Consider the following 57,517-nt stretch of genomic DNA (forward strand, 5'->3'; position numbering starts at 1 on the left):
ACATGATCGCCGCGCGGGCGTCGCCGTATTCGATGGCCGAGGAGCGCGCGGTCGAGCCGTTCTGCTGGCGCACCCGTTCCACGTAGTCCTTGTCGAACAGGTTGTTGACGTTCAGCTGCAGGTCGAGGTTGTGGTTGACCTTGTAGCCGAGCATGGCGTTGTGCACCCAGTAGGCGTCCAGCTTGGCGCGGGTGCTGGAGGTCACGTTGCGCTCGCTGACATAGCGAGTGCCGTAACCCAGGGTCCAGCCGGCCGGCAGTTCATAGGTGGTCCACAGGTTGAGCGAGCGCGGCGGCGTGTTGCCCAGGGCCTGGCCCTTGCGCGCGATACCCGAGGCGGTGTTCGCCGCTTTCAGGGTTTCGCTGTCGAGGAAGGTGTAGTTGGCGAACACGTCCCACTGCTCGGTGACGTGCCCGGTGACGCCGATTTCCACACCCTGCACCCGCTGCTTGCCGGCCAGTTGGGTCGAACCGTCGGCCATGGTTTCCCGGGCGTTGCTCTTCTCTACGCGAAACAGCGCCCCGTCCAGTTCCAGGCGCTTGTCCAGCAATTCCCACTTGGTGCCCAGTTCCCAGGTTTCGTTCTTCTCCGGCGCCAGGTCCTGGTTGCCCTTGCTCAAGCCACCGCCGGTCGAGGCCAGGTTTTCGGCGGACGGGTTGAAGGAGTTGCCCCAGGCGGCATAGATGCGCCCGTTTTCGGTCGGTTTGAACACCAGGCCGGTGCGGGCGCTGGCCTTGTTCGTGTCCGAGACCAGGCTCTCGCTTTTCACATGGCTGCCCGAGTATTTGTCGACGTCGCCCTTGATCTTGTCGTAGCGCAGGCCGAGGTTGAGGTCCCAGCGCTCGCTCAGGGCGATGGTATCGAACAGGTAGTAGGCCTGGCCCTTGAGGGTGGTCTCGGTATAGCCGCTGGTGGCCTTGTTGACCGGGCCGTTCCAGCGTCCGGGCGGGCTGCCCAGGGCATAGCCGTCGCGCGGATACAGCGCGCTGCCCAGGCCATGGTTGTAGGTCTTCAGGTCGAGGGTTTCCCGGGACAGTTCCACGCCCGCCACCAGGTCGTGGCGCATGCCGGCGAACTCGAAGTCGCCGATCAGGTTGCTCTGGTTGATCCACATCTCGGTGGTGGCGTCGCGCCCGTAGGCCTGGGGCCCGGCCGGACGGTAGCGGCCCGCCGGCACGCCGCTGGTGTTGACATGGGACGCCGAGACGATGGTGTCGCGCGCGGTGTGGCTGTAGCGCGTGAGGTTCTGCAGGCGCAGGTGGTCGCTGAAATCATGCTCGAAGTCGGCGGTGAAGGCGTTCTGTTCGATCTGCTCCTTGTCCAGATTCTTCCAGCCGAAATAGGCATCGCGCTTGACCCCGGCCAGCTTCTTGCCGTCCAGCGCCGGTACGCCGTAGTCGGGCAGGTTGTCGTCGGTCTGGTGGAAGGCGCTGAGGGTCAGCCGGGTGGCGTCGCTGAACCCCAGGCGCAACGACGGCGCGATGCCCCAGCGCTCGCGGTCGATCTTGTCGCGGCCGGGCACATCGTTCTGATGGCCCATCAGGTTGATCCGCACCGCGCTGTCCTGGCCGACGCCTTCCAGGGGCTGGTTGCTGTCCAGCGTCAGGCGGTAGTAGTTGTCGGTGCCGAGGCTGCCGCCGAGGCGGGTGAACGCCTGGTCCTTGGGCTGCTTGCTGACCAGGTTGATGCTGCCACCGGTGGTGCCGGCGCCGCCGAACACCGAGTTGGGGCCCTTGATCACCTCCACCTGCTCGATGTTGAAGGTGTCGGAACGGTTGGTCTGCGCGCTGTCGCGCAGGCCGTCGATCTGCAGGTTGCTGTTGGCCGAGAAGCCGCGGATGTTGATGCTGTCCCCCGAGCCGCCACCGCCTTCGCCGGCGTTGAAGGTGATGCCGGACACGTTCGACAGCACCTGGCGCAGGCTCAGCGCCTGCTGTTCCTGGATCAGCTTGGGCGGCACCACGGTGATGGTCTGCGGGGTGTCCAGCAGCGGCGCCACGTACTTGGCGGAAGACGAACGTTCGGTCTTGTAGCCTTTGCCTTCCTCCGCCTCGACCTTGATGTTGTCCAGTTGCAAGACGTTCTGCCGTTCGCCAGCAGCGGTGAGACCGGAGGCAGAGACGATGGCGAGGCCTATTGTGGGGGCCAGCAGACGGTGCTGTGGCAAGGAGGAGGGGGCTTTGCTATCCATGAGAATCACTCTTTGGGTTTGATGAGATTAAATCCTATTTAAGATTGATTATTAAAAACGGAATGTACAAGAACGCTTACAATTTTTTGGCGTTAATGAGATTTATCTTTTTGTGGCGAAGGCAAGATCAGGACTTGTAAGGGATTTTTCTTTCGGTGTACTGAGGCTTATCTGCCTGGGGCAGCGGCGAATGGGCGGCAGCCTGTCGCTGCGCAGAGCACTGCAGGCAGCGGCGCACAAAGGTCAGGAGCCCGGACGGAACGAGATGGGCCGCTTAGCCAAAAGCCCACTGGCTTTTTCCTCGTCACTGCCTAAGATGACCGACAAATCTCCTTATGCAGGAAGCAGTTACGCGCGATGTCGGAAAAAGACACGATCTCCATGCAACTGGTGCGCGAAGCGCTGCTGCAAAGCTGCGCCCCGGGTGCCGCCAGCGAAGAAGTGCTGCTCAAGGTCGGCATCGACCCGGCCCGGCTGGACGTCAGCGCCGCCCGCGTGCCGGCGGTGGCCTATGCCCGGCTGTGGCGCCTGCTGGCCCGGCGCACGGACGACGAGTTCTTCGGCATGGACCCGCGCAAGCTCAAGTCCGGCAGCCTGGAGTTTCTCTGTCGCACCGCGATGGCCCGGCCGAACCTGGCGGCGGGCCTGGAGTCCGGGCTGGCGTTCCTGTCGCTGATGCTCGAACACCTGCCGGCCCAGCTGGTGCGCCAGCAGAGCCTGGCGGAGATCGTCCTGCTGGAGGACGAGCAGGCGCCGCGCCGGGCCTTCACCTATTTCACCTACTGGATGATCGTCCACGGCGTGGCCTGCTGGCTGGCCGGGCGGCGCATCCCGATCCTGGCCATCGAGCTGCGCTGCCCGGAACCGGATTTCTGCGACGACTACCAGGTGATGTTCTCGCAGAACCTGCGGTTCGACCGGCCGCGCACGCGGATGATCTTTGCCGCCGACTGCCTGGACTTGCCGATCAAGCGCACTGACGAGGAGCTCAAGCGTTTCCTGGCCCAGGCGCCGGCCAATATCCTGGTCAAATACCGCGACCCAGAGAGCCTGGCCAGCCGCATCAAGCACGACCTGCGCCAGCTGCCCGCCGCGCAGTGGCCGGAAACCGAGAGCCTGGCCCACAGCCTGTGCATGTCGGCCTCGACCCTGCGTCGCCGCCTGGCGGAAGAGGGGCAGACCTACCAGGGAATCAAGGACGGGGTGCGCAAGGAACTGGCGATCGCCTGGCTGGCCGAGCCGCAGATCAGCTTCACGGAAATCGCCAGCCGCCTGGGCTTCGCCGACGCCAGTTCGTTCTACAAAGCCTTTCGCAAATGGTCCGGCTCCAACCCCGGGCATTACCGCAGCCTGATCCTCAACGACCCGACTTGAGCGCATCCCTGTAGCCGCTGTCGAGCAGCGCGAGGCTGCGATCGGCAACGCAGTTGCCGCAAAACCTGAGCTTGCGGTGGGTCAGGCTGAATGCGTTGCCTCGGTTGCGACCGCTATGCGGGTCGATCGCAGCCTGCGGCAGCGGCTACGGGAAACCAGGGTAGCCGCTGTCGAGCAGCGCGAGGCTGCGATCGGCAACGCAGTTGCCGCAAAACCTGAGCTTGCGGTGTGTCAGGCTGAATGCGTTGCCTGGGTTGCGACCGCTATGCGGGTCGATCGCAGCCTGTGGCAGCGGCTACGGGGAACTTGGGTAGCCGCTGTCGAGCAGCGCGAGGCTGCGATCGGCAACGCAGTTGCCGCAAAACCTGAGCTTGTGGTGGGTCAGGCTGAATGCGTTGCCTCGGTTGCGACCGCTACGCGGGTCGATCGCAGCCTGTGGCAGCGGCTACGGGGAACTTGGGTAGCCGCTGTCGAGCAGCGCGAGGCTGCGATCGGCAACGCAGTTGCCGCGAAACCTGAGCTTGCGGTGTGTCAGGCTGAATGCGTTGCCTGGGTTGCGACCGCTACGCGGGTCGATCGCAGCCTCGCTGTCGCTTGGCAGCGGCTACAGGGCGCCTTGACCGCCATGGGGTTCTTGGCCAAACCAGTCACGCAACTTGAAAGCTTTGACCATTGTCCCGCCCGGGCCGTGGCGCCAGTATTTGCCTGATGTCTTTGTAGTTCCCATTGGTTCCCATCCTAATAAGAACAGCGAGGGATTCTGGCAATGCGCGATTACCTGTCTGCCACGGCACACTTCAATTACCAGCACACGGTCGATGCGGCCCTGCAGGGCTCCTTGTCGGCACTCAATGCCTGCGTCGAATGCTGTGACCGGCACGCCTTGCCGGGGCGCATCGCATTGTTCTGGGAGGGCCGCGACGGCAGCAGTGCGACCTACACCTTCAGCGAATTGCAGGACCAGGCCGCGCGTTTCGCCAACTTCCTCCTGGCCCAGGGCGTGGGCAAGGGCGACAAGGTCGCCGGCCTGCTGCCGCGCAACGTCGAACTGCTGATCGCGGTGCTCGCCACCTGGCGCATCGGCGCGGTCTACCAGCCGCTGTTCACCGCCTTCGGCCCCAAGGCCATCGAACACCGCCTGAACACCTCCGGGGCCAAAGTGGTGGTGACCGACGCGGTCAACCGGCCAAAGCTCAATGAGGTGGCCGACTGCCCGACCATCGTCACGGTCGCGGGCACCAAGGGCCAGGGCATCGTCCGTGGCGACTTCAGTTTCTGGGCCGAGCTGGGCAATTACCCGGCGCAGTGCGAACCCGTGCTGCTGACGGGCGAAGACCCGTTCCTGCTGATGTTCACCTCCGGCACCACCGGCCCGTCCAAGGCGCTGTACGTGCCGCTCAAGGCCATCGTCGCGTTCCAGAGCTACACCCGCGACGCCGTCGACCTGCGTCCCGAGGACGCGTTCTGGAACGTCGCCGACCCGGGCTGGGCCTACGGCATCTATTTTGGCGTCACCGGCCCGCTGGGCCTGGGCCACCCGATCACCTTCTACGATGGGCCCTTCACCCTGGAAAGCACCTGCCGGGTGATCAACAAATACGGGATCAGCAACCTCACCGGTTCGCCGACCGCCTACCGCCTGCTGATTGCCGGCGGCGACGAGTTCGCCCGCTCGATCAAGGGCAAGCTGCGCATCGTCAGCAGCGCCGGCGAGCCGCTGAACCCGGAGGTGATCCGCTGGTTCGCCGACAACCTCGGCGTGGTGATCCACGACCATTACGGCCAGACCGAGCTGGGCATGGTCCTGTGCAACCACCATGGCCTGGAGCATCCGGTGCATGTCGGCGCGGCCGGTTTCGCCTCGCCGGGCCACCGCATCGTGGTGCTCGACGAGCAGCACCAGGAACTCTCGGTGGGCCAGCCGGGGATCCTCGCCATCGACCGCAGCCAGTCGCCGATGTGCTGGTTCAACGGCTACGACGGCGTGGTGACCAAGGCCTTCGTCGGCCACTACTACCTCAGCGGCGACACCGTGGAGCTGAACCCGGACGGCAGCATCAGCTTCGTCGGCCGCAGCGACGATGTGATCACCACCTCGGGTTACCGGGTCGGCCCGTTCGACGTGGAAAGCGCGCTGATCGAGCACCCGGCGGTGGTCGAAGCGGCGGTGATCGGCAAGCCCGATCCGGAGCGCACCGAGCTGGTCAAGGCCTTCGTCGTGCTCAGCCCGCAATACCGCGCCGCGCCGGAGCTGGCCGAAGAGCTGCGCCAGCATGTGCGCAAGCGCCTGGCCGCGCACTCGTACCCCCGTGAAATCGAATTTGTCAGCGAATTGCCGAAAACCCCAAGCGGCAAGTTGCAGCGCTTCATCCTGCGCAACCAGGAAATCGCCAAGGCTCAAGAGGCCGCGGCGCACAAGGCTTCGGCCTGAATTACCCAGGAACTCATGATGCACATCGAAAACAAGGTTTTTCTCGTCAGCGGCGGCGCTTCCGGTCTCGGTGCGGCCACCGCGCAGATGCTGGTCAAGGCCGGCGCCCAGGTGATGCTGGTGGACCTCAATGCCGAGGCCGTCGCGGCCCAGGCGCAGCAGCTCGGCTGCCGGAGCACGGTCGCCGATATCACTGACGAAGCGGCCGCCGAAGCGGCGGTGCAGGCCACGCTCAAGGCGTTCGGCAGCCTGCATGGGCTGGTCAACTGCGCCGGGATCGTGCGCGGCGAGAAGATCCTCGGCAAGCACGGTCCGCATGCCCTGGCCAGCTTCAGCCAGGTGATCAACGTCAACCTGATCGGCAGTTTCAACCTGATGCGCCTGGCCGCCGCGGCCATCGCCAATAGCGAACCGAACGCCGACGGCGAGCGCGGGGTAATCATCAACACCGCTTCGGCGGCAGCCTTCGACGGGCAGATCGGCCAGGCCGCCTATGCCGCGTCCAAGGGCGCGATCGCCAGCCTGACCCTGCCGGCCGCCCGCGAACTGGCGCGCTACGGTATCCGGGTGATGACCATCGCCCCGGGCATTTTCGAAACCCCGATGATGGCCGGCATGAGCGACGAAGTCCGCGCTTCCCTGGCCGCCGGCGTGCCGTTCCCGCCACGCCTGGGCAAGCCGGACGAGTACGCCGCGCTGGTCGGGCATATCATTAGCAACAGCATGCTCAATGGCGAGGTGATCCGTCTCGACGGTGCCCTGCGCATGGCAGCCAAGTAAGGAAGGAGGATGACCATGAACCAAGATCCGATCGTTATCGTCAGCGCCGTCCGCACCCCGATGGGCGGTTTCCAGGGCGAGCTGAAAAGCCTGACCGCGCCGCAACTCGGCGCCGCCGCGATCAAGGCCGCGGTGGAGCGCGCTGGAGTGGCCAGCGACAGCGTCGATGAAGTGCTGTTCGGCTGCGTGCTGCCGGCCGGTCTCGGCCAGGCGCCGGCCCGTCAGGCGGCGCTGGGCGCCGGGCTGGACAAGGCCACCCGCTGCACCACCCTGAACAAGATGTGCGGCTCCGGCATGGCCGCGACCATCGCCGCCCACGACATGCTGCTGGCCGGCAGCGCCGAGGTGGTGATCGCCGGCGGCATGGAAAGCATGTCCAACGCGCCGTACCTGCTGGATCGCGCCCGCAGCGGCTACCGCATGGGCCACGGGCGGGTGCTCGACCATATGTTCCTCGACGGTCTCGAAGACGCCTACGACAAGGGCCGCCTGATGGGCACCTTCGCCGAAGACTGCGCCGAGACCAACGGCTTCAGTCGCGAAGCCCAGGACGCCTTCGCCGTGGCCTCGCTGACCCGCGCCCAACAGGCGATCAAGGACGGCAGCTTCAAGGCGGAAATCGTGCCGCTGCAGGTCACTGTCGGCAAGGAACAGCAGACCATCAGCGACGACGAACAGCCGCCCAAGGCCAAGCTCGACAAGATCGCCACGCTGAAACCGGCGTTCCGCGACGGTGGCACCGTCACCGCGGCCAACTCCAGTTCGATCTCCGACGGCGCCGCGGCCCTGGTGCTGATGCGCCGTTCCGAGGCCGAGAAACGTGGCCTCAAGCCCCTGGCGGTGATCCACGGTCATGCGGCGTTCGCCGATACCCCGGGACTGTTCCCGGTGGCGCCGGTCGGGGCGATCAAGAAACTGCTGAAGAAGACCGGCTGGTCGCTGGACCAGGTCGAGCTGTTCGAAATCAACGAAGCCTTTGCCGTGGTCAGCCTGGTCACCATGCAGAAGCTGGAAATCCCCCACGACAAGGTCAACGTCCACGGCGGCGCCTGCGCCCTGGGCCACCCGATCGGCGCGTCCGGCGCGCGGATCCTCGTGACCCTGCTCTCGGCCCTGCGCCAGAAAGGCCTGAAGCGTGGCGTCGCGGCGATCTGCATCGGCGGCGGCGAAGCCACGGCCATGGCCGTCGAATGCCTGTATTAAGGAATCACCATGCTGCCTAATGACGAACAACAGCAGATCAGCGACGCGGCCCGGCAGTTCGCCCAGGAACGCTTGAAGCCGTTCGCCGCCGAATGGGACCGCGAGCATCGCTTCCCTCGCGAGGCCATCGGCGAGATGGCCGGGCTGGGCTTCTTCGGCATGCTGGTGCCGGAGCAGTGGGGCGGTTGCGACACCGGCTACCTGGCCTATGCCATGGCCCTGGAAGAGATCGCCGCCGGCGACGGCGCCTGCTCGACCATCATGAGCGTGCACAACTCGGTGGGCTGCGTGCCGATCCTCAAGTTCGGCAACGACGAGCAGAAGGAGCGTTTCCTCAAGCCCCTGGCCAGCGGCGCGATGCTCGGCGCCTTCGCCCTGACCGAACCCCAGGCCGGCTCCGACGCCAGCAGCCTGAAAACCCGGGCGCGGTTGGAGGGTGACCATTACGTGCTCAACGGCTGCAAGCAGTTCATTACCTCCGGGCAGAATGCCGGGGTGGTGATCGTGTTCGCGGTGACCGACCCGGCGGCCGGCAAGCGCGGCATCAGCGCCTTTATCGTGCCCACCGACGCGCCGGGCTACAGCGTCGCGCGGGTGGAAGACAAGCTCGGCCAGCATGCCTCCGACACCTGCCAGATCCTCTTCGAGGACGTGAAAGTGCCGGTGGCCAACCGCCTGGGCGAGGAGGGCGAGGGCTACAAGATCGCCCTGGCCAACCTCGAAGGCGGCCGCGTGGGCATTGCCTCGCAATCGGTGGGCATGGCCCGTGCGGCTTTCGAGGCTGCCCGTGACTATGCCCGCGAACGGCAGAGCTTCGGCAAGCCGATCATCGAGCATCAGGCGGTGGCTTTCCGCCTGGCGGACATGGCCACCCAGATCGCCGTGGCGCGGCAGATGGTGCACTACGCCGCGGCCCTGCGCGACAGCGGCAAGCCGGCGCTGGTGGAAGCGTCGATGGCCAAGCTGTTCGCTTCGGAAATGGCCGAGAAGGTCTGTTCCGCCGCCTTGCAAACCCTGGGCGGCTATGGCTACTTGAACGACTTTCCGCTGGAGCGCATCTACCGCGATGTGCGGGTCTGCCAGATCTACGAAGGCACCAGCGACATTCAGCGCATGGTCATTTCGCGCAACCTCTGACTTTTAGCAGGAGCTGATCCATGAGTTACGAAACCATTCTGTTGGAGATCAAGGACCGCGTCGGCCTGATCACCCTCAACCGCCCGCAGGCGCTGAACGCCCTCAATGCGCAGATCGTCAGCGAAGTGAACCAGGCCCTGGACAGCCTGGAAGCCAATCCGCAGATCGGCTGCATCGTCCTCACCGGCTCGAAGAAGGCCTTCGCTGCCGGTGCCGACATCAAGGAAATGGCCGAGCTGACCTACCCGCAGATCTACATGGACGACCTGTTCAGCGACAGTGACCGGGTGGCCAACCGGCGCAAGCCGATCATCGCCGCGGTCAACGGTTTTGCCCTGGGCGGCGGCTGCGAGCTGGCGCTGATGTGCGACTTCATCCTGGCCGGCGACAACGCCAAGTTCGGCCAGCCGGAAATCAACCTCGGGGTGCTGCCGGGCATGGGCGGCACCCAGCGCCTGACCCGCGCGGTGGGCAAGGCCAAGGCCATGGAAATGTGCCTGACCGGGCGTTTCATCGATGCGGTGGAAGCCGAGCGTTGCGGCATCGTCGCGCGTATCGTGCCGGCCGATGAGCTGCTGGACGAAGCGCTGAAAGTCGCGGCGCTGATCGCCGCCAAATCGGTGCCCGTGAGCATGATGATCAAGGAAAGCGTGAACCGCGCCTTCGAAGTCAGCCTGTCGGAAGGCGTGCGTTTCGAGCGCCGGGTGTTCCATGCGGCCTTCGCCACCGAGGATCAGAAGGAAGGCATGGCGGCGTTTATCGCCAAGCGCGAGGCGCAGTTCAAGGACAAATAATCCGGGCTGTCGTTACCCATAAAAAATCGCAGCCAAGGCTGCGATTTTTATTTGTGCGGTGTCTGTGAAGACGCTATCGCGGGCAATCAACATGCGCTGGATCTCGCTGGAGCCTTCGTAGATCTGGGTGATCCGCGCGTCCCGGTAGTAACGCTCCACCGGGTAGTCCTCGAGGTAGCCGTAGCCACCGTGGATCTGGATCGCCGAGGAGCAGACCTTCTCGGCCATTTCCGAGGCGAACAGCTTGGCCTGGGAGGCTTCCGACAGGCACGGCTGGCCGGCGCTGCGCAGGCGCGCGGCATGCAGGATCAGCAGGCGCGCGGCGTTCAGGCGGGTGTGCATGTCGGCCAGCAGGTTGGCGATGCTCTGGTGCTCGATGATCGGCTTGTCGAACTGCACCCGCTCGCGGGCGTAGGCCAGCGCCGCCTCGAACGCCGCACGGGCGATGCCCAGGGCCTGGGCGGCGATGCCGATGCGCCCGCCTTCGAGATTGGACAGGGCGATGGCCAGGCCCTTGCCGCGCTCGCCCAGCAGGTTGGCCTCGGGGACGGTGCATTGGTTGAAGGTCACCGCGCAGGTGTCCGAGGCGCGGATGCCCATCTTGTGTTCGCTGCGGTCGACGACAAAACCCGGGGTGTCGGTGGGCACCAGGAACGCCGACAGGCCTTTCTTGCCCAAGTCCGGATCGGTCACCGCGAAGACGATGGCCAGCTTGGCGCGCCGGCCGTTGCTGACGAACTGCTTGGCGCCGTTGATCACCCACTGGCCGTCCTTGAGTTCGGCGCGGGTGCGCAGGTTGTGGGCTTCGGAACCGGCCTGGGGTTCGGTCAGGCAGAAGCAGCCGATCGCCTGGCCGCTGGCCAGGTCCGCCAGCCAGGTCTGTTTCTGTTCCTCGCTGCCGTAGTTGAGGATCGGCCCGCAGCCCACCGAGTTGTGGATGCTCATCAGCGCGCCGGTGGCGCCGTCGCCGGCGGAGATTTCTTCCACCGCCAGGGCGTAGGCCACGTAGTCGACATAGGTGCCGCCCCATTCCTCGGGGACCACCATGCCCAGCAGGCCCAGCTCGCCCATCTTCGCCACCAGGGCGTCGTCGATCCAGCCGGCCTTTTCCCAGGCCTGGGCGTGGGGGGCGATTTCACCGCGGGCGAAGTCCCGGGCCATGTCGCGGATCATCACCTGCTCTTCGCTCAATTCAATGTCGTGCATGGCTCAGCTCCGGCTCGGGTCGAAAGCGCTGAAGAAACTCGCCACGTGCGCGGCGTCCAGCGCCTGCAGGGTGGGCGGGTTCCAGCGTGGGTTCTTGTCTTTGTCGATCAGCAGGGCGCGCACGCCCTCGATCAGGTCGCCGCGCTCGAACCACTGGCGGTCCAGGTGCAGCTCCAGGGCGAAACACTGTTCCAGGCTCAGCTGGCGACCGCGCCGGAGCATTTCCAGGGTCACCGCCATGGCCAGGGGCGAGCGGGTCGCCAGCAGGTCGGCGGTGCTGCTGGCCCATTCGTGGGTATCGCCAACGGTCACTTCGCGCAACTGTTGCACGATGCTCGGCACGTCGGCCTGGGCGAAGAAATGATCGATGGCCGGGCGCAGCGCCGCCAGCGGCGCGTCCGGCAACTGCCGCACGGCGAGCTTGGCCAGCAGGCCCTGCAGGTCCTTGAGCGGGGTGTCGCGCCATTGCAGGTTGTCGAGGCGCTGGTCCAGCAGGCTCAGCTGGTCGCTCTCCAGGTACCAGTCCGCCAGCCCGCAGTACAGGGCATCGGCGGCGCGGATCTGCACGCCGCTGACGCCCAGGTAGGTGCCCAGCTCGCCGGGGATGCGCGACAGGAAGTAGCTGCCGCCGACATCCGGGAAATAACCGATGGCCACTTCCGGCATCGCCAGGCGGCTGCGCTCGGTGACCAGGCGCAGGTCGGCGCCCTGGACCAGGCCCATGCCGCCGCCGAGGACAAAACCGTCCATCAGCGCCAGCACCGGCTTGCGGTAATGGTGGATCGCCAGGTCCAGCGCGTATTCCTCGACGAAGAACTCCTCGTGCAGGGTCTGGCCGTTCTTGTAGCTGTCGTAGAGGGTGCGGATATCGCCGCCGGCGCAGAAGGCTTTTTCGCCGGCGCCGCGCAGGACCACCGCGTGCACCTGCGGGTCCTGGGCCCAGGCATCGAGCTGGCGCTGCAGGGTGCGCACCATGCCGAGGGTGATGGCATTGAGGCCGGCGGGGCGGTTGAGGGTCAGGTGACCAATATGGTTGCGGACTTCGGCCAGCACGTCCTGTTGCGAGGCCTCGACCGACGTGGCGCCGGCGTCTCGCGTGGCCTGGGATGGAACCTGAGCAGTCATCACTAACTCCCTGCTTTTATTGTTCTTTATAGGTGTGTTCGCGCGCGAACAATGAGGGATCGTAACAGTGCAAATTTGCCATGTACAACCCGAATAACTGCAGGTTGGCTGTGCATTTTTGCATGAGGCGCAGATGCCCTCGACGCTGTTTGTCGTGCCGTCCGGGCCAGTATGGCGAGCCCGTATTTATCCGCTGTCCAGGCGCACCGGACGACCAGCGCCGCTACAATGGCGCTCGACTTTCGTGACCCAGAGGCAACATGGACATCGACCTGGCCCGCACCTTTTTGCAAATCGTCCGCAGCGGTAGCCTGATCGCCGCGGCCGAGCGCTTGCACCTGACCCAGACCGCGATCAGCGCCCGGGTGCAGAACCTCGAAGGCCAGCTCAACTGCAAGCTGTTCGTGCGCAACCGCGCCGGGGCCCGGCTGACCGCCGACGGCGAGGCGTTCATCGTCTATGCCAACCAGCTGGTGCAGACCTGGGAGGCCGCCCAGCGCGACCTGCCGTTGCTGGCCGGTTATCGCAACGTGCTGCACATCGGCGGTGAAGTCAGCCTGTGCAATCCGTTGATGCTCAACTGGGTGCGCCGCCTGCGCCAGGCGATTCCCAGCCACGCCGTGCGCAGCCAGATCGCCGAGGGCGCGAGCCTGCAACGCCAGCTGGAGCTGGGTGTGCTGGATGCCGCGCTGGTGTTCCAACCGGTGTACGGGCCGGGGTTGCAGGTCGAGCAGTTGCTCGAGGAAAAGCTGATCCTGGTGCGCCTGGCCGGCAAACCCGAGCCTTATGTGTACATCGACTGGGGCGAGGATTTCCGCCGCCAGCACGACGCGGCGCTGCCGGACCAGGCCAAGGCCGCGGTGGGTTTCAACCTCGGGCCGCTGGCCTTGCAGTTCATCCTCGAAGGCGGCGGCAGTGGCTACTTCCGTACCCGGGTGGTGCAGAGCTACCTGGACAGCGGCGTGCTGGAACGGGTGGAAAAGGCCCCGGAGTTCAACTTCCCGACCTACCTGCTGTACGCCCGCGAACGGGATTCGGCCCAGCTGCAGCAGGCCTTCGAAGTGCTGCGCGAAGTTATCGCCAGCGACACCGACTGGTCGCAGCGTTGGGATCCGATGATCTGACTTAAAAAACGCGGCGTCTGGTTTTATGACTGCTTCGCCCGAACGCGGACCGGCTGATCGCAGCCTTCGGCAGCGGCTACAGGGACCGCGGTGTTTGTGTAGCCGCTGCCGAGCCTGCGAGGCTGCGATCGGCAACGCAGTTGCCGTCAAACCTGAGTCCGCGATCTGTCCGGATAACCCCGATCACACCCGCGACGCCAACACCTCGCCAATACTGCGCCGGCGCGCATGGGCTTCGCTGGCATGGATCAGTTGCTCCAGATCCTGCGGCGTGACGTCGAAGAACTCCTGCATCTCATCCAGCGCCAGCTTGAGGTCGGCGGCGGTGATGGCCAGGGCATCGGTGGATGGCTGCTCGGCGGGCAGCCTGGTGGCGGATTCACTCTGGCCCTTGGGGTAGCGGATGCGGGTCAGGTTGTTGTAGGCCAGGGCGCTGAGCAACAGGCACAGGGCCGCCAGCATCACCGGGCCGAGGGCCAGCCAGTCGAGGGCGATGGTCGCCGGGTCGGCCAGCACCATCGTCAGGGCCACCGCGCCGGCCGGCGGGTGCAGGCAACGCAGCCAGCACATCAGCACCAGGGACATGCCGGCGGCCAGGCAGGCGCTGCCCAGGGTACGCCCGAGCACATGGGATACCAGCAACGCCAGGACTGCGGCGCACAGGTAGCCGCCGAGGATCGACCAGGGTTGCGCCAGCGCCCCGGACGACACCGCGAACAGCAGCACCGCCGAAGCCCCCAGCGGGCCGATCAGGTGCAGCGCCACCTCCATGCCGAACACCCGGCTGCACAACCAGACACTGAACAGCGTGCCCAAGGCCATGCCGAGCGCGGCGCGGCTCCATTCCGAGGGGCGGGTATTGATGGCGGCGGGTTTCCAGCGAGCAAGCATGACGAAGCGATCCAATTCCGGTTCAGCGGGCAAAAAGAAGGGCTTGTCTGGATTACCAGAAAGCCCTGAAGCGTTCCAACATTTGGGGGGAGGAACCGGCACAGTGTGCCGATCAATCGAAGCGCCTACAAATTCATAATAATGCTGTTTAAGTGCACTATTTTTGCACTGTCGCGACCTGCGCCACCCGCCGTCCGCTGATGAAACACAGCAGCCCGCCGAGGGCGGCCAAGGCGCTCAGGGCATAGAACATGGTCGGTGCCGGGGTGTGCACCAGCAGGTAGCCGCAGATCACCGGGCTCAAGGCACCGCCCAGCGCCGCGAGGTTCTGCGCGCCGTAATAGCTGCCGCGCAGTGCCTCGGGGGCCAGGGTGTCGATGAACAGGAATTCCGCCGGGTAGATGATCATCTCGCCGAGGGTGAAGACGAACATCGCCAGGCACCAGCCCAGCAGGCTGTCGGCCAGGCTGAAGCCGATCAGGCCGAGGATGAACAGGCTGGTGCCGACGGCGATCCAGTGGCGCAATTGTTCGCGCTTGAGGAAGCGGCCGATCTGGTACTGCAACAGGATCACGCTGATGGCGTTGCAGGCCAGCAGGGCGGCCATGGTGTCGAGGGCGCTTTTCGCGTCTTGGGTGACCAGCAGGTACTGCGACAGGTACAGGGTGAAACGCCCGTGGACGATGGTGCTGAGCAGGCAGCCGCAGGTGAACATGATCAGCGTGCGGTCGTTTTTCAGGGTCACCAGGGTATTGAGGAAACTCTGCGGCTTGCTCAGCGAGGACAGGCCCGGCGTGGGTGGAATGCCGCGCATCAGCAGGGTGCTGAGAAAGGCGATGGCGCCGGCGATCAGGAACGGCGCCAGCGGCAGTTGCCCGGCGATCACCACGCCGAGCATGGGGCCGGTGGCGTAGCCGATATTGGTCAGGGTGTAGCGCAGGGAGAACACCTTGGCCCGCTGACTCACCGGCAGGTTTTCGCTGATGATCGCCTTGGAACCGATCAGGAACAGCGCCGAGGCGGTTTCGGTGATCACCAGGATCGCGGTGGTCAGGTAGAGGTTGTGGGCGAAGGTCAGCAGCACAAAACCGATGCCGCTGGAGAGCATGGTCAGGATCAGCAACCGGCGCTTGTCCAGGCGATCGAGGATGTAGCCGCCATAGAGCGCAAGCAAGGTGGCGATAAACACCGCGATCCCCAGCAGCAGGCCGACGTCCTGCTGGTCGAGGCTGAGTTTTTCGCTAAGGAACAGGGTGAGCAGGGGGCTGGTGATGGCGCGACTGACGACAATGGTCAGCGAGCAGATCATCAGGCGGCGGATAACCAGCGAATAAGTGGCCACGGTGGTGCACGAGTCCTTGTTGTCTGAGTGGGCTATGGGGGGCTATCGGGGAGCTATGGTTGGAGCCAGTGGTCCAGCACGGCGACGGATTCCATATCCGCCAGCCGCCACAACTGTTGCAGCAATTCGCCGGCCCGTTCGGCGGGCAGCACCCGGGTCGCCAGGCTGAGAAACTTTTCTTGCAGCGCCTGATCGCCGAGCGGGTTGCCCGGCGCGCCCAACGGTACCCCGACGCACAGGCTGGCCTGGCGCCCGTCACGGGTACGCAGGGTGACCACGGGCTCACCATCCTCTGACAGTTGTGGATCCACTTCAAGGCGGATCCGTGCCATGGCGCTGGCGATCCGCGGTGTTTCGCGGCACGGGCGATCATAGGCATCCAGCCCGGCATGGCCATGCACCAGGCGTGCCGCGAGGGCGTAGGGCAGGCTCATCTGCGCGGCGGCCAGGGAGTCGATGGCGCGACTGCCGCACATGCCGTCGAGGAAGGCGCAGAGGGACACCTGAATGTCTTCCACCTGATCCGCCGTCACCTGCAGTTGTTCGAGCAACAGGCCCAGGGCATCGATGGCCGAGTGGGTGCCCCGGCAGGAGGCATAAGGCTTGATCGAGCAGCGTGCGAGCTTCCACACCTGGCCCAGGTTTTCGTCCAGGGCCTGGGGGATCGCATCGCTGCCGGCCAAGGTCTTGAGGAAGCCGCCCCAGACCTCCTCGAACAGCTGGCCCGGCCCGGTCACGCCTTGCCGGGCCAGCCGCGCGGCCAGCAGACCGCCTTCGGCCGCCCGGCCGCTGTGCAGTTTCTTGCTGTGCGAACCGTCGTGAATAAAGGCCCAGAGCCCGCCGCTGAAGCTGCCGGCCAGGCCCAGGGCCGAGCCCATCTGCCGGGCATCGAGGCCGAGCACCCGGCCGCAAGCGACGGCCGCGCCGAACACCCCGCAGGTGGCGGTGGAATGCCAGCCAGCGCCGTTGTGGGCGGAATAACCGCCGCAGGCTTCCAGCACCCGGCGCCCGACTTCGTAACCCATGACCACCGCGGTGAGCAGTTCGCGGCCGCTGAGTGTGGTGCCCCGCAGGCTGACGGCGGCCATCACCGCCGGCAGCACCACCGCCCCGGAATGGTCGCAGCCGCCGGTGTCGTCCAGCTCCAGGGCATGGGCGGCGATGCCGTTGAGCAAGGCCGCCTGGGTGGCGCTGGTGCTCAGGTCGGTGCCCCATACCCGACTGGGGCCAGCTTCGTCGCCGAGGGCCTGTCGCGCCGCCGCGGCGACTTCGCTGTGCGCCCCGGCCAGCGCGGCACCGAAGGTGTCGAGGATATGCCGGGTGGCCTGGGCCACCAGGGCCGGGGGCAGGTCTTCGAAACGGCTGTCGACGCAGAATTGCGCCAGGCGTTGCAAACGATCGGTCATGGCAGGTAGGCCCGATAGTGACGTTCATAAATCGCCGCGGGGTGATCCTCCGCCAGCGGTTGCGCGCGTTCCGCCCACCACTGGGCGATTTCGCCGGCGCGGGCGATCCACGCATCCTCGTGCCGCTGGATGCCCTGCAACAGCTCGCGCAGCAGGCCGATGCGCCCCGGGGTGGCGATGATCTCCGGGTGCAGGCGCAGCACGTAGAGCAGGCCGAAGCGGTGGAAGCCGGCGAAGTCCAGCTGCAGGTTGCCCAGGGTGTGGCTGTAGGAGGCGATCCGCGATTGCCCCGGCGGTACCGCCGGGCTGAGGTTGAAGGCGAAGTAGGGCTCGTCTTCCAGCTCGTAGTGCAGGGGCAGCTCTATCACTTGCGGCCGGGTCGGGTGGGGGAAGGGCAGGTCATCGCCGCGCCAGGACGACGACCAGCGAATGCCTTGCCCATGCAGCGCCTCGACAAACCCCGGGGCCCAGTTGCCGGCCGGAATGCGAAAGCCCCTGGGGCGCTGGCCGGTGAGGTCGGCCAGGGCCTGGCAACCGCGTTGCAGTTCCAGCTGCTGCTCGGCCAGGCTCAAGCGGTCGTAGTTGGCGTGGCGATAACCGGCGCAGGCGATTTCATGCCCGGCGGCCTGGATCGCCCGCACATGCCCGGGGTTTTCCTCGGCCACGATCCCCGGAACGAACCAGGTGGCCGGCACCCGCAGTTCGTCGAGCAGCGCCAGCAGGCGTTCGACGCCGCGCTGGCTGCCATAGCGCCAGACCGACAGGGTCTTGTCGCGCCCGGCCACTTCCGGGGCCTGGGTGAGGATGCCGTGGATGTCGTTGTAGTCGACGGTCACCGCCACGGCGCAGCGGTAGCCCTGGGGCCAGGCCTGGGGTTCAGCCATGGTGATGCTCCTTGAGCCACCAGCGGGCGACGTCGCGGCAGGTGGCGAACCACACGTCCTGGCGCTGGCGCATATGTTCGAACAGGCGCTCCAGCAGCAGGATGCGCCCGGGCTTGCCGGTGATCTTGGGGTGGAACAGGGTGGTCAGGCACAGCCCTTCGTCCATGGCGCCGTCGTACTCGCGGCGCCAGTTGTCCAGGGTCAGCTCGTAGCTGGCAGTGCGGTCCAGGCCCGCGGGGAAATCGGGGGCGCGGGTGTAGGCGATGGAGGCGTAGTCGTCCATCTCCCAGCGTCCGGGGATCTCCACCAGCGGCGTGGCATGGCCCGGCACCCGGACCAGGTACGGGCGGTCGTCGCCGCGCATGCTGCTGGAGTAAGTGACGCCGGCTTCCACCAGCATGGCCGGGGTTTCGGCCCGCCAGTCGCCGGACGGGGTACGGAAACCTTCGGCGCGGATATTCAGGTGCTTCCAGAACACCTCGCGGGATTTGGCCATGACCGCCTTCTGCTGCTCCAGCGGCAGGGCATAGAAGGACTCATGCCGGTAGCCGTGGTAGGCCACCTCGTGCCCGCGCTCGACGATTGCCTGGCATTGCCTGGGCCAGTTCTCCACCACCCAGGCGGGGACGAAGAAGGTGGTCGGGATCCGGAAGGCATCGAGCAGGTTGAGCAAGCGCGGCAGGGCCCGATAGGGGCCGTAGCCGCCGAAGCCGAAGTATTCCGGCTTGCGCCAGATCGAGCCGTCGAGCATGGCGTCGCCGGTCGGCCCGTCGAGGTCGAAGGCCAGGGCCAGGCACGCCTGGTGCCCGTCCGGCCAGGTGGGTTGGGGTGAGGAGGACATCGATAGCGCTCCAGTCATTGGGGCGGGCCGGTTTGCCCGTCATCGGGTGAGCGACAGCCACCTCCCGCGGACACGAATGGGCTCGCGCCCGCGGGGGGATTGCTCGGGTGGTTATTTACCGGCGTTGAGGGTCACGGTCTTGATCGCGCCCAGCTCCAGGTCCCATTTCTTCAGGATGGCCTGGTAGCTGCCGTCGTCGACCATGCTTTGCAGCGCGGTCTTCAGGGCTTCGGCCAGCTCGGGCTTCTTGTTGCTCACGCCCAGGCCGGTGAACTGCTCGGAGATCGGCAGGCCCAGGGTCTTGTAGGTGTCCTTCTCCTGAGTCTTGAGGTACGGCAGGGTCTCGCTGCCTTGCATGGCCGCGTCGATGCGGCTCTGGCGCAGTTGGGCGCGGGCGTCGGCCGAACCTTCGGCGCCGATCACCACCACCGCCGGCTTGCCATGGGCTTCGCAGTTGGCCTTGCTCCAGGTGGCGATTTCCGTCGGGAAGGTGGTGCGACGGCTGGTGCCGACCTTCTTCCCGCACAGGTCGGTGGGTTCGTTGATCGCGGTGTTTTTCTGCAGGGTGTAGAACTGCGGCCCGCTGGTGAAGTAGTCGACGAAGGTCACGCTCTTCTGCCGCTCAGCGGTGTCGGTCATGCCCGACAGCACCGCGTCCACGCGGTCGGTGGTCAGGGCGTTGATCATTTGCTCGAAGCCGGTTTCCTGCCAGGCGATCTTCACTCCCAGGCGCTCGGCCAGGGCGTTGCCCAGGTCGTAGTCGAGGCCGGTGAGCTGGTTGGTGGCCGGGTCCTTGAAGTCCATCGGCGGGTAGTTGGGCATGATCGCTACGACGATCTCGCCCTTGGCCTTGAGGCTGGCGGGCAGCTCGGCGGCGAAGGTCAAGCTGCTGGCCATCAGGCTTGCGAGTACTGCTGGAATGACGAAGTTCTTCATGGTCGTTCTCTTATGAGTGTTGTGAGGTCCGCTCCGGGTTTGCGAGCTCGGGCCTAGGTTCGAACGGCAGAAATGAAGCTTTGGGTGCGCGGGTTTTGTGGGCTTATTAGTATTTCTTCGGGGCTTCCAGCCTCCACGATCTGGCCGCCGTCCATGAACACCATGCGGTTGGAAACCTCCCGGGCGAAGCCCAGTTCATGGGTGACGACGATCATGGTCATGCCGGTCTGCGCCAGGTCGCGCATCACCGACAGCACCTCACCGACCAGTTCCGGGTCGAGTGCCGAAGTGGGTTCATCGAACAGCATCAGCTTGGGCCGCATGGCCAGGGCGCGGGCGATCGCCACCCGCTGCTGCTGGCCGCCGGACAGCTCGATCGGGTAGCTGTTGCGCTTGTCGGCAAGGCCTACCCGGGCCAGCAGCTCCAGGGCTTCCTCGTGGGATTCCTTGGGCGAGCGCTTGAGCACCTGGCACGGGCCTTCGACGATGTTTTGCAGCACGGTCATGTGCGGGAACAGGTTGAAGCGCTGGAACACCATGCCGGTGGCCAGGCGCTGGCGGGCGATCTGCGATTCGTTGAGCTCGTGCAGCTTGTTGCCGACGATGCGGTAGCCCACCAGCTCGCCGTCGACCCACAGGCCGCCCTTGTCGATCTTCTCCAGCTGGTTGACGCAGCGCAGCAGGGTGCTCTTGCCCGAGCCGGACGGGCCGATGATGCACAGCACTTCGCCTTGCTCGACCTCGATGTTGACGTCCTTGAGGGCGTGGTAGTTGTCGTAGTACTTGTTCAGGCCCACAGCCTTGACGATGTTTCTCATGATCGGATTCTCCAGGGCTGCTTACGAGCGCTTGCCGGCGCCACGGGCGAAACGGCGTTCCAGGCGGCTTTGGCCGAAGGACAGGACGGTGACGGCGGCCAGGTACCAGATGCCGGCGACGATCAACAGCTCCATCACCCGGGCGTTGGCGTAGTAGATGTTCTGGGCGTTGTAGAGCAGTTCCGAGTACTGGATCACGCTGGCCAGGGAGGTCATCTTGACCATGCCGATGAACTCGTTGCCCACCGGCGGGATGATGATGCGCATGGCCTGGGGCAGGATGATCCGGCGCAGGGCCTGCAGGCGCGGCATGCCGATCGACTTGGCGGCCTCGTACTGGCCGGTGTCCACCGACAGCAGGCCGGCGCGCACCACTTCGGCGGTGTAGGCGCCCTGGTTGATGCTCAGGCCGAGCAGGGCGGCCACGAACGGTGTCATCAGGCTCACGGTGTCCAGCTCGAACACCCCGGGAATGCCGATGGTGGGGAAGATCAGCGCCAGGTTGAACCACAGCAGCAGTTGCAGGATCAGCGGCGTACCGCGGAACAGCCAGGTGTAGGTCACGGCCACGTAGCGCAGGATCGGGTTGGCCGACATGCGCATGATCGCGGTGATGACCCCGAACACGATGCCCAGGGCCATGGCCAGGATCGCCATGACCAGGGTGTTGAGCAGGCCGAACAGGATCGCCCGGGACGTGAGGAACTGGCCGATGTACGACCATTCGATCTTGCCTTCGGCGAAGGCCCGGACCAGGCCGACAAGGGCGATGACGATCACCGTGGCGAAGAAGATCCGTCCGTAGTAGCGCCGCGGCACATGTTCGTACTGGGTGATGTCGAACTGGTTTTCGGCTTGTTTGCGCTCGGCGAGGAGGCGCTCTGCCTGGGTCTGGCTCATGGTGTTTCTCCCAACGCAGGCGGATGGCGCCTGCGGTCTGTCGGTCATCATCCCGGCGGAGCGAGCGGGCGGCATCGACGCCGGCTCGCTCCCGCGGGACTGCGTTCAAGGTTTCAGAGACGGAAACCGTCGTACTGCGCGGCCCATTGCCGCTGCGCCGCCAGGGCGGTTTTCAGCCGGGCGATCTGCGCGCGCACCTGCTCCGGCGCGGTGCCGCCCCAGCCGCTGCGGGCGGCGATGGCGGCTTCCAGGGTCAGGCTGTCGCGCACCTCTGGGGTCAGGCGCGCATCGATCTCGGCCAGCAGGGCCGGGGACGCTTCCCAGAGTTCGAGGTCGTGTTTTTCGCAGGCCTGGACCAGCGCGCCGGTGATTTCGTGGGCTTCCTTGAATGGCACCCCGCGCACCGCCAGCCAGTCGGCGACTTCGGTGGCCAGGGTGAAACCCAGTGGCGCCTGGCGCCGCAGTTCCTCGACGTTGACGGTCATGGTCGCGACCATCCCGGCCATGGCCGGCAGTACCAGCAGCAGGGTGTCGACGCTGTCGAGCACGCCGTTCTTGTCTTCGCTCAGGTCGCGGTTGTAGGACAGCGGCAGCGACTTGAGGGTCGACAGCAGCCCGGTGAGGTTGCCGATCAGCCGGCCGGCCTTGCCCCGCGCCAGCTCGGCGATATCGGGGTTTTTCTTCTGCGGCATGATCGAGCTGCCGGTGGCGTAGGCGTCGTCCAGGGCCACCCAGCGGAACTGCCGCGACGACCACAGGCAGAACTCTTCGGCCAGGCGCGAGATGTTGATCCCGAGCATGCTGGCGACGAACAGGAACTCGGCCACGTGGTCACGGCTGGCCACCGCGTCGATGGAGTTCTCACAGACGCCGGCGTAACCCATTTCCCTCGCCGACTGCTGCGGCTGGCGGGCGATGGCCGAGCCGGCCATGGCCGCCGCGCCCAAGGGCGACAGGGCGGTGCGGGCATCCCAGTCCACCAGCCGCTGCACGTCGCGCAGCATCGACTGGGCATGGGCCAGCAGGTGATGGGCGAAGACGATCGGTTGGGCCTGCTGCAGGTGGGTGAAGCCCGGGCAGATGCTGTCCACATGCTGTTCGGCCTGTTCCACCAGCGCCTGTTGCAGGTCCAGCACCTGCACCGCCAGGGTGCGGACATGGTCGCGCAGGAACAGGCGCAGGTCGTTGGCGGTCTGGTCGTTGCGCGAGCGACCGGCGCGCAGCTTGCCGCCGAGGGCGCCGAGACGCTCGGTGAGCAGGCGCTCGATGAAGGTGTGCACGTCTTCGTCGTCCAGGGTCGGGCTCACCCGGCCGGCGCGGAAGTCTTCGCCAATGCGTTCCAGGGCCTCGAGCATGGTGCGGGTTTCCTGCTCGTCCAGCAGGCCGGCGCGTTGCAGTTCCCGGGCATGGGCCTTGGAGCCGGCGAGGTCGTAAGGGGTCAGGCGGAAGTAGCGCTCGGGGCAACGCGACAGGGCGGCCAGGGCCTCGGACGGGCCGCTTTTGAAACGGGCGCCCCAGAGGCGATCGGTAGGCTGGTTCATTGTTTTTTCCTCGTCGATAACGCGAATTGAATTCGGTACAGCCGACCGGAAGGACACTCCGACAACCCGCGAAAGGGCATCGGAAAGTCTTCGGGTCAGGCAGGTTTCAAGAGGGCAGTAGCAAGTGGCGAGAACTGATCGAAGTGTCAGTTTTTAATTGCATTGAATCAGCGAGTTGCAGCGGGTCCAGGGAATACTTTGATGGTTGCCAAGCCTTGTTTTCTGTGTTCATTATTATTTGTCGGCTGTGTTTTTGTTGTGCAGCAAAGCCTGTTGAATATGCCGCCCGAGGTCAATAAGCATTATGGAAACCCCACTTTCCAATTCTGGAAACCCACCGATTAAAACCGCCCACAGAGCACCGCTGGCACTCAGCGGACTGGACTTCAAACTGCTCAAGGTGTTCAAGGCGGTGGTCGAGGCGGGCGGCTTCAGCGCTGCGCAAAACGAGCTGAACGTGGGCCTTGCGGCCATCAGCAAGCAGATCTCCGACCTCGAGATCCGCATCGGCATGCGCCTGTGCACCCGGGGCCGGGAGGGCTTTTGCCTGACCGAGGAAGGCAGCCTGGTGTACCAGGCCTCGATTGATCTGTTTGCCTCGGTGGATAACTTTCGTGATCGACTTAGTTGCGCGCAGAATGAAATAATCGGCGATCTTGGAGTGGGGGTTATTGATAACACGATTACCGATGTTAATTCTCCGTTAGTTGCTGCCTTGCGGCGCATCAATATTGAATCTCCGAAAGTAAGGTTCAGGCTGTATGCTTCACAGCTGGATGAAGTTGAACGGGGGGTGGTGGAAGGACGCTTAGTTGCCGGAATAGTGCCGGTTTATCAAAAGCGTGAAGAGTTCGACTACTTCAAGTTATATGACGAAGAGTCCGCGGCTTATTGCGCCGAAGGGCATCCGTTGTTCAGCGTGGCCGATAGCGCAATCGACGCCGAGACGCTCAAGCAGCATGAGTTCATCAACCACCGCTACGCGATCCATCAGGAGAAGAGCCACTTCGCCGCGTACGACAGCTTTTCGGCGGCGGCCTCCCAGGTGGAGGCCGTGGCCATACTGATCAAGACCGGGCGTTTCCTCGGGTTTCTGCCCCGGCACTATGCCGCGGCGCTGGTGGAGCGCGGTGAAATGCGCGCGCTGCTTCCAGACCTGGTGCACTACAGCACGCCTTTCAGCCTGATCCTGCGGCACAACACGGTACGCAGCCCTTTGGTGAAGGCTTTCGCCCAGGCGCTGGGAGTGGATCTCAAGAGTAATGGCTGACACTACCCAAGTTCTCGGAGCGGGCTTGTCGGGGATTAAGGGGCTGTTGCTGAAGTCGCTGTGGAAAGTACAGCGGTCGATCAGGCGAGGCGCCTGAAACGGGTGGCCGATATATCCTGCGTAATGGCATTTTCAACCCAGGACTACTGTCTTTTAGATTCCCGCGCGGTTATCCGCATGAAGTAACCGGTGAGTACAAGACATGCCATTGGCGGTCCCGCCCGCAAGCCACTTTAAATAACGCGGAGTGGCAGCCTTAGATGCCTGGAAACACCCCCGAACACCCCTCTATAGGAACGAAGCGTGCCCGCGATAAAGCCGGCACATTCAACATCGATATGGCCAGCCAGACCGCCACCGCGAGCAAGCTTCGCTCCTACGATGGGCTTGGTTTCGCAGGCAATGTCAGGCGCATGGCGCAGCGCCGGGCCGCTGGCAGGCCGTGGCGAACTTCCTCGGCGAGCACCTGTTGCAGGCGCGGCCCCAGTTGGTCGGCGTCCAGGGTGACGAAACCACAGCGCTGGTAGAAGGGTTCATTCCACGGCAATTGGCGAAAGGTGCTCAGGGTCAGGGCGGCGAAACCCTGCTGGCGCGCCTGTTCGCGCACCGTCTCCAGCAGGTGGCGGCCAATGCCGCGTCCCTGGGCGCTGCTGGCGACCGAGATTTCCCAGATATGTAGCGCATCGGCGCAGGCTTCGGCGTCGAGGAAGGCGCACACCTCTCGATCGAGCACGGCGACCCACACCCGCTGCTGGCGGATATGAGCCAGGTGATGCATAGCATCGGGCACCTCGGCGTCGGCCAGCCAGGCCAGTTCGGGGGCGCGGCGAAACAGCGCGGCGGCGCTGCGTTCGATGGCGGGGAGCAGAAGGGCATCGGCCTCGGTGGCCAGGCGGATTTGCAGGGTCATGGGGCGCGAGTGTAAGGAGCCAGGGCGCGGTGGGGCAACCGTTCAGGGTTGGGGGGTGGCCGGCAGGTGCAGCATGACGAAGTCGTTCTTGTCGAAGCGCCCGCTGAGCACCGGTACCAGTCGCGCCAGGGGCGTGGCCTTGAGCGTCGCCAGGTCACTTTGATCCATGATCACCCAGGCTGGGCCGGGGATGGCGGCAAGGGCCTCGGGGCGTTCGGTGAACAGTGGCTGCAGGTCCTGGTCGAGGTGGACCATGAACTTGATGGCCTTGGCGTCCTTGCCCATATGGTGCAGCACCACCGGGGCCGGGTCCTGCTCGATCAGCGTCCAGGCGGCCAGGGTGAAGGTGCGGGTGTCGTAGAGCTGGCGGGCCAGCGGCTCGAACCCAAGGATATAGGCACTCCAGACGGCCAGCACGGCGCCCAGGGCCAGGCCACCAATCCGCCAGCGCGGCATGCGCAACAGGCCCAGCGCCGCCAGTTGAAAAACGCCGAGCAACACCAGCAGAGGGGGCAAGCCGGCCAAGGGTTCGGCAAAGCGCCGCTGCGCCACCAGCAACGCCGCTATCAGCAATCCGGGTGTCAACAGCCACAGGCCCTGGATACCCCGACGCAGCCAGGCCAGGCCGCGACCCTGGATATCGTGGAAGGGATAAGCCGCGACGATCGCCAGCATGGGCAACATCGGTAGCAGGTAGCGGGCTTTTTTCGCCTGGGGAATCGACAGGCCGATCAACACCAGCAGGGCCGCGGCGCTGCACAGCACCAGCAGCCTGCGCGCGCGGTCCTGCTGTTCGCGGGGGCCGAGCCACACTGCCAGCCAGGTCAGGATCGCCAGCGGGTAGGCCAGGGCATAGTTGCCCAGGGAGCTGCTGAAGTAATAGAACGGGCCGCTGCTGCCTTCGCTGCCATCCATGCGCCCGGTGAACTGCATGCGGATCACCTCCTGCACAAAGGCCGGGCCGCCGCTCAGTCGGGCCAGCCCCAGCAACAGCGCCACGCACGCCAGCAGCAGGAGCAGGGCGCAGCCACCGAAGATGAACATCCGCCGCCACTGGCCTTCGAGCAGGTAATAGCTGCACAGCATGCCGCAGGGAATCACCAGGCCGATCGGCCCACGAATGGCGAACCCCGCGACCAGCAACGCGAGGATCAGCCACAGGCGTCGCGGCGCGGCGAAATGATCGTGGGCATACCCCAGGTAGAACACCGCCAGGGCGATGGCCGCGAGCATCAGGTCGAGGGAGACGGCGCGGGTTTCGCTGATGAAGGTGCTGCTGAGCAACAGCAGGGCGATGCTGGTCAAGGCCCAGGTTTTTGAACTGGGCGCCAGCAGGCGGTACATGAGGTTGACGATCAGCGCCCCGGCGATGGCCGTGGGCAGCCAGGCCGCGAGGGTCGTGACCCGGCCCGAGGCCAGGGCGAACAGGTCGATCAGCAGGGTCGAGGCGCTGGAGTAGTCAGCGTAGGGTTGGCCGTAGGTGGTGGGAAAGAAGCCCGGTCCATGGCGCAGCATTTCCTTGGCGAACAGCACGAAGCGCGAATCGAAGCCGATCACCGTCACTTGCCCGGCGCCGGCGCAGAACAGCAGCAGGGCCAGCAGCCCCAGCCCCCAGGCTTGCCAATGCAGGGTGCTGGAAGGCGTGCTGCCGACCCTGGGCATTCAGGCCTTGGCCCTGGCGTCGGCCCATTGCCGGTGAGGAATCGGCAGCTGGCGCGACTCGCCGCGACCGATCGGGAAGTAGGTGAAGCCGCCACGGGCCAGGCGCTCGGCGTCGTACAGGTTGCGCCCGTCGAAGATCACCGGGGCCTTGAGGCGCTGTTGCAGCAGCTGGAAGTCCGGCGCCTTGAACTGCTGCCACTCGGTGCAGATGATCAGCGCGTCGGCGTCGTTGAGCACCGATTCCGGGGTGCCCATCAGCATCAGCTTCGGCTCGTCGGGGTACAGGCGCTGGGTTTCCTGCATGGCTTCCGGGTCGAAGGCGCGCACATTGGCGCCGGCGGCCCACAGCGACTCCAGCAGCACCCGGCTGGGGGCATCGCGCATGTCGTCGGTGTTGGGTTTGAAGGCCAGGCCCCAGAGGGCGAAGGTCTTGCCTTTCAGGTCGCCCTGGTAGAAGGCGTTGATGCGCTCGAACAGCTTGTGTTTCTGCCGTTCGTTGATGGCTTCCACCGCTTGCAAAAGGTCGCTGGAGCAATGGGCCTGCTCGGCGCTGTGGATCAACGCGCGCATGTCCTTGGGGAAGCACGAGCCGCCATAACCGCAGCCCGGATAGATGAAGTGGTAGCCGATGCGCGAGTCGGCGCCGATCCCCAGGCGCACCGATTCGATGTCGGCCCCCAGGTGTTCGGCCAGCTCGGCGATCTGGTTGATGAAGCTGATCTTGGTCGCCAGCATGCAGTTGGCGGCGTACTTGGTCAGCTCGGCGCTGCGCAGGTCCATGAACATGATGCGGTCATGGTTGCGGTTGAACGGTGAGTACAGGTCGCGCATCACGTCGCGGACTTCTTCGCGCTCGCAGCCGACGATGATCCGGTCCGGACGGCGGCAGTCGGAAACCGCCGAGCCTTCCTTGAGGAATTCCGGGTTGGAGACGATATCGAACTGCAGGGCGCGCCCGTCCAGGGCCTTTTCGATATGGGCTTTCAAGGTGTCGCCAGTGCCCACCGGCACCGTGGATTTCTCCACCAGGATCACCGGCTGCTCACGGTGCCGGGCCACGGCGTCGCCCACCGACAGCACATAACGCAGGTCGGCCGAGCCGTCCTCGCTGGACGGCGTGCCGACCGCGATAAACAGCACCTGGCCATGTTGCACCGCGAGCTTTTCGTCGCTGGTGAAGCTCAGGCGTTTGCTTTCCAGGTTGTCGCGCACCAGGCTCGACAGCCCGGGCTCGAAGATACTGACGTGCCCCTGTTGCAGCTGCTGGACCTTGTGCTCGTCAATGTCCATGCAGATGACATCGTGGCCGACTTCGGCCAGCACGGCGGCCTGTACGAGGCCGACGTAACCACTTCCAAATACGCTGATTTTCATGGGGTATTCCTGGGACTTGTCGCGGGAGCAGGTCGTGAGTTGATGGTAATGACGCCGAGGATGACCAGGGCCACCCCCAGGGTTTTCGAGAGACTGAACGGCTCGTTGAACAGCGGCAGCGCGGCGGCCAGCAAGTAGACCAGGGCGTAGCTGATGCTCAGCAGGGAATAGGCCCGGCCCAGCGGCAGGTCGCGCAGCGCCGCCAGCCAGCAGAGCATCGACAGGACATAGGCGAGGATTGCCGCCAGCACCACGCCCAGCGCCAGCAGGTCGACCTGGCCACTGGACAGCGCCGCCAGCCAGTCCGCCGGCGCCGGCAGGCGGGTCACGCTCCAGCGCATGCCCAACTGCGCGGCGCTGACCAGCAGCACGCTTCCCATGGCGAAGGTGAAACCCAGAGCCCGGCTCATGCGTGGCGACTCAACAGCAGTACGCCAGCGAGCACCAGCGCCACGCCCAGCCAGTGGCGGCGGTCGATGGCTTCATGGAAGACGAAGCGGGCGATCAGGGTGATCAGCACGAAGTTCAGGCTGAGCATCGGGTAGGCAATGCCGACCTCGACCCGTTGCAGCACCAGCAGCCACACCAGCAAGCCCAGGCCGAGGCTGACCAGGGCCAGCCACAGCCAGGGCGAGCGCAGTTTGTCGAGCGCGCCCGAAGGCTGGCCGCGCCAGCTTTCCACGGCGAACTTCTGGGCGATCTGGCCCAGGCAGGTCAGCAGGCAGGCGACGAGCAGCAGCAACAGGCTCATGGTTGGCTCTGAGGGAAGATCAGGATCACGAGATTGCCCTGGTCATAACGTTTGAAATCCTGCGGCAACAGATCGATTTCGTAGTGTTCGTCGCCATTGATACGCATCACCACGGCCACCTGGCCCAGCTTGCGGGCCGCAGGCATCCATTCGCCGACCTTGCGCAGGTCGATGTAACGATGCTGGGTGTCAGGATAGGCCAGGCCATATTTCACTTCGCCTGTCGTGTTGTACAAGGCGATATCCGGGCGCTTGAGGCGCCAGGCCAGGGCCGAGGCGGCGCCCAGGTCGTTGCTCACCAGGGTGTGGCTCCGGGCGAGTTCCTCGGCGTGATCGATGATGAATTGATCCGGCATCTTGTTGTAGACCACCGAGTTCGGCAGGCCGGCGGGCAGCAGGGCGATGAACAGCCAGCTGCCGAGCGCCGGCGCGGCCCACAGGCGCAGCGGGCGGAAGGCCGGCAGCAGGTTGCTCATGTTCCAGCCAAGCAGGGCCAGGAACACCAGCACCAGATGTCCGGGCTCGTTGCTGTACAGCGGCTTCTTCAGCTGGAAATACACCAGCGCCAACAGCAGCAACAGGCCCAGCACCAGGTTGAGCACCGCGTTGAGGCGGATGATCCGGGTCTGCCCGGCGTGCAGCCGGTCGCTCAGGCTATTGCCCATCAGCAGCGCCAGCGGCAGCAGGCACGGCAGGATATAGGCCGGCAGCTTGCCCTTGCTCAGGCTGAAGAACGCCAGCGGCAGGATCAGCCACAGCAGCAGGAAACCGATGCTCGCTTGGCGCCGGGTCTGCCAGGCCTGCTTCAAGGCGCCCGGCAGCACCAGGACCCAGGGCATGCTGAACGCCACCAGCAGCGGCAGGTAGTACCACCATGGCGAAGCGTGCTGGGCGTCTTCCCCGGCAAAACGACGGATGTGTTCATGCCAGAAAAAGAAGCGCCAGTAGTCCGCTTCCTGGGCATGCACCGCCAGGGCCCACGGCAGGCTGACGACAATCGCCACCAGCACCGCTACGCCGCCGTAGATGAACAGCTCGCGCAAGCGTTTCTGCCAGAGCATGTAGGGCAGGGCGATCAGCACCGGCAGCAGCCAGGCGAGGAAACCCTTGGTCATGAAGCCCATGCCACAGGCGAAGCCCAGGCCGGCCCAGGCCAGCAGGCGGCCGCGCAGCGTCTGGTTGTCCAGGGCGAACCACAGGGCCACCAGGCTCAGGTTGACCCAGAAGGTGAACTGCGGGTCGAGGTTGGCATAACCACCGGCGCCGACCACCACGCAGAAGCTCATGTACAGCAGGGCGCAGACCAGGCTCTTGCGCGGGTCGTTCCACAGCCGCCTGGCCAGCAGGTAGGTGAGCAGCACGCTGAGGCCCATGCTCAGGGCCGAAGCCACGCGCACGCCGAACAGGTTCTGGCCGAACACCGCCTGGCCGAGGGCGATCATCCAGTAGCCGGCGGCCGGCTTCTCGAAATAACGGATGCCCATGAAATGCGGCGATGCCCAGTGGCCGGTCAGGAGCATTTCCTGGCTGATCTGCGCATAGCGGGTTTCATCGGGAATCCACAAACCGTGGGTGGCCATTGGCAGCAGGTAGAACAGGCCGAAGGCAAGCAGTAGAAGAGGCAGGGCCCAGCGTCTGGTCATGCGCCTTGCACCCCCAGCCAGCCTTCGCGACCTTCGAGGGCGCCACGAATGACTTGCCCCTGGGGCAGGCTCTGCAAGGACGTGGGCAATAGGTTGCCCAGGGTATTGAAATGAATGTCGCGCTGGCGGGCTTGCGCCAGTAGCTGACGAAAATCGTTGGCCATCAGAATCCCTTCGACTTCGGCGTGAATGGTGTAGACGTTGAGCCTCTCAGGGCTGAACCGGTCCAGGATGAATGTGTTGAAGTCGTGGGCCACGACGGTCGGCCCGACCACTTCGTCGAAGGTCGGCAGGTCGACCGGAATCTGCGGGGCGCCCAGGCCGCCATCCGCCAGCCGTGGCTGGAAGATCGAGGTGCCGCGGCAGTCGCTGTTGTAGCGAAAGCCGAAGCCCTGCTTGGCTGCGATCACCGCCTCGTCGGCGCGCCAGCCGGCGGCCGCCGAACAGTCGATGCGCTGGCCGAGAATGTCATTGAGGGTGTCGACGCCCTGGCGGATCTGCTCGATCAGCTGCGCCTGGTTCCAGCGCCCGGCATTGGCCTGCCAGCCGTGGTGATCCCAGGCGTGCAGGCCGACTTCATGACCGGCGTCCCGGGCCTGACGCATCAGGTGTCCGAGGTCGCGGCCAATCGGTTTGCCCGGCCAGGCGGTGCCCGCCAGCAGGATGTCCCAGCCATACAGGCCGGCGGCGTTGGAGCGCAGCATCTTCCACAGAAATTGCGGACGGATCAGGCGCCACAGGTGGCGCCCCATGTTGTCCGGGCCGACGCTGAAGAAGAAGGTGGCCTTGATCCCGGCCTCGTCGAGCAGTTCCAGCAACCGCGGCACCCCCTCACGGGTGCCGCGATAGGTGTCGACATCGATTCGCAGACCTGCCTGCATCAGCATGCTTCTTCTTTAGAGGACTCCGCGATTTCGAGCATGGCTTCGCGCAGGAAGAAGTCCAGCGTGTTGCCGATGGTTTGCTTCATCTCGACGGTCGGTTCCCAGCTCAACAGGCGCTTGGCGTTGGCGATGCTTGGTTTGCGGTGTTCCACGTCCTGGTAGCCGGCGCCGTAGAACGACTTGCTCTCGACGTCGCGGAAACCGGCGAACGGCGGGAAGTTGCCACGCAGCGGGTGGGCTTCGAACTGACGCAGCAGCTCCTCGCCCAACTGGCGGATGCTGGCTTCGTTGTCCGGGTTGCCGATGTTGATGATCTGGCCGTTGCACACATCGTTTTCGTTGTCGACGATGCGCGCCAGGGCCTCGATGCCGTCGGCAATGTCGGTGAAGCAGCGCTTCTGCTCGCCGCCATCGAACAGGCGGATCGGCGTGCCTTCCACCAGATTGAGGATCAGCTGGGTGATGGCCCGGGAGCTGCCGATGCGCGCCGAGTCCAGGCGGTCCAGGCGCGGGCCCATCCAGTTGAACGGACGGAACAGGGTGAAGTTCAGGCCCTTGCTGCCGTAGGCCCAGATCACCCGGTCCAGCAACTGCTTGGACACCGAGTAGATCCAGCGCTGCTTGTTGATCGGGCCGACGATCAGGTTGGAGGTGTCTTCGTCGAAGTTCTGGTCCTGGCACATGCCGTAGACCTCGGAGGTCGACGGGAAGATCACGCGCTTGTTGTACTTGACGCAGTAGCGGACCAGCTTGAGGTTCTCTTCGAAGTCCAGTTCGAACACGCGCAGCGGGTTGCGGGTGTATTCGATCGGGGTGGCGATGGCCACCAGCGGCAGGACCACGTCGCACTTCTTGATGTGGTACTCGATCCATTCGGAGTGAATGCTGATGTCGCCTTCGACGAAGTGGAAGTGCGGATGGCTGCGCAGGCGCTCGATGGCGTCGGAGCCGATATCCAGGCCGTAGACTTCGTACTTGTCGTCACGCAGCAGGCGCTCGGACAGGTGGTTGCCGATAAAACCGTTGACGCCGAGGATCAGCACCCGGGTGCGTCGCGGCGCACGGCCGGATTCGGCGCCGCGCAGCAGCGAGCCATCCACCAGGCCCAGCTCGTTGGCCAGTTGCGGGCCGCTCAGATACAGACCGTTGTCGTTGCGCTGGCCGGCGTTGATCAGCAGCGAGTCCTGGCCACAGGCGATGCGCAGCGGGTCGATGCTGATCACCCGGCCCGGGGCCTGGCCTTCGTTGCCCTTGACCACTTCGGCGCTCCAGACGATCAGCTTGTGCTCGCCCACGGCGCAGAACGCGCCCGGGTAAGGCTTGGTCACGGCGCGCACCAGGTTGAACAGTTGCTCGGCCGGTTTGCTCCACAGCAGCTTGCCGTCGGCCGCGGTGCGGCGACCGAAGTAGCTGGCCCTGGATTCGTCCTGGGCGGTTTCGCTGACCTTGCCTTGCGCCAGGGCGGGCAGGGTGTCGCGCAGCAGGCTGGCGGCGGCGTCGCGCAGCTTGCCGTGCAGGCTCAGCGCGGTATCGCTGCGCTCGATGGCCACCCGCTGCTGGGCAATGATCGCCCCGGCGTCGGCGCGCTTGACCATGCGGTGCAGGGTCACGCCGGTTTCGCTTTCGCCGTTGACCAGCACCCAGTTGGCCGGCGCGCGGCCACGGTAGCTCGGCAGCAGCGAACCGTGCAGGTTGAACGCGCCTTTGCTGGCGGTGGCCAGCAGCGCTTCGCTGAGCAGGTTGCGATAGTAGAAGGAGAAGATGTAGTCAGGCTTCAGCTTGGCGATGCGCTCGATCCACAGCGGGTGGTTGGCGTCTTCCGGGGCATGCACCGGGATGCCCTTGAGCGAGCACAACTGGGCCACGGAGCCGTAGAAGGTGTTTTCCTGCGGATCGTCGGCATGGGTGAAGACCGCGCCGATTTCATAGCCTGCATTGAGCAGGGCTTCGATGCCTGCGCAGCCGATATCGTGATAGGCGAAGACAACAGCTTTATGACTCATGGCGAAACCTGATCGGAGAGAGTGGAAGTTAGACCGTCGACCGTGACAGCGGGAGCAGGGGCGGCAGGCTGGCTGCGCAGAACTTTTTCAATGAAGAAGCGCGGGCGGGCGCGCACATCGCTGTACATGCGGCCCAGGTATTCGCCCAGCAGGCCCATGCCGATGAACTGGCCACCGGTGAACACGAACAGGATGGCGAACAGCACGAACATACCGTCGCCGGCCCATTCGGCGCCGAACACCAGGCGCAGGAAAATCAGCAGCAGGGCGAACAGCACGCCGAGGCCGGCCATGCTGAAACCGATAATGCTCAGCAAGCGCAGCGGCGTGGTGGTCATGCAGGTGATCAGGTCGAACATCAGGTTGATCAGGCGCATCGGGCTGTACTTGGAATCGCCGTGTTCACGCTCGGCGTGGTTCACCAGCACCTCGGTGGTGTGGCGGGCGAAGCTGTTGGCCAGGATCGGGATGAAGGTGCTGCGTTCGCGGCAGGCGAGCATGGCGTCGACCACGCTGCGGCGGTAGGCGCGCAGCATGCAGCCGTAGTCGTTCATGGCCACGCCGGTGGAGCGTTGCACGGCCAGGTTGATCAGCTTCGACGGCCAGCGGCGCCAGGCGGAATCCTGGCGGTTGTTGCGCACCGTGCCGACCACGTCGTAGCCCAGCTCGGCCTGGGCCACCAGGCGCGGGATTTCTTCCGGCGGGTTCTGCAGGTCGGCGTCCAGGGTGATGACCACGTCGCCGCGGCACTGCTCGAAGCCGGCCATGATCGCCGCATGCTGGCCGTAGTTGCGGTTGAGGATCACCGCCACCACCGGGCTGCCTTCGCGGCTGGCGGCGTCCTCGAGGATCTGCGCCGATTCGTCGCGGCTGCCGTCGTCGACCAGGACGATCTCGAAATCGTGCTTGAGCTGGCGGCAGGCCGCTTCAGTGCGGCGCAGCAGTTCGGGCAGGCTCTGTTCTTCGTTGTAGACCGGAATGACGATCGACACGAACTGGATTGGATAAGGTTTCAAAGGTTTCGGTCCAGACAGGTTTTGATGGCGCCGACGACCCGCTCGACATCGTCGAGGGTCATGTCGGGGAACAGCGGAATCGAGCACAGGCGTGCCGAGTTCCATTCGGTGTTGGGTAAGTGCACATCCGGGAAGCGCTGGCGGTAATAGCTGTGCAGGTGAGTGGCGACGAAGTGGATGCCGCTGCCGATGTTCTGCTCCTGCAAGGCCTTCATGAAGCCGTCGCGATCGATGCCGCAACGCTCGGCGTCGATGCGCAGGATGAACAGGTGCCAGGCATGTTGCTGCGGATACGTCGGCAGGTGCAGCGGTTGCACCGGCAGGTCGCGCAGTTGCTCAAGGTAGGCGTTGGCCAGGACTTCGCGCCGGCGATTGATCGCGTCCAGGCGCTGCAACTGCACCAGGGCGATGGCGGCATTGATATCCGCCAGGTTGTATTTGAAGCCGGGCTCGATCACCTCGGCCTGGGGCTTGCGTCCGTGGGTCAGGCGGTCATAGGCGTCGACACCCAGGCCATGGAACTTGAGCATGCGCACCCGGTTGGCCAGGGCTTCGTCATCGCTGACGAACATCGCGCCTTCGGCGCAGGTCATGTTCTTGATCGCATGGAAGGAAAAGATCGCCGTGCCCCGGGCGCCGACGGGCCGGCCGCGATAGGTGGTGCCGGCGGCGTGGGCGGCGTCCTCGATCACCGCGATCCCGTGTTTTTCGGCCAGTGCGTACAGCGGGTCGAGGTCGAAGGCGGCACCGGCGTAATGCACCGGGATGATCGCTTTGGTCCGTGGGGTGATCGCGGCTTCAACTGTGGCGGTGTCGGTCATCAGGGTGTGCGGGTCGACATCGACGAAGACCGGCGTCGCCCCCAGCAGGCAGATCATGTTGGCGGTGGAAACCCAGGTCTGCGAGGGGGTGATCACCTCGTCGCCGGGGCCGATGCCCAGCGCCAGCAGGGTGATGTGCATGCCGCCGGTGGCCGACGACAGCGCCACCGCGTGCTGGCAGCCGACCCGCGCGGCGAATTGCTGCTCGAGCTCCTGGTTTTTCGGTCCGGTGGTGATCCAGCCGGAACGTAGAACCTGCTCGACCGCGGCGACCTCTTCATCGCCAATACTCGGGCGCGAGAAAGGAAGGAAAACCTGGTTCATTGAGACCTCGGGGAAAAAGGATTTCAGCAATCGAAAGAAGAAAAAGCGCCTGTGCTACAGCGGGGGGCATTCAAAAAAGGCGTTTTTGGTTCGGTCATTGAAGCGCGTCCATAAGTGAGGTCGGTGTGGTCATCCATGCCTGATTGCAGTAAAGACCATGCAAGGTAAAAGTAAAGCCATATCAATGTGTTAGCTTTTGTTTCGATTAGATGACCGGGCTGACTCCCAGCGCCCCTGAATGGATTCAGGTTAAGCGGAAAAATGTGAAACGAACATGAAAAAAAGGCCAACGGCGCGTTTATCTTTCACCTAGACAGCCGGTGTTCAGACTTCGCCACGCGTTGACCGGGAAAACCCCGGTTACAGCAATACCAACGGTGTTTTTTTGCGCTGATGACACGGGTGAAAGTCGCTTGGCCGAGAGACGTTTTTTGCCTTTGCAGGCGCCACTGTTTTCAAACACCACCTGAACTAAGGAGCATCCGTTTGCCCACCAGCGATCCGTGGACGCTCTATCTGGCTGCCTTGACACCTTCGGGGCGCTCGACCATGGCGACCGATACGACCTGTGATAAAGCCATAGCGTTCCCGTCATATACTCCGTCGGGCTTGTAGCGGCGCCCGATCGTTTGCCTGAAGTCAAAAAACAGGGGGAAAAACCGGCGCTATCGCTGTCCGAATCGGCAGAAGCAGGGCACGGACAACGACACTGCTCTACCATTCACCCCCTGACCACCAACCACTCGATATCGAATAAAAGCCAACAAGAGGCTCGTTGTGTGATTGACAGAACATCAGCCAAAGGCATCTCTCTTTTCAGCTTATTGCTACTGCCGCTATTCCTGGGAACGGTTCCTGTGCTTGAGGCACACGAATCTCTCGAGTTCCTTATTCCGGACGCGCCGCCCCTGACCATGGCCAATCAGGGCGATCGTCACGGCATAGTCGGCGACATTGTCTTGCAGGCGCTGAAAAACAGTGGCTATGCCAGTGAACCCAGAACCCTGCCGTGGGCGCGGGCGCAGAAATACGCCATCGAAAAGGACAACGTCCTGATCGCGCCGCTCAGCCGCACACCCGAGCGGGAACATCGCTACACCTGGATCGCCCCGATCATGCAGATGGACCGGGCATTTTTCAGCCTCGAACATAAAGTGGCGAACTTCGAAGAAGCCCGGCGACGTTTCAAGGCCATCGCCGTGGGGCTGGGCAGCGCCCAGGAAGAAATCCTGCGTAGCAAAGGCTTCGCCCCGGAACAGATCTATGCCATCAAGATCGGCGAGAACCCCGCGCAATTGCTGTTGAAGGGCAGGGTGGACGCCTGGTTCAACGGGGTCCAGGAAAGCCGCTATATCTGGAGGCGCGTCTCCAGCCGGCCGCTGTTGATGAGCCCGCCCATGGTCGGCCATGAGCTTTACCTCGCCTGTTCCAAAGTGTGCGACGCCGAGGTCGTGACCCATGTCGCGAAAGCCATAGAAACGATGCGTCGTGACGGTTATATCGAGAAAGTCAAAGGCCGTTATCTAAATAACGATCCGATGGAAAAGTCGACAAAGTCAGGCAGCTTGTAATTGAGTGGCCCACCAATTCTGGCAATAACGAAGTTTGCCTGGCAGCCAGGGTAGATTCATTCGGACAGCACATCCTCATTGACTCGAATGATCTCATTGAGGTTTTTCAGGGTGTTGTTGAAGTGGTCCTTGGCATGGTTGAGCTTCTTGAATTGCTGCGCCAGTTCCCTGGTCTTTTGCTGCAGTGCTTCTTCACGTTTATCCAGTTCGCACTGACGCTCTTCTTGTTGCGCGCGTAGTGCGCTGTCGGCTTGCCGATCCTGATCAAGTTGCCGTTGCCATTGTTGTAACTGTTCTTCCTTCTGTTCGAACAGGCGCTCTTTCTCCTGCAGTTGAGACTCCCTGGAGTTCAAGGTCTGTTGTTGTGTCTGGCTGTGCTGTTTCTGCTGCTTGAGGCGGTCGGCGATGCTGGAGAATTCCATCAGGCTGGCCTCGACATCCTGCAGGAACTGCTCGGGGTCGGTGCCCGGGAAAGGCCAATCGTCATCCTGGAGGCCGCCCGGGTTCTGCTGCTCGGCCGGCATCGGCAGGGGGCCGGCATCGGAGTAGCGGATTTCGGCCGCAGGCGTCTCTGGCCGGGGGGGGGCCATTTCGCAGCCATCGGCCGTCTCGGTGGATTCGTGGTGTTTCTGTTCAGCGCTGTCGTCCAGCTGTTCGTCGAGCTGCGCCAGGGCGGCGTCGAGTTGCTGGTCGTCGATGACGGTGGGTGAATGTTCGACCGCCGGGCCAAATTGAGCCGAAGCCTGGAAGCTCAGCAGCCTGGCGACCCATTCCTTCTTGGTGCTCAAGAGTCGATGGTGCGCCGCGGCGGCGGCAGGCAACTGTTGTTTGTTCAGGTCCAGCAGATGGTAGGGCACATCGCTTTCACGGCGTTCGCCAGTGGCGGCTTCGCGCAGGATCTGGCCGAACACGCGCATCGCCAGTTGTCCGTCTTCTTCCGAGTCCAGCGCGCCCAGGCAGTAATTGCCCCTTTCGTTGAATAACAAGGCGATATAGACGCGCAGATTATCCTCATCAATGCTTTCGTTCAGGCTATAGGCGAGAAAGTTTCGACCTGCTTCTGGAACAGAAAAACTGCAGAGCAAAGCCGCTGTCAGCATTTGCTGCTCTTTGTTTTCGATGAAGATAGTGCGTAAGAGCATATGTCACCCAGTAAACTCAAGTAAAAATATGAGCGGTAGGATACTAGGAAATAATGTCGGTTGGCGTTAAGAGCAATACTTCGAATGCGTAAGATAAATCTTATATTTCTATTGAATGGTCTTATTCATATGGCCTTATCCCCTCATTAAAAATATCAACGTGTATTGTATTGCGCCCATTCCGGCACAACACAGCTATTGATCCTGTTGCAACTACTCAATCTCAACCCCCGCTGAATATGAATGGCCTTTAGCTGTTCACCTCAGACTTCTCTTGCTGAACCTGGAAGCCATGATTGAAATATCCAAACTAACCAAGTCTTTTTCCGGACAGGTCGCGGTCGACGACCTGTCCTGTCATATCGGCCCGGGAGAAGTTCTGGGGATTCTTGGGCCAAACGGTGCAGGTAAATCCACCACGATGAAAATGCTCACCGGCTTTCTGGCGCCGACCTCCGGCACCGCGAGCATCATGGGCTTCGACATCCGCACCCAGACCCGTCACGCCCAGCAGCAGATGGGTTACCTGCCGGAAGGCGCGCCCAGCTACAGCGACATGGCGGTCCAGGGGTTTCTCGAGTTCATTGCCAGTGTTCGCGGCTATCGCGGCGCGCAGAAGCGCGAACGGGTGGACCGGGTGATCGACCTGCTGGAACTGGGCGACGTCCGCCGCCAGACCATCGAGACCCTGTCCAAGGGCTTCACCCGCCGGGTCGGCCTGGGCCAGGCGATCCTCCACGATCCGCGGGTGCTGATTCTCGACGAACCCACCGACGGGCTCGACCCGAACCAGAAGCAACTGGTTCGCCAACTGATCCAGGACCTGGGCCAGGACAAGATCGTGATCATCTCGACCCACATTCTCGAGGAAGTATCGGCCGTCTGTAACCGCGCCCTGATCATCAGCAATGGCCGCTTGCTGGCCGACAGCACGCCGTACGAGCTGGAACGCAGTTCGCGCTATCGCCAGGCGGTGACCTTGCAGGCCGACGAGCCGCTGGACCTGCTGGCCCTGGTGGTATTGCCGGGCGTGGCGGGCGTCGAGGAGAACGCGGCCGAGGGCAGCCTGACGCTGCTGGCGCGGCCTGGCGAAGTGATTTTCCCGCAGGTCAACGCGCTGGTGACGGCGCGTGGCTGGAAGATGAAGCGCCTGGAACTGGAGCAGGGCCGTCTCGATGAGGTGTTCCAGACCCTGACCCGGGGAGAATCGGCATGAGACAGTTACCAGTGATTTTCAAGCGCGAGCTGGGCAGTTATTTCGCCACGCCGCTGGCCTTCGTGTTCATCGAGATCTTCCTGGTGCTCTCGGGCGTCTTCACCTTCTACCTGGGCAGTTTCTACGAGCGCAACCAGGCGGACCTGGCGCCGTTCTTCGACGTCCATCCCTGGCTTTATCTGTTCCTGCTGCCGGCCCTGGCCATGCGCCTGTGGTCGGAGGAGCGCAAGTCCGGCAGCATCGAATTGCTGATGACCCTGCCGGTGAGCTGTTTCGAAGCGGTGGTCGGCAAGTTCCTCGCCGCCTGGGTCGTCGCTGGTCTCACCCTGCTGCTGACCCTGCCCATGGTGCTGACCGTGAATTACCTGGGCAACCCGGACAACGGCGTGATCCTGACCGGCTATCTGGGCAGTTGGTTGCTCGCCGGCACCTACCTGGCGATCGGCTCCTGCATGTCGGCCATGGCCAAGAGCCAGGTGATCGCCCTGATCCTCGCCTTCACGGTGTGTTTCCTGTTCGTTGCCTGCGGTTTCTCCCTGGTGCTGGATGCCATCAATCCGTGGGCGCCGCAATGGCTGTTGGACTTGCTGGCCTCGCTGAGCCTGCTGACGCATTTCGGCGCGATCAGCAAAGGGCTGATCGACCTGCGCGATCCGCTGTATTTCCTCAGCGTGATCGTCGCCTGGCTGATGGCCACGGTGGTGACGGTCAACCTGAAGAAAGCCGAGTGAGGACGATTCGATGAAACGCATGCTGTATTCCACTTCCGGCCTGTTGCTGATTGCCTTGCTGTTCCTGGCCTTCAATCTGGCGACCGGGTTGCTGCTCACCGGTGTCCGGCTCGACCTGACCCAGAACAAGCTCTACTCCATCAGCGCCGGCACCCGGCAGATTCTCGCGGAGCTGAAACAACCGCTCGACCTGTATTTCTACTTTTCCGACAGCGGCTCGAAGGAGCTGGTGCCGATGCGTGGCTATGCCCAGCGCGTCCAGGAACTGCTCAAGGTTTATGAGCGCGAGGCCGACGGCAAGATCCGCCTGCATGTCATCGACCCGCTGCCGTTTTCCGCGGACGAGGACAAGGCCAGCGAGTTCGGCCTGCAGGCCGTGCCGCTGGGGCAGGGCGGGGCGCCGGTGTATTTCGGCTTGGCCGGCACCGATGAGCAGAACAACGCCCAGACGATCGAGTTCTTTGCGCCGGACCAGGAGGAGTTTCTCGAGTACGACATCAGCCGCTTGCTGCAGGCCCTGGCCAACCCCAAGCGCCCGACCCTGGGCCTGCTGAGCAGCCTGCCGGCCAACGGTGGCTTCGATATCCGCACGCAGAGCAAGACCGAGCCGTGGATGCTGATCCAGGAGCTGCGCCGGGAGTTCGATCTGCAACAGCTCAAGCCCGATACCCAGGACATCCCGAAAGACCTCGACATCCTGATGCTGCTGCACCCGAAAAAACTCTCGCAGCCGACCCTGTACGCCATCGACCAGTTCGTGCTGCGCGGCGGCAAGCTGCTGGCCTTCGTAGATCCCTACAGCGAACAGGACTCCGGCGAGGAGTACTTCGGCATCCAGAGCAAGGACAAGTCGTCCAATCTCGAGCCATTGTTCAAGGCCTGGGGCATTCATATGCAGCCGGGCAAGGTCCTGGGGGACAACCTCTATGCCTTGATGGAGACTTCCGAGGAGGACGGGCGTCCGCTGCCGCGGCCGTTCACCCTGGGTGTGCCGCAAGCCGCGTTGAGCCAGCAGGACCCGAGTACCGCCGGGCTGAAGTTCATCGCCCTGAGCACCGTCGGCATCCTCGAACCGCTGGCCGGCGCCAGTACGCGCTTTACCCCGCTGATGTACAGCTCCGACTCGGCCAAGGCCTTCGAGGCGGACCGTTTCGACAAGCCCGCCGACCGCAAACAAATGTTGCGTGACCAGGAGCAGCCCAGCCAGCGCTACATCGTCGCTGCCCGAGTGCAGGGGCCGGTAAAGACCGCCTTTGCCGAGGGCATCGAGGGGCGCAAGGACGGCCTCAAGGAAGCGCAGCAGGTCAACCTGGTGGTGGTGGCCGATACCGACCTGTTGAGCGACCGGATGTGGCTGGAGATGCAGGACATCAACGGGCGCCCGGCAACGCGGCCATGGGCCGATAACGCCTCCTTCGTGCTCAACACCCTGGACAACCTCGCGGGTTCGGATGCCCTGAACAACCTGCGCTCGCGCGGCCCCTACAGCCGTCCGTTCGTGGTGGTGGAGCAATTGCGCCGCCAGGCTGAAGACAGCTTCCGCGCCAAACGCTTCGCCCTCGAGGAAAGTCTCGAGGAAACCGAAGGCAAGCTGCAGCAGCTGCAGGGCTCGTCGGAAAAGGGCGAGAGCCTCAGCACCGAACAGCAGGCGACGGTGCGCCAGTTCCTGCAGGAGAAAACCCGCATTCGCAAGGAACTGCGCGAGGTGCAATACCAGCTGAACGCCGATATCGATGAGCTGGGCAGGACCTTGAAGATGCTCAACATCGCTGCGGTTCCGCTGCTGTTGAGCCTTGGCATGCTGCTGGTCTGGGCCGTACGTTACCTGCGTCGGACCAGGACCCTGTCGCGCAAGCCTGCACCGGCCGGCAAGGTAGCCGGCACGCGGCGGGCGTAAGTGACCAGGGCCCGACCTGCCATTCGTACGGCAGGTCGGGCCAGCCAAGGGCGCCAGGGCGAAGCGCTGCTACGCTGGGAGCAACTCCCTGACCTGCGATCCCGCCATGACTGACCCGCTCCCGCCCAAGCCTGCTTGCAGCACCCAACAATTGCTCAGCGCCCTCAACCTGGAACCGCACACGGAAGGCGGCTACTACCGCCGGACCTTCCAGACGGACCAGCGGCCGATGCTCGCCAGCGCGGGCGGGCAGCGTTACTTGATGAGCTCCATCTATTACCTGCTGACCGGGGATTCGCCCATCGGTCACTTTCATCTGAACCAGTCCGACATCCTGCATTACTTCCATCTCGGGGATGCTCTCGAATACTGCCTGGTGTTCCCGGACGGCCGCCTGCAAACCCGGGTGATGGGCAGCGATGTCCTGGCCGGCCAATGCTTGCAGCTGCACGTTCCCGGCGGCGTATGGAAGGCCTCGCGGCTGCTGCCCGGCGCGGCGGGTTATGGGCTGATCAGTGAGGCGGTATGTCCCGGGTTCGACTACGCGGACATGCAGCTGGGCTGCAAGCATCGGCTCAGCGAACGCTTCCCGCAGCACGCCAGACTGTTCGAGCAACTCTGCCAGGCCTGAAGAGGCCGCCACGGGGATTGCTCATTGCGATCAGTCAAGTGTCACTTGCGATCATTGTTGCGCGCGGCGCCCGGCGCTTATGGTGGCTCGGTCATCGAAGCGAACCACAGCTCCCCAGTCCGACCCTTACCAGTGACAGGAGAACACCATGTCCGATCTGAAACTGCATCCCCAGGCTGCCGCCTCCCTGCAACGCTGGCACGCCATGCTTGCCCAGGGCGACCTGGGCGCCTTGCCTGAACTGCTGGATTCGAAAGTGGTATTCCGCTCGCCCATGGCCCATACGCCTTATCCGGGCGCGCCGGTGGTTTCGACCATCCTCAACACCGTGTTCAAGGTGTTCAGCGACTTCGCCTATCACCGCCAACTGGTCACCGCCGATGGCCTGAGCGTGGTGCTGGAGTTCAGCGCGCGGGTCGGCGAAAGGCAGATCAAGGGCATCGACCTGATCCGCTTCGACGAAGCCGGCAAGATTGTCGAATTCGAGGTGATGGTCCGTCCCATGAGCGGCCTGCAGGCCCTCGGAGAAGAAATGGCGCGCCGCCTGGCGCCCTATCTGGCGGCGAGCAAGGCGTCTGGCTGAGCAGCGAGCGAGAGCAGGGCGGCCATAGGCCAACGATCCGGGCGCCGTGACAGGCGCCCGTTTTTCGTGGGTTTCACAGGCCGTAGCTTTTCGGTTCCAGGCACCAGCAGCCGTTTGCCCTTGGTGTGGCGCTGGGCAGGTGATGTCGGTGGAGCCTTTAGCGCACCAGGATTTGCTGCTCTGCCGGGTCTTTCTGCAACAGGTGCTGCAACTGTTGGCGCGCCTGTTCCTGCCCGCCGTAACGGGCTTCGACATAGGCCTCGAGCAAGCGGGTGAAGTCGCTGGCGATCCCCGGCCCCTTGAGGGTCGTGACCCGTTCGCCATCCATGTACACCGGTGCCGAAGGATGCTCGCCGGCCCCTGGCAGGGAAATCCCGATATCCGCCAGCCGGCTTTCGCCCGGGCCGTTGACCACGCAGCCCATCACGGCCACGTGCATTTGCTCGACCCCGGCGAAACGGGTTTTCCAGACCGGCATCCGCGCTGCGAGGAACTGCTCGATCTGTTGCGCCAGTTCCTGGAAGAAGCTGCTGGTGGTGCGGCCGCAGCCGGGGCAGGCGACCACGGTCGGGGTGAAGGCCCGCAGCCCCATGACCTGGAGGATCTGCTGGGCCACCAGTACTTCGCGGGTACGCTCGCCGTTGGGCTCCGGGGTCAGGGAGATCCGCAGCGTATCGCCGATGCCTTCCTGCAGCAGCACCGCCAGGGCCGCCGTCGAAGCCACGATACCCTTGGAGCCCATGCCAGCCTCGGTCAGCCCCAGGTGCAGCGGAAAGTCGCAACGGGCGGCGAGATTGCGATAGACGGCAATCAGGTCCTGGACATGGCTGACCTTCGCCGACAGCACGATACGCTCCGCCGGCAAACCCACCTCGATGGCTCGCTGGGCGTTGTCCAGGGCCGAGACCACCAGGGCCTCGCGCATTACCGCATCAGCTTGCAGCGGCTCGGGCAACGCCGCATTGGCGTCCATCATGCGCGCCAGCAGGTCCGGGTCGAGGCTGCCCCAGTTGACGCCAATGCGCACCGGTTTGTCGTAACGACAGGCGACCTCGATCATGCTGCAGAACTGCTCGTCGCGCCGCGCGCCCTTGCCGACGTTACCGGGGTTGATCCGGTACTTGCCCAGGGCCTGGGCACACTCGGGGTAGGCCGCCAGCAAACGGTGGCCGTTGAAGTGAAAGTCGCCCACCAGGGGCACCTGGATATCGCGGCGGTCCAGCAATTCGCGAATACGCGCGACCTGGGCCGCCGCCTCATGCCCATTGACCGTGATGCGCACCAGTTCGGCGCCGGCCAGCGCCAGGGCTTCGACCTGCCGGGCCGTTGCCTGGGCATCGGCGGTGTCGGTGTTGGTCATGGCCTGGACTACGATGGGGCTGGCGCTGCCCAAGGTGACCGGGCCGACGGCAACCTGTCGGGTCTGGCGCCGGGCGAGGGGCGTGTTCATCGGTTCGACTCCTGTGGAGGGCGTCTCACTGGCGGGCGATCAGCCCGGCCGGCAGACGAAACTGGACCTGCTCTTCAGGCCCCGGCAGGCTCGTGATATCCAGTGGTGCGATGCGTGCCAGGGCCGCCAGCACATCGTCGATCATGGACTCCGGCGTCGAGGCCCCAGCGGTAATACCGACGGTCGGTCGCTGATCGAACCACTCGCGACGCAACGCACGGCCATCGGCAATCAGGTAGCTGGGAATGCCGCTTTCGCCGGCGATGTCGCGCAGGGTCACGGAGTTGGCGCTCTTCTGGCTGCCGACCACCAGCACCAGGTCGACACAGGCACTCAAGGCCCGCACGGCGACCTGGCGGTTCTGTACCGCGTAACAGATATCCCGGGTGTCGGGGCCGACAATCTGCGGGTAGCGCCGACGGAGCGCTGCCACGACCTGACGGGTGTCGTCGACGCTCAAGGTGGTCTGGGTGATGTAGGCCAGTGGTGTATCGGCCGCAAACTCGAGCGCCTCGACCTGGGCCACTGTCAGCAAGACCGTCACCTGTGCCGGAATCTGCCCCAGGGTGCCGAGCACTTCCGGGTGCCCGGGCTCGCCGATAAGAATCAACCGATAGCCGCGGGCCGCGTACTGACGGCCCTGGTTGTGCACCTTGCTCACCAGCGGACAAGTGGCGTCCAGCACCCGCAAATGGCGTTGGCGGGCCTGGTCTTCGACGACCCTGGCCACGCCATGGGCGCTGAAAATGACCAGCGCATTCGCCGGTACTTCATCCAGTTCCTCGACGAACAGCGCACCCTTGCGCCGCAGGCTATCGACCACATGCTGGTTGTGCACGATCTCGTGGCGCACATACACCGGGGCACCCTGCAGCTCGAGTGCCTGCTCGACAGTCTCTACCGCCCGCACCACGCCTGCGCAGAAACCGCGGGGCTGGGCAAGGATGATTTTCATGGCGATCCCTCAGTCGGTTGTTGCCGCACAGTGTTGGTCTGGCGTGAAGACTTGCCGGGCGTTCATTCCACCCCATAGCCCTGGAAGCATTGAATGAGGTCACTCGGTCAATTTCGCAGAAATTTTTTGCGCAGTCTGTTCCGCTCCGCGGATATCTAACTGTGGTTCGACTTCATGGGGATAAAACCGGGACGCCCAACGTCGGTACGCCATCAATGCGCCCTCGCCAGCGATCAGTTTCGGATCCACCACATAGCGTCGGTTGTTCCAGATAGGAAAGTCGTCACTGACCACTCGCACGAACCAGAGGTGTGCAAGCTTGATCAGAAGGGCATACGCAGGCTTGCGCAGAATGGCCGGGAACCTGTCCAAGTATGCAACGCGAACGATATCGGACCAGCGGAATGTCCACTCCAAAGGGCGCGTCTGAGTGGCAAACCCTCGGGTCTTTACTTGCACCCCGAAGCGCGGCATTTGGCTTTTTACAAGTACGTATCCAAGGCCATGACTTGTAACGTGCATGTGTAACGGCACCCCGCGCCAGCGAGCACTTAGATTGAGCTCCATCTTGGAGCTGTCTGTCTGGTGGGACATGGCGACGTCCGTGAACCCATGGACCCAGGCAAAGTGCAGCATATCCGCGCTATTTTCGATCATGTCCTGGGCATACCCGGCCAGGTCGTAGCGGCTATAGGCGGGAAGGGAGAACCCGGTGGTGTCGAGCTCCGGTATTTCCCAGTCAGGCGGGTATCCGCCGCTACTGTTCCATACCAGTACTACGCCATTGGATTCACGTGTCTGCTTGTGGGGCAATTTTGCACAAGGCGGCTTTTGCCCGATTCCGGTGCGTATGCAATGGCCTTCGGGGTTGAATGCCAAGCCATGAAACGGGCAGACCAGATTCTCGCCTTCGACTTTGCCACCATGCCCAAGATGCGCTCCGAGATGTGGGCAATATGGATCGACGGTGCGCACCTGCCCCGATCGAGTGCGGTACACCACAAGCTCCTGGCCCATGAACGGCAACGCAAGAACGGCTCCCTGCTTGAGTTCATGGCTGAAACATATCGCGAACCAACCATTGGCATAGGGCAATGGCTGACGTGTGTCGACGCTGGATTGGCGCTGATTCATGTGCACTCCCAGGCTTTTCAGGCCGCATATCAACGGCTGCCAATCTGCAGAGGGCATGCATCTTCAGTCCTTGACTTGCCGATGCTCCAAGTTCTGCTCAGCCGTTGTTTGATCGATGTGTTCAGCCCCGCTGTTGCTTGTAGACATAGGGCACTTGACGGGCGTTGAACTCACGCCCAGCTTGTCTGGCCGCTGCAACATGATCATTGGGATGGAACTTTTTGACAGGTGCAGGACGAGCAGGGTCGTAGTCCCACCACCATTGAATCGACGGTATGGGAACCGGATCGAGGCTGTGATCATGTGACTGGTCGGTACTGTGGCCACCTTCGTAACAAGGCGTGGGGTCTCCGGGGCCCAGAATGCGATAGCGCTCATCCATTCGATGCCACTCGAGGACGCCTGTCTGATAATGAATCAGCGCTTCAATATATTGTTCGACCTCGGCAGAGGCGTCCTGAAGCAGTTGTTCGCGCAAGCGGACAAACAAACCGATAATCCGGTCGTGCATCACGTTGAACCATGCCAGTGCTTGCCGCTCGGTGTAGTTGAACTCCCTCCTTACGGCATCGATGAGGTTGTGTCCACGCTCGTCGAGGCTGGCGCGCATACTCTCTTTCGCGTAGGAAAAAAACTCGTTTTCCCATACCACGAGAGTGGCTGCCATTTCCGTCATCGCCACTATCCGGCGGTCAAGAAACTCTTCCTGGCTAATATCGATATCGGCAACAACATGGGTAAGGCTCGGAAAAACCATCCCGCCGCCGCCCGTCAGACGCATGAACGTAGACTCATTCAAGCCGGGCGAAAGGGACGCCGCCTTGATCATTTCGATCATGAAATAGCCTTTTTGGGCTTCAACCACACGATTCACCTGAATGGGAGTGGCGTGTTGCTCGAGGCGGATGCGCAGTTCTTGCATGGACAAGGCATAACGGTCATCCGGGGCGACGGGGAACTCCGGGCATTCCAATGCCCGGTTCATTCTTGCGAATGCGACGATCATGTCCTCCGGCTTCTTTGTAACCGGGCTTTCATCGCACCACTCATCGTCCCAGGCAAAGGCCCACGCCATCCAGTCGGATGCGATCTGAATCAATTCGTCAGTGCCTTTGGGGTAGGCCAGTGATGCCAATACTCCCCAGCCAGGCCGAATCATTCTCTGTCTCTGTTTATCATCCCAATAGAGCTCCCAGTGTTGCAGCCAGTCCGCCGTGCATTGGTCGAACTGGTCGGCCTTTGGGTGTTGAGTGTGTGAAAAAGGGCAATAGATACTAGGTAACGTAATAATTGCCATGACACTCTCCTTAATTATGAATAGTCCTAGGCTGAATAGAGGGAAAGTGCTCCATCCATAACGCAGACTGGGCATCGGTGTGCTCGGAATCAGGATGAATGGCACTGGTGATGGGACGGTGGACTGTTTCATTTCCCTCTCCTTGGAACAAACCGACAAACCGAGTACATCATCAGGTTTTATATCGGGTCGTTAGGGTACTGCTGGGTTTTCGTCCGGTTATGCACGATCTTGTGACGCACATACATCGCTACGCCATACAGCCTAAACACTCGCCGGACGATACTTAAGGGTAGCCCCATCTGATGCTTGTTTATTGAGTGGGTCGTATTCCCACCACCATCTCACCCCGTCTATATCAATGGGCTTTGTGTTGCTGAAGACCTCCGGTGGTTGTGGCGCTGTTAACTGTCCTCCTACAAAAATATGGTCATCTATGTTGCCGCTCAATGACTTGTATCGCCTGGTATTTTGCGACCAGACAGTCGCGCCAACATAGTAGCGAATAACAGATTCAATATAGGCTTTAACCCCTTCGGAGGCATAACTGTCTACCTCAGCCTTCAAACGTAGAAAAAGACTTAGCAAGCGCAAACGCATTTCCAGATAATCTTCAACAGCCGAGTCGAAACTGCACTGGTTTTCGCGCATCATCACCCGGATCAAATTGTGCTCTTTATAGTTTGCCCCTCGCTCCATCTCCTTGCTGAAGGCATGGGGTTCCGTTTCCCAGGCCATTAAGCTGGAGAGCATTTCGAATAGCGCTCGCACACGCCGATCTTCATATTCCCGCTGGGTAATATCGATATCGGCAATAGCATGTCCCAATGCCGGAAATGCCCAGGCCCCACCGCCGGTAGCCCGCATAAAAACACAATCGCTGACAGTAGGCGTGGCATTGGTCGCTTTCCACATCTCCGCCATCAAATAGATACGCATGGCTTCGACAAACCTGCCGGTCTGCTCCGGCTTGGCATACTTATCAAGGCGAATACGCAAGTCCCGGGCAGCCAATGCATAACGATCGTTGGTCAGTTGGTATTCCGGAGATTCGAACTGCCGCCAGATTTCCACCGATGCCTGTATGAGTTTATTCGGGTCTCGGGCAATCGGCCCCTCGTCGCAATATTCATCATCGTAGGCAAAAGCCCACATGCAAAAATCAACACCAACCTGCAATAACTCCTCCGTCCCAGTCGGATACATCATGGCACCCAACCAACTACAGTGAATGTTTGCCAGGCGCTGACGCTGAATCTCGTCCTGATACAATTCAAAACGATCCGCATAGTCCCTGGTGACCCGCTCGAACGGACTATGATCGTAAATATCCAGATCAAGAAACGGACTCGGATTTCCAGGGCAATAACTCGGGTGCACGGCAAACGAGAAGGGTTGAGGTAGCGGGGGAAGTTTGATAGTCATTTCATGATTTTCCTGTTGGGTAGAACTGTGCGGACCAGCGGCGATAGATGGCAATGTTGCCTTCACCACTCATAAAGTGCGGGCGCTCCATATATTTCCGGTTGTTCCAGATTTCGAAGTCCTCCTGTACCGTTTTCACAAACCAGCGATGAGCATAGGGCAGCAAAATGGTGTAGCTGATGTAGCGCAGAAAACGAGGAAGTTTTTCTATTTTTGCAATATGGAGATCGTCGCTCATTCTCAGCGTCCATTTCCGCGGTGCGGTTTGTGTTCCTGTCACTTGCGTTCGAGCAATCAACCCCAAGCGCGGGAATGACGCTTCACCGAAGGCAAACCCCAGGCCATAGCAGACGATTTTCATACTGACCTGCTGACCAAGAAACTTGGCTTGCATAATGTAGGTCATCTTTATGCCGTCCTCTTGATGTTGAGTGTCAACGTCTTGAAGTCCGTGCAAGTAAGAAAAGTGGAGAACATCGGAACTGTTTTCTGTCATGTCCTGACAGAGCCCTTGCAGGTTGAATGTCTTGTACCTTCTCTGAGAAAAACCTTCTGGATGCAATATCGGCAACTGCCAATAGGGAGGGAGAGAGCCTTCATGGCACCAGATAAATATCCCGCCATTGATTTCGGTCGAGTAACGCTGCGTCAACGCGGCGGTCGGCGGCTTTTGGCCACTGGGGATCCCCACACAAATGCCATCTGGGTTAAATGCCATCCCATGAAAAGGGCAAACCAGCTCCTCCCCGACAATATTCCCGCCATGCCCCAGATGGGCACCAAGATGGGGGCAATAAGGGTCAATGGCTCGGGCAATACCGGACATGGTTCGATATATAACCAGCTCCTGCCCCATAAACGGGACTGTCAGTACCTGTCCGGGTTTCAGGTCATGGCTGAAGCAGGCGCAGAACCAACCATTGGGGTAGGGCAACACCGTTTCTTCCAGGCCGGTTTCGCTGCGCTTGCGCCCAGGCAAGAAGGTGATGGGGACGATGCTGTCTTGCTCTACCATCGAGAACACTTCCATGATTAATCTCCGGTCGCTGCCCTATTTTTTGCAGACAATCACGCTATAGGTCGAGACCTTGTTCTTGAGCAGCGCCACCGACCAGTTCTCCGCCAGCACCCGCAGTTCCTCCAGCGCGCCCGTGACCCCATGGGGAAATAGCTCTTTGTTTTCGATGTTGGCCTTGGCGTCCATCAACCAGCGGGCGACATCGATATTGGCCGGCAGGACCCGCATGTCATGGAGGGTGAAACCGCTCTGTTCGAGCACATCGCGAAAGTACCCCGGCGCCTTGCGGTGCTTGCAGGCCAGCCGGTCGACCTCGTCCGGGGTATCGGAGGTATAGGCTTGCGGCGGAGTGTTGTAGAGGTTGTCCGAGATGATCACGCTGCCGCCCTGGCGAACCCGGCCGGCAAGGGCGCGCATGGCGGTTTCGTACAGTTCGTCGGGGAAGTGCGAGATCACTCCGCGAATGATCACCAGGTCATAAGGCTCATCCGCGTCGGGCAACAACTCGATGTCCTTGGCATTGCACAGGTAGAGATCGATCCGCTCCGACAGCCCTTGCTCGGCGTGAAACTTCGCGCAGTACTCCAGCTGGCGCCGGCTGACATTCACCCCGTCCAGGCGCTGGCATTCCGGGAAACGTTCGGCCAGGTACTTGAGGATGTAGCCCCAGCCACAGCCGATATCGAGAATGCGCCTGATCGGCGGCCGATCGGGCTCTTCCAGGCCGGCCAGTTTCAGTTGTCGCTCGAAATAACGAATTCCCGATTCGTCGAGGCTGATTGGCGGCGTCGAGCGAGGATCGTCATAGACTCCGAACTGGAACAGGATGTAGTTGCCAATGGCCTTGCGCCAATCTTCGGGGCTGTCTCCGTAGGTATAAACGACCTTTTCCTGATAGGTATCGACACTGGAACCCTGGATGACGCGATACGGCAGACGGGTTTCATCGGCGATGGCTGGCTCTCTGGCTTGAATGCTCATGGCTGTCTCCTTGTGAAGATTCACTTCAGGCTCTGGCACGCAGCGAAAGCCTGTCCGTTGCGTGGTCACTGACCGGGTCTTGCAGACTGTGCTCGATGAGGAAAGCGTGGATCGATGCGCTGATGCCCTCGGCATCGAGGCCGCAGAGCCCGAGCAGTCTTTCCGGCGCGCCGTGCTCGATGAATTGATCGCCCAGGCCCAGTTGCAGCACGGGGCGCGAGAGCCCGGTGGTGGCCAGATACTCCAGGCAAGCCGAACCGGCACCGCCCATCACGCAACCTTCTTCCAGGGTGACCAACAGGTCGTGGTTGCACGCGAGCCGCTCGATCAGGGCGCCGTCGAGAGGCTTGATAAAGCGCATGTTGGCGACGCTGGCATCGAGGGTTTCGGCCGCACCCAGCGCGGGTAGCAGCATCGAACCGAAGGCCAGGATGGCGATGCGACAGCCCGACGACTGGCTGGAAATCCGCCGCATTTCGCCCTTGCCCAGTGCCAGCGGCGTCAGCTCGGAGCGGGCCGCGATCCCGCTGCCGACACCCCGTGGGTAGCGCACCGCGCAAGGACCGTCCTGGAGCAGGGCGGTATTCAGCATCTGCCGGCATTCGTTTTCGTCCGCCGGGGCCATCACCACCAGGTTCGGCACGCAGCGCAGGAAGGCGATATCGAAGGCGCCCATATGGGTGGCTCCATCGGCGCCGACGATGCCGGCGCGGTCGATGGCGAGCACCACGGGCAGGTTCTGGATCGCGATGTCATGAATCAACTGGTCATAGGCCCGCTGCAGGAACGTCGAGTAGATCGCCACCACCGGTTTCAGCCCCTCGCTTGCCAGGCCGGCGGCGAAGGTCAGCGCGTGCTGTTCGGCAATCCCGACATCGAAGTAGCGCGCGGGGAATCGTTGCTCGAATTCCACCAGCCCCGAGCCTTCGCGCATCGCCGGGGTCACCGCGACGACCCGCGCATCCCGTTCTGCCTCATCGCAAAGCCAGCGGCCGAACACCTGGGTGTAGGTCGGCTGGCTGGCTGCGCCGGGCAGGATGCCTTGCACCGGGTTGAACCTGCCCGGGCCGTGATAGAGCACCGGGTCGGCGGCGGCCGGCGAGTAGCCGTGGCCCTTTTGCGTGACGATGTGCAGCAACTGGGGCCCGCGCAGGTCCTTGAGCGCTTGCAGCGCCGGTATCAGTTCGTCCAGGTTGTGACCGTCGATGGGGCCGCTGTAGTTGAAGCCCAAAGCTTCGAACAGCGTGGCCGAGGTCATCAGGCCCTTGACCTGGGCTTCGGCGCGATGGGCCAGCTCGCGCAGGACCGGTGCTTCCTGCAGCAAGTGCTTGATGCGTTCCTTGACCGCCACCGCACAGCGCTGGGCGGTGAGCTTGCCGAAATAGTGCCGCAGGGCGCCGACGGGGGGCGAAATCGACATGTCGTTGTCGTTGAGGATCACCAGCAGCGGCAGGTCCTGGTACAGGCCGGCGTTGTTCATCGCTTCGAATGCCATGCCACCGCTCAAGGCGCCATCGCCGATCACCGCAATGCTGTGCCGTGGCTCGCGACTGTGGCGTGCCGCCAGCGCCATGCCCAGCGCGGCGGAAATCGAGGTGCTGGAATGGGCCGTGCCAAAGGCGTCGTATTCCGACTCCTGGCGCCTGGGGAAGCCGGAAATCCCGCCCAACTGACGAATGCCGGCCATGGCCTCGCGGCGTCCGGTAAGGATCTTGTGGGCATAGGACTGATGGCCGACATCCCAGACGATCCGGTCCCGTGGCGTGTCGAACACATAGTGCAGGGCGATACTCAACTCGACGGTGCCCAGGTTCGCGGCCAGGTGCCCACCCGTGCTCGAGACGCTATGCAGGATGAACGCCCGCAACTCATCCGCCAGGGGAGCGAGGGCCGCACTATGCAGGGCGCGCAGGTCGGCCGGGGTGTTTACCGTGTTCAGTAGCTCGAACATGCTGGGATTCCTTCCGTTGAGCCATGCCCACGTATTCCCGTGAGCGGGGAGAGCGAGTCAGTGCAAGCGGTTGATCACCAGGTCGGCCAGCTCGTGCAGCTGCTCCGCACGTTCAGCCAGCGGCTCGAGTGCCTGGTGCGCGCGCTCGTCCAGTTGCCTGACGAGTCGTCGCGAAGGCTCCAGGCCAAGGAGCGAAACGTAGTTGGGCTTGTGGTCCTGGGCATCCTTGCCGGCGGTCTTGCCCAGGGTCGCGGTGTCGGCCGTGGCATCGAGGATATCGTCGACCACCTGGTACGCCAGGCCGATCGCGGCCGCGTAGCGATCCAGGGGCTCGAGGTCGAACGGCGCGCCCTCGGCACACAGGGCGCCCATGCGCAGCGCGGCCCGGATCAAGGCGCCGGTCTTCATCCGGTGCATCTGCTCGAGCCGGGTGAGGTCCAGCGCCTGACCGACACTGCCGATGTCGATCATCTGACCGCCGGCCATGCCCAGTGAACCGACCGCCATGGCCAGCTCACCCATCAGCAAAGCCTGACGCTCGGCCGCCACCGGCACACGGCGCAAGGTGATGAATGCCTGGGACTGCAAGGCATCGCCCACCAGAATCGCCGTGGCCTGATCGAACTGCACATGCACGGTGGCACGGCCATGGCGCAGCTCATCGTCGTCCATCGCGGGCAAGTCGTCATGGACCAGCGAGTAGACGTGCATCATTTCCAGCGCGGCCCCCACCATGTCCAGCGCCGCCGGGTTGGCTCCGGCGGCCAGGCCGGCAGCCTGGCACAACAGTGGGCGCATACGTTTACCACCCCCCAGCACGGCGTAACGCATGGCCTGGTGCAGGGCCGATGGCAACGTTTCGGAGGAGGGCAGTTGCTGCTCGAGCATGCGTTCGGTGCGCTCGACGATGGCGTGCCGCCACGCATCGAACAGGGCGCTTCGCGCCTGCTCTTGCCAGGCGCGCAAACCGATGATTCCGTGGCGTTCGAAGATCCGGCGAAACCAGATGCTGAAGGTCTGTGGCGCCTGGCTGAGGCGCTGGGATACTTGCGCCAGGCTCAGCCATTGCCAGGCGAGCGCTTCCTCGGGATTGGCGACCGGATCCTGCTGGCAGATGCCGGCGAACACATGGTCGTATTCATGCTCGATCAGCTGGTTGGAAACCTGCTCATGGTAGAGCAGTTGGGAGACGAGCCGCAGCTCGCATTCAAGCCCCATTTCCTCGAACAGCCGGCGCCTGGCCGCGGCCTCGGTGGTCTCGCCGCGACGTGGATGGCCGCAGCAGGTATTGGTCCACAAACCCTGAGAGTGATACTTGCCCAGCGCCCGTTGCTGTAACAGCAAACGGCCCTGTCGATCGAAGATGAAAATCGAGAAAGCCCGGTGCAAGAGCCCTTGCTGATGGATATGCAGCTTTTCCGCAAACCCGGTCTGACAGTCGTCTTTATTGACCAGAATAAGTGTTTCTTCCATGAAACCTCCGATACAACTCCATAATTGTGCTGGCAATTTTTATTGCGTAAAGCGCATGACAACTATATCGGGACAAGACTTTGTCGAGATGAGACTTTTTATGCGATGTAACGTGAGTGCTCACATTAGGCAGTTTCCAAAGCGCTGCAAGAGTGCGCCCTATAATTTTTAATTTCAGGCTGCGATGGTTTTATTTCGAATGCTCGAGTCTGCTAGATGCCTGCATTAATTCAATTTTTTGCTCGATAGAACAATTGGCAGCGCTTTGTAATTCGCTTATTTCGATTTATTCAGCGGCTGCACTGGCTAATGGATTTTGCCTTGCTAGCCTTGGCAAACCGGAAATCCGGGTGCCCGGCGCCGTTGCCAGCGAGGCAACATTCGAGTGCGGTTTTTTTACTGCCATTTTTAAAGTGATCGTTTCATTGTTCTAAGTAAGTTGCTGTTTGTTCTGTAAGAACATGGATTAACTTTCTACTTCAGGACGATAAATCATGTCGCAGCGGCTGTTTGTTCTCGGTTCCACCGGGTCTATTGGCGACAATGTGCTGGATGTCGTCGCGCGCAATCCGCAGACGGCCGTTATTCATGGCCTGACGGCACATCGCAACATAGGAAAACTCTATCGGCAGTGTTTGAAGTTTCGTCCGGCACTGGCGATTGTCAGTGAGCCGCACCACGCCATCGAACTTCAAGCCAACTTGCAGGCAGCCGGGTTGAATACCGAAGTTCAATGCGGGGCACAGGCTCTGTGTGCGGCAGCCTGTGCCGCCGACTGCGACACGGTGGTGGCCGCTATCGTCGGCGCAGCCGGATTGCCGCCCACCTTGAGTGCCGCGCGGGCCGGGAAAAAGATACTCCTGGCCAACAAGGAAGCCCTGGTCATGTCCGGTACGCTGTTCATGGAAGCCGCGGCGAATTCGGGGGCGACCATCCTGCCGCTGGACAGCGAACACAATGCCATTTTCCAGTGTCTGCACGGCGCACAACGGGCTTCCGGAGACGTGCAGCGACTGATCCTTACCGCGTCTGGAGGGCCGTTCAGGAATCGCCCGTTACAGACACTGGACCAGGTCACCCCGGACGAAGCCTGCGCCCATCCGAACTGGCGCATGGGGCGCAAGATTTCCGTCGACTCGGCGACCATGATGAACAAGGGCCTGGAGCTTATCGAGGCGCGCTGGCTGTTCGATATTCCTGCTGAACGCATCGAGACGTTGATACACCCGCAAAGCATCGTTCACTCGATGGTGGTCTATCGCGACCAGTCGGTGCTGGCGCAACTGGGCAGTCCGGACATGCGCATACCGATTGCCCATGCGCTGGCCTACCCCCAGCGCATCGATTCTGGCGCCGAACCGCTCGACCTGGTGAAAGTCGCCACGCTGACCTTCGAAGCACCCGACCTGGCGCGGTTTCCGTGTCTGGCCCTGGCCCTTGAAGTCATCCGTGAAGGCGGGGCGATGAGCACCGTGCTCAATGCCGCGAATGAGGTGGCTGTGGAGGCCTTTCTCACCCACCGTATCCGCTTCACCGATATCGCCCGGGTCGTTGATGAGGTCCTGCAAAAAATACCCGGTGCAGCAGTGACCAGCTTCGACGAGGTCATGGACATCGACCAACACTCCAGGCGTATCGGGAACGCGGTCGTGCAGCGTGTTTGCCGGATGCCGCACTCAAGTCCCAGCCTCTATGCCGCGTCCAGCGCGGCGGCGGTGAGTTTCCTGCAAGGAGGCCGTTAGAACCTCGGGTGACTCGCCTGCAGCCGGTGTTACCGCCAGCACCTGTTCTGCGCACCATGAGCCCCGTCCTGGGGCGTTTTCACTCGCTGTCGTGATCAGCAATTCTCTTCGCCAGCCTTCCTGATTAACCAAAAACCAACCGAATCAAGCACCTGCACAACGCGGCGGGTCCTTGGCACGCAATGTGCTGTTTTGGCCATATGGATAATTGGATACAAAAATACAAAAGGTGCCGCCGATGAAATTCGCCCCAGCCTATACCGAGCGCCAGCCCGTGACCGCGGAGGAGGAGGCCTACAACTTTCTGTTGGAAGCGATCTGCAAAGGGCGCTTCCGCACTGGCGAGCGGTTGATTGCCGAGGACATCGCCAGCGAAATCAACATGAGCCGCATGCCGGTGCGCGAAGCCTTCCGGCGCCTGGATGCCGATGGCCTGGTGACCTTGCGGCCCAATCGCGGGGCCATTGTCCGTGGCTTGAACATCGATGAAATGCGCGAAGTCTTCGAAATGCGCAGCGCCCTCGAAGGCCTGGCGATCCGCGTGGCGGTGGGCAAGATCACCGAGCGCCATTTCAGCCATCTGGAGCGCCTGCTCGATGAGATGGACGACTACCGCGAAGACGGCGCCGAGTGGGTCAGCCGCCATCGCGCCTTCCATGAATACCTGTGCAGCCTGAGCGAACGCCCACGGCTGATGCGGCAGATCTCGGCGCTGTATTCGGTGATCGAGCCGCACAT

At 63.0% G+C, this 57,517-nt stretch carries 48 protein-coding genes (1 of these 48 cut by a window edge); 16 read left to right on the forward strand and 32 right to left on the reverse strand.

Going from position 1 to position 57,517, the window contains the following annotated elements; genetic code table 11:
* The coding region (locus J4D28_RS23110; protein ID WP_207246459.1) for a TonB-dependent siderophore receptor at positions 1-2,191 on the reverse strand (2,191 nt) is incomplete at its 3' end.
* Positions 2,192-2,548: 357 nt separating this feature from the next.
* Here J4D28_RS23110 and J4D28_RS23115 point away from each other — a divergent pair.
* From J4D28_RS23115 to J4D28_RS23140, 6 genes are all read left to right on the forward strand, one after another.
* Positions 2,549-3,565, forward strand: coding sequence for an AraC family transcriptional regulator (locus J4D28_RS23115; RefSeq protein WP_009048949.1), 1,017 nt, complete (start codon positions 2,549-2,551; stop codon positions 3,563-3,565).
* Positions 3,566-4,331: 766 nt separating this feature from the next.
* Positions 4,332-5,996 (forward strand): AMP-binding protein, encoded by a 1,665-nt coding sequence (locus J4D28_RS23120; protein WP_103331233.1) that lies wholly within the window; start codon positions 4,332-4,334, stop codon positions 5,994-5,996.
* Between the two features lie 18 nt (positions 5,997-6,014).
* Positions 6,015-6,776 carry an SDR family NAD(P)-dependent oxidoreductase gene (locus J4D28_RS23125; RefSeq protein ID WP_028683921.1) on the forward strand — a complete coding sequence of 254 codons (762 nt, stop codon included), beginning with the start codon at positions 6,015-6,017 and terminating at the stop codon, positions 6,774-6,776.
* Positions 6,777-6,785: 9 nt separating this feature from the next.
* Positions 6,786-7,979 carry an acetyl-CoA C-acyltransferase gene (locus tag J4D28_RS23130; RefSeq protein ID WP_039968019.1) on the forward strand — a complete coding sequence of 398 codons (1,194 nt, stop codon included), beginning with the start codon at positions 6,786-6,788 and terminating at the stop codon, positions 7,977-7,979.
* Between the two features lie 9 nt (positions 7,980-7,988).
* Positions 7,989-9,116, forward strand: a complete 1,128-nt coding sequence (locus J4D28_RS23135; protein ID WP_009048953.1) for an acyl-CoA dehydrogenase — start codon at positions 7,989-7,991, stop codon at positions 9,114-9,116.
* A 20-nt stretch (positions 9,117-9,136) separates the two neighbouring features.
* Complete coding sequence (locus tag J4D28_RS23140; protein ID WP_025808975.1) at positions 9,137-9,910, forward strand: enoyl-CoA hydratase; 774 nt, start codon at positions 9,137-9,139, stop codon at positions 9,908-9,910.
* A 12-nt stretch (positions 9,911-9,922) separates the two neighbouring features.
* Here J4D28_RS23140 and J4D28_RS23145 read toward each other — a convergent pair whose 3' ends face one another.
* The gene (locus J4D28_RS23145) at positions 9,923-11,116 is read right to left on the reverse strand and encodes an acyl-CoA dehydrogenase family protein (RefSeq protein WP_256587625.1); all 1,194 of its coding nucleotides are present in this window, start codon (positions 11,114-11,116) and stop codon (positions 9,923-9,925) included.
* Positions 11,117-11,119: 3 nt separating this feature from the next.
* On the reverse strand, positions 11,120-12,241 hold the full coding sequence (locus tag J4D28_RS23150) for an enoyl-CoA hydratase/isomerase family protein (protein ID WP_101282444.1): 1,122 nt from the start codon (positions 12,239-12,241) through the stop codon (positions 11,120-11,122).
* 260 nt (positions 12,242-12,501) lie between these two features.
* On the opposite strand from J4D28_RS23150, the gene J4D28_RS23155 reads away from it, so the two are divergent.
* Positions 12,502-13,365 carry a LysR family transcriptional regulator gene (locus J4D28_RS23155; RefSeq protein ID WP_007925718.1) on the forward strand — a complete coding sequence of 288 codons (864 nt, stop codon included), beginning with the start codon at positions 12,502-12,504 and terminating at the stop codon, positions 13,363-13,365.
* A gap of 183 nt (positions 13,366-13,548) precedes the next feature.
* Here the strand turns inward: J4D28_RS23155 and J4D28_RS23160 are convergent, their stop codons facing one another.
* The 9 genes from J4D28_RS23160 to argH form a co-directional block, all read right to left on the reverse strand.
* Entirely contained in the window at positions 13,549-14,256 is a 708-nt protein-coding gene (locus J4D28_RS23160; protein ID WP_016702913.1) for an HPP family protein, read from the reverse strand.
* 157 nt (positions 14,257-14,413) lie between these two features.
* Positions 14,414-15,598 (reverse strand): MFS transporter, encoded by a 1,185-nt coding sequence (locus tag J4D28_RS23165; protein ID WP_103331234.1) that lies wholly within the window; start codon positions 15,596-15,598, stop codon positions 14,414-14,416.
* A gap of 53 nt (positions 15,599-15,651) precedes the next feature.
* On the reverse strand, positions 15,652-17,004 hold the full coding sequence (locus tag J4D28_RS23170; RefSeq protein ID WP_103331235.1) for an MmgE/PrpD family protein: 1,353 nt from the start codon (positions 17,002-17,004) through the stop codon (positions 15,652-15,654).
* The gene (locus J4D28_RS23175; RefSeq protein ID WP_009048963.1) at positions 17,001-17,888 is read right to left on the reverse strand and encodes a polysaccharide deacetylase; all 888 of its coding nucleotides are present in this window, start codon (positions 17,886-17,888) and stop codon (positions 17,001-17,003) included. Before J4D28_RS23175 ends, J4D28_RS23170 begins: the two co-directional genes overlap by 4 nt.
* A complete protein-coding gene (locus J4D28_RS23180; protein WP_103331236.1) occupies positions 17,881-18,729 on the reverse strand; it encodes a polysaccharide deacetylase in 849 nt (282 codons plus the stop codon). Before J4D28_RS23180 ends, J4D28_RS23175 begins: the two co-directional genes overlap by 8 nt.
* A 111-nt stretch (positions 18,730-18,840) precedes the next feature.
* Complete coding sequence (locus tag J4D28_RS23185) at positions 18,841-19,665, reverse strand: ABC transporter substrate-binding protein (RefSeq protein WP_016702916.1); 825 nt, start codon at positions 19,663-19,665, stop codon at positions 18,841-18,843.
* A 53-nt stretch (positions 19,666-19,718) separates the two neighbouring features.
* A complete protein-coding gene (locus tag J4D28_RS23190; RefSeq protein WP_009043823.1) occupies positions 19,719-20,483 on the reverse strand; it encodes an amino acid ABC transporter ATP-binding protein in 765 nt (254 codons plus the stop codon).
* A gap of 21 nt (positions 20,484-20,504) precedes the next feature.
* Positions 20,505-21,383: an amino acid ABC transporter permease gene (locus J4D28_RS23195; RefSeq protein ID WP_009048966.1), complete on the reverse strand. Its 879-nt coding sequence runs from the start codon at positions 21,381-21,383 to the stop codon at positions 20,505-20,507.
* 113 nt (positions 21,384-21,496) lie between these two features.
* A complete protein-coding gene (gene argH / locus J4D28_RS23200; RefSeq protein ID WP_053269034.1) occupies positions 21,497-22,924 on the reverse strand; it encodes an argininosuccinate lyase in 1,428 nt (475 codons plus the stop codon).
* A 304-nt stretch (positions 22,925-23,228) separates the two neighbouring features.
* Between argH and J4D28_RS23205 the strand changes: the two genes are divergently transcribed.
* Positions 23,229-24,194 carry a LysR family transcriptional regulator gene (locus tag J4D28_RS23205; RefSeq protein WP_009048968.1) on the forward strand — a complete coding sequence of 322 codons (966 nt, stop codon included), beginning with the start codon at positions 23,229-23,231 and terminating at the stop codon, positions 24,192-24,194.
* 376 nt (positions 24,195-24,570) lie between these two features.
* Here the strand turns inward: J4D28_RS23205 and J4D28_RS23210 are convergent, their stop codons facing one another.
* Genes J4D28_RS23210 through arnB form a run of 10 tightly spaced genes read right to left on the reverse strand, consistent with a single transcriptional unit; the run spans position 24,571 to position 35,582 of the window.
* On the reverse strand, positions 24,571-25,104 hold the full coding sequence (locus J4D28_RS23210) for a GNAT family N-acetyltransferase (RefSeq protein WP_028683929.1): 534 nt from the start codon (positions 25,102-25,104) through the stop codon (positions 24,571-24,573).
* Positions 25,105-25,146: 42 nt separating this feature from the next.
* Positions 25,147-26,766 carry a glycosyltransferase family 39 protein gene (locus J4D28_RS23215; RefSeq protein ID WP_103331237.1) on the reverse strand — a complete coding sequence of 540 codons (1,620 nt, stop codon included), beginning with the start codon at positions 26,764-26,766 and terminating at the stop codon, positions 25,147-25,149.
* Positions 26,767-28,140: a UDP-glucose/GDP-mannose dehydrogenase family protein gene (locus J4D28_RS23220; RefSeq protein WP_028683931.1), complete on the reverse strand. Its 1,374-nt coding sequence runs from the start codon at positions 28,138-28,140 to the stop codon at positions 26,767-26,769. It abuts the gene before it with no gap.
* Positions 28,137-28,550, reverse strand: coding sequence for a 4-amino-4-deoxy-L-arabinose-phosphoundecaprenol flippase subunit ArnF (gene arnF, locus J4D28_RS23225; RefSeq protein ID WP_028683932.1), 414 nt, complete (start codon positions 28,548-28,550; stop codon positions 28,137-28,139). The genes J4D28_RS23220 and arnF overlap by 4 nt, the downstream gene beginning before the upstream one ends.
* On the reverse strand, positions 28,547-28,891 hold the full coding sequence (gene arnE, locus J4D28_RS23230; protein WP_028683933.1) for a 4-amino-4-deoxy-L-arabinose-phosphoundecaprenol flippase subunit ArnE: 345 nt from the start codon (positions 28,889-28,891) through the stop codon (positions 28,547-28,549). Before arnE ends, arnF begins: the two co-directional genes overlap by 4 nt.
* Entirely contained in the window at positions 28,888-30,534 is a 1,647-nt protein-coding gene (gene arnT, locus J4D28_RS23235; protein WP_028683934.1) for a lipid IV(A) 4-amino-4-deoxy-L-arabinosyltransferase, read from the reverse strand. The genes arnE and arnT overlap by 4 nt, the downstream gene beginning before the upstream one ends.
* On the reverse strand, positions 30,531-31,415 hold the full coding sequence (gene arnD / locus J4D28_RS23240) for a 4-deoxy-4-formamido-L-arabinose-phosphoundecaprenol deformylase (protein ID WP_009048975.1): 885 nt from the start codon (positions 31,413-31,415) through the stop codon (positions 30,531-30,533). The genes arnT and arnD overlap by 4 nt, the downstream gene beginning before the upstream one ends.
* On the reverse strand, positions 31,415-33,421 hold the full coding sequence (gene arnA, locus J4D28_RS23245; protein WP_028683935.1) for a bifunctional UDP-4-amino-4-deoxy-L-arabinose formyltransferase/UDP-glucuronic acid oxidase ArnA: 2,007 nt from the start codon (positions 33,419-33,421) through the stop codon (positions 31,415-31,417). The genes arnD and arnA overlap by 1 nt, the downstream gene beginning before the upstream one ends.
* Complete coding sequence (gene arnC, locus J4D28_RS23250; protein WP_009048977.1) at positions 33,418-34,437, reverse strand: undecaprenyl-phosphate 4-deoxy-4-formamido-L-arabinose transferase; 1,020 nt, start codon at positions 34,435-34,437, stop codon at positions 33,418-33,420. The genes arnA and arnC overlap by 4 nt, the downstream gene beginning before the upstream one ends.
* Positions 34,434-35,582, reverse strand: coding sequence for a UDP-4-amino-4-deoxy-L-arabinose aminotransferase (gene arnB, locus J4D28_RS23255; RefSeq protein ID WP_028683936.1), 1,149 nt, complete (start codon positions 35,580-35,582; stop codon positions 34,434-34,436). The genes arnC and arnB overlap by 4 nt, the downstream gene beginning before the upstream one ends.
* A 779-nt stretch (positions 35,583-36,361) precedes the next feature.
* Between arnB and J4D28_RS23260 the strand changes: the two genes are divergently transcribed.
* Positions 36,362-37,153: an ABC transporter substrate-binding protein gene (locus J4D28_RS23260; RefSeq protein WP_028683937.1), complete on the forward strand. Its 792-nt coding sequence runs from the start codon at positions 36,362-36,364 to the stop codon at positions 37,151-37,153.
* Between the two features lie 56 nt (positions 37,154-37,209).
* Here J4D28_RS23260 and J4D28_RS23265 read toward each other — a convergent pair whose 3' ends face one another.
* Entirely contained in the window at positions 37,210-38,253 is a 1,044-nt protein-coding gene (locus J4D28_RS23265; protein ID WP_236643540.1) for a hypothetical protein, read from the reverse strand.
* Between the two features lie 334 nt (positions 38,254-38,587).
* On the opposite strand from J4D28_RS23265, the gene J4D28_RS23270 reads away from it, so the two are divergent.
* From J4D28_RS23270 to J4D28_RS23290, 5 genes are all read left to right on the forward strand, one after another.
* On the forward strand, positions 38,588-39,511 hold the full coding sequence (locus J4D28_RS23270; protein WP_009048981.1) for an ABC transporter ATP-binding protein: 924 nt from the start codon (positions 38,588-38,590) through the stop codon (positions 39,509-39,511).
* Positions 39,508-40,242, forward strand: a complete 735-nt coding sequence (locus tag J4D28_RS23275) for an ABC transporter permease subunit (RefSeq protein WP_009048982.1) — start codon at positions 39,508-39,510, stop codon at positions 40,240-40,242. Before J4D28_RS23270 ends, J4D28_RS23275 begins: the two co-directional genes overlap by 4 nt.
* A gap of 10 nt (positions 40,243-40,252) precedes the next feature.
* Positions 40,253-42,139, forward strand: coding sequence for a Gldg family protein (locus J4D28_RS23280; RefSeq protein WP_053269042.1), 1,887 nt, complete (start codon positions 40,253-40,255; stop codon positions 42,137-42,139).
* Positions 42,140-42,245: 106 nt separating this feature from the next.
* Positions 42,246-42,770, forward strand: a complete 525-nt coding sequence (locus J4D28_RS23285; RefSeq protein ID WP_038632339.1) for a cupin domain-containing protein — start codon at positions 42,246-42,248, stop codon at positions 42,768-42,770.
* Positions 42,771-42,918: 148 nt separating this feature from the next.
* On the forward strand, positions 42,919-43,353 hold the full coding sequence (locus tag J4D28_RS23290; protein WP_009043842.1) for a nuclear transport factor 2 family protein: 435 nt from the start codon (positions 42,919-42,921) through the stop codon (positions 43,351-43,353).
* Between the two features lie 157 nt (positions 43,354-43,510).
* Here the strand turns inward: J4D28_RS23290 and ispG are convergent, their stop codons facing one another.
* The 9 genes from ispG to idi form a co-directional block, all read right to left on the reverse strand.
* Positions 43,511-44,803, reverse strand: coding sequence for a flavodoxin-dependent (E)-4-hydroxy-3-methylbut-2-enyl-diphosphate synthase (ispG, locus tag J4D28_RS23295; protein WP_103331238.1), 1,293 nt, complete (start codon positions 44,801-44,803; stop codon positions 43,511-43,513).
* 25 nt (positions 44,804-44,828) lie between these two features.
* Positions 44,829-45,758, reverse strand: a complete 930-nt coding sequence (gene ispH / locus J4D28_RS23300; protein WP_028683941.1) for a 4-hydroxy-3-methylbut-2-enyl diphosphate reductase — start codon at positions 45,756-45,758, stop codon at positions 44,829-44,831.
* Between the two features lie 99 nt (positions 45,759-45,857).
* Positions 45,858-46,892 carry a Rieske 2Fe-2S domain-containing protein gene (locus tag J4D28_RS23305; protein ID WP_232539777.1) on the reverse strand — a complete coding sequence of 345 codons (1,035 nt, stop codon included), beginning with the start codon at positions 46,890-46,892 and terminating at the stop codon, positions 45,858-45,860.
* 121 nt (positions 46,893-47,013) lie between these two features.
* Positions 47,014-48,189 carry a terpene synthase family protein gene (locus tag J4D28_RS23310; RefSeq protein ID WP_103331239.1) on the reverse strand — a complete coding sequence of 392 codons (1,176 nt, stop codon included), beginning with the start codon at positions 48,187-48,189 and terminating at the stop codon, positions 47,014-47,016.
* A 264-nt stretch (positions 48,190-48,453) separates the two neighbouring features.
* Positions 48,454-49,614: a terpene synthase family protein gene (locus J4D28_RS23315; RefSeq protein WP_103331240.1), complete on the reverse strand. Its 1,161-nt coding sequence runs from the start codon at positions 49,612-49,614 to the stop codon at positions 48,454-48,456.
* Between the two features lies 1 nt (position 49,615).
* The gene (locus J4D28_RS23320) at positions 49,616-50,644 is read right to left on the reverse strand and encodes a Rieske 2Fe-2S domain-containing protein (protein ID WP_103331241.1); all 1,029 of its coding nucleotides are present in this window, start codon (positions 50,642-50,644) and stop codon (positions 49,616-49,618) included.
* Between the two features lie 21 nt (positions 50,645-50,665).
* On the reverse strand, positions 50,666-51,613 hold the full coding sequence (locus tag J4D28_RS23325) for a cyclopropane-fatty-acyl-phospholipid synthase family protein (RefSeq protein WP_103331242.1): 948 nt from the start codon (positions 51,611-51,613) through the stop codon (positions 50,666-50,668).
* 25 nt (positions 51,614-51,638) lie between these two features.
* Positions 51,639-53,564, reverse strand: a complete 1,926-nt coding sequence (gene dxs, locus J4D28_RS23330) for a 1-deoxy-D-xylulose-5-phosphate synthase (RefSeq protein ID WP_103331243.1) — start codon at positions 53,562-53,564, stop codon at positions 51,639-51,641.
* Between the two features lie 57 nt (positions 53,565-53,621).
* Complete coding sequence (idi, locus tag J4D28_RS23335) at positions 53,622-55,037, reverse strand: isopentenyl-diphosphate Delta-isomerase (RefSeq protein ID WP_016702938.1); 1,416 nt, start codon at positions 55,035-55,037, stop codon at positions 53,622-53,624.
* A gap of 494 nt (positions 55,038-55,531) precedes the next feature.
* Between idi and ispC the strand changes: the two genes are divergently transcribed.
* Entirely contained in the window at positions 55,532-56,779 is a 1,248-nt protein-coding gene (ispC, locus tag J4D28_RS23340; protein ID WP_028683947.1) for a 1-deoxy-D-xylulose-5-phosphate reductoisomerase, read from the forward strand.
* A 238-nt stretch (positions 56,780-57,017) separates the two neighbouring features.
* Positions 57,018-57,517, forward strand: the 5' portion of a protein-coding gene (locus tag J4D28_RS23345; RefSeq protein WP_009048994.1) for a GntR family transcriptional regulator. The gene runs 169 nt beyond the window's last position; 500 of the gene's 669 nt are visible here — the first part of the coding sequence; it begins with the start codon at positions 57,018-57,020; its stop codon lies off the right edge, out of view.

Origin of the sequence: Pseudomonas sp. GW531-T4, assembly GCF_017349615.1 — a bacterium.
In the GTDB taxonomy this organism is placed as follows: domain Bacteria; phylum Pseudomonadota; class Gammaproteobacteria; order Pseudomonadales; family Pseudomonadaceae; genus Aquipseudomonas; species Aquipseudomonas chlororaphis_I.

What these genes read in the sequence shown, in the direction of transcription:
- arnB (WP_028683936.1), bottom strand. Translation starts at nt 35,582, where the DNA reads ATGAACCAGGTTTTCCTTCCTTTCTCGCGCCCGAGTATTGGCGATGAA.
- ispC (WP_028683947.1), top strand. Translation starts at nt 55,532, where the DNA reads ATGTCGCAGCGGCTGTTTGTTCTCGGTTCCACCGGGTCTATTGGCGAC.
- J4D28_RS23215 (WP_103331237.1), bottom strand. Translation starts at nt 26,766, where the DNA reads ATGCCCAGGGTCGGCAGCACGCCTTCCAGCACCCTGCATTGGCAAGCC.
- J4D28_RS23315 (WP_103331240.1), bottom strand. Translation starts at nt 49,614, where the DNA reads ATGACTATCAAACTTCCCCCGCTACCTCAACCCTTCTCGTTTGCCGTG.
- arnT (WP_028683934.1), bottom strand. Translation starts at nt 30,534, where the DNA reads ATGACCAGACGCTGGGCCCTGCCTCTTCTACTGCTTGCCTTCGGCCTG.
- J4D28_RS23195 (WP_009048966.1), bottom strand. Translation starts at nt 21,383, where the DNA reads ATGAGCCAGACCCAGGCAGAGCGCCTCCTCGCCGAGCGCAAACAAGCC.
- arnF (WP_028683932.1), bottom strand. Translation starts at nt 28,550, where the DNA reads ATGAGCCGGGCTCTGGGTTTCACCTTCGCCATGGGAAGCGTGCTGCTG.
- J4D28_RS23155 (WP_007925718.1), top strand. Translation starts at nt 12,502, where the DNA reads ATGGACATCGACCTGGCCCGCACCTTTTTGCAAATCGTCCGCAGCGGT.
- J4D28_RS23285 (WP_038632339.1), top strand. Translation starts at nt 42,246, where the DNA reads ATGACTGACCCGCTCCCGCCCAAGCCTGCTTGCAGCACCCAACAATTG.
- J4D28_RS23210 (WP_028683929.1), bottom strand. Translation starts at nt 25,104, where the DNA reads ATGACCCTGCAAATCCGCCTGGCCACCGAGGCCGATGCCCTTCTGCTC.
- J4D28_RS23280 (WP_053269042.1), top strand. Translation starts at nt 40,253, where the DNA reads ATGAAACGCATGCTGTATTCCACTTCCGGCCTGTTGCTGATTGCCTTG.
- arnE (WP_028683933.1), bottom strand. Translation starts at nt 28,891, where the DNA reads ATGAGCCTGTTGCTGCTGCTCGTCGCCTGCCTGCTGACCTGCCTGGGC.
- J4D28_RS23175 (WP_009048963.1), bottom strand. Translation starts at nt 17,888, where the DNA reads ATGGCTGAACCCCAGGCCTGGCCCCAGGGCTACCGCTGCGCCGTGGCG.
- arnA (WP_028683935.1), bottom strand. Translation starts at nt 33,421, where the DNA reads ATGAGTCATAAAGCTGTTGTCTTCGCCTATCACGATATCGGCTGCGCA.
- dxs (WP_103331243.1), bottom strand. Translation starts at nt 53,564, where the DNA reads ATGTTCGAGCTACTGAACACGGTAAACACCCCGGCCGACCTGCGCGCC.
- J4D28_RS23180 (WP_103331236.1), bottom strand. Translation starts at nt 18,729, where the DNA reads ATGTCCTCCTCACCCCAACCCACCTGGCCGGACGGGCACCAGGCGTGC.
- J4D28_RS23190 (WP_009043823.1), bottom strand. Translation starts at nt 20,483, where the DNA reads ATGAGAAACATCGTCAAGGCTGTGGGCCTGAACAAGTACTACGACAAC.
- J4D28_RS23220 (WP_028683931.1), bottom strand. Translation starts at nt 28,140, where the DNA reads ATGAAAATCAGCGTATTTGGAAGTGGTTACGTCGGCCTCGTACAGGCC.
- ispG (WP_103331238.1), bottom strand. Translation starts at nt 44,803, where the DNA reads ATGAACACGCCCCTCGCCCGGCGCCAGACCCGACAGGTTGCCGTCGGC.
- argH (WP_053269034.1), bottom strand. Translation starts at nt 22,924, where the DNA reads ATGAACCAGCCTACCGATCGCCTCTGGGGCGCCCGTTTCAAAAGCGGC.
- J4D28_RS23160 (WP_016702913.1), bottom strand. Translation starts at nt 14,256, where the DNA reads ATGCTTGCTCGCTGGAAACCCGCCGCCATCAATACCCGCCCCTCGGAA.
- idi (WP_016702938.1), bottom strand. Translation starts at nt 55,037, where the DNA reads ATGGAAGAAACACTTATTCTGGTCAATAAAGACGACTGTCAGACCGGG.
- J4D28_RS23120 (WP_103331233.1), top strand. Translation starts at nt 4,332, where the DNA reads ATGCGCGATTACCTGTCTGCCACGGCACACTTCAATTACCAGCACACG.
- J4D28_RS23135 (WP_009048953.1), top strand. Translation starts at nt 7,989, where the DNA reads ATGCTGCCTAATGACGAACAACAGCAGATCAGCGACGCGGCCCGGCAG.
- J4D28_RS23170 (WP_103331235.1), bottom strand. Translation starts at nt 17,004, where the DNA reads ATGACCGATCGTTTGCAACGCCTGGCGCAATTCTGCGTCGACAGCCGT.
- J4D28_RS23140 (WP_025808975.1), top strand. Translation starts at nt 9,137, where the DNA reads ATGAGTTACGAAACCATTCTGTTGGAGATCAAGGACCGCGTCGGCCTG.
- J4D28_RS23325 (WP_103331242.1), bottom strand. Translation starts at nt 51,613, where the DNA reads ATGAGCATTCAAGCCAGAGAGCCAGCCATCGCCGATGAAACCCGTCTG.
- J4D28_RS23270 (WP_009048981.1), top strand. Translation starts at nt 38,588, where the DNA reads ATGATTGAAATATCCAAACTAACCAAGTCTTTTTCCGGACAGGTCGCG.
- J4D28_RS23125 (WP_028683921.1), top strand. Translation starts at nt 6,015, where the DNA reads ATGCACATCGAAAACAAGGTTTTTCTCGTCAGCGGCGGCGCTTCCGGT.
- J4D28_RS23305 (WP_232539777.1), bottom strand. Translation starts at nt 46,892, where the DNA reads ATGAATCAGCGCCAATCCAGCGTCGACACACGTCAGCCATTGCCCTAT.
- J4D28_RS23275 (WP_009048982.1), top strand. Translation starts at nt 39,508, where the DNA reads ATGAGACAGTTACCAGTGATTTTCAAGCGCGAGCTGGGCAGTTATTTC.
- J4D28_RS23115 (WP_009048949.1), top strand. Translation starts at nt 2,549, where the DNA reads ATGTCGGAAAAAGACACGATCTCCATGCAACTGGTGCGCGAAGCGCTG.
- J4D28_RS23185 (WP_016702916.1), bottom strand. Translation starts at nt 19,665, where the DNA reads ATGAAGAACTTCGTCATTCCAGCAGTACTCGCAAGCCTGATGGCCAGC.
- ispH (WP_028683941.1), bottom strand. Translation starts at nt 45,758, where the DNA reads ATGAAAATCATCCTTGCCCAGCCCCGCGGTTTCTGCGCAGGCGTGGTG.
- J4D28_RS23145 (WP_256587625.1), bottom strand. Translation starts at nt 11,116, where the DNA reads ATGCACGACATTGAATTGAGCGAAGAGCAGGTGATGATCCGCGACATG.
- J4D28_RS23150 (WP_101282444.1), bottom strand. Translation starts at nt 12,241, where the DNA reads ATGACTGCTCAGGTTCCATCCCAGGCCACGCGAGACGCCGGCGCCACG.
- arnD (WP_009048975.1), bottom strand. Translation starts at nt 31,415, where the DNA reads ATGCAGGCAGGTCTGCGAATCGATGTCGACACCTATCGCGGCACCCGT.
- J4D28_RS23265 (WP_236643540.1), bottom strand. Translation starts at nt 38,253, where the DNA reads ATGCTGACAGCGGCTTTGCTCTGCAGTTTTTCTGTTCCAGAAGCAGGT.
- J4D28_RS23290 (WP_009043842.1), top strand. Translation starts at nt 42,919, where the DNA reads ATGTCCGATCTGAAACTGCATCCCCAGGCTGCCGCCTCCCTGCAACGC.
- J4D28_RS23130 (WP_039968019.1), top strand. Translation starts at nt 6,786, where the DNA reads ATGACCATGAACCAAGATCCGATCGTTATCGTCAGCGCCGTCCGCACC.
- J4D28_RS23205 (WP_009048968.1), top strand. Translation starts at nt 23,229, where the DNA reads ATGGAAACCCCACTTTCCAATTCTGGAAACCCACCGATTAAAACCGCC.
- J4D28_RS23310 (WP_103331239.1), bottom strand. Translation starts at nt 48,189, where the DNA reads ATGGCAATTATTACGTTACCTAGTATCTATTGCCCTTTTTCACACACT.
- J4D28_RS23320 (WP_103331241.1), bottom strand. Translation starts at nt 50,644, where the DNA reads ATGGAAGTGTTCTCGATGGTAGAGCAAGACAGCATCGTCCCCATCACC.